The organism is Mycobacterium sp. IDUB_17, from assembly GCF_055419465.1.
Window position 1 is genome coordinate 332,647 of the sequence record NZ_JBVAXS010000006.1, and the last position, 57,671, is coordinate 390,317.

Annotated in this window: 50 protein-coding genes, 1 tRNA gene, 1 other RNA gene, 2 pseudogenes and 1 other annotated feature (2 of these 55 only partly in view); of the genes and pseudogenes, 27 read left to right on the top strand and 27 right to left on the bottom strand. The window is 64.6% G+C overall.

The genetic code is table 11. The features are described from left to right. Nucleotides 1-1,447 carry the 5' portion of an alpha/beta hydrolase gene (locus tag ACZYZ7_RS24985; RefSeq protein ID WP_286175064.1) on the bottom strand. Its footprint begins 71 nt before the window's first position, so 1,447 of the gene's 1,518 nt are visible here — the first part of the coding sequence; it begins with the start codon at nucleotides 1,445-1,447; the stop codon falls past the left edge of the window. A gap of 65 nt (nucleotides 1,448-1,512) precedes the next feature. After that, the gene (locus tag ACZYZ7_RS24990; protein WP_135455860.1) at nucleotides 1,513-2,904 is read right to left on the bottom strand and encodes a WS/DGAT/MGAT family O-acyltransferase; all 1,392 of its coding nucleotides are present in this window, start codon (nucleotides 2,902-2,904) and stop codon (nucleotides 1,513-1,515) included. 155 nt (nucleotides 2,905-3,059) lie between these two features. On the opposite strand from ACZYZ7_RS24990, the gene panB reads away from it, so the two are divergent. Then, entirely contained in the window at nucleotides 3,060-3,905 is an 846-nt protein-coding gene (gene panB, locus ACZYZ7_RS24995; RefSeq protein ID WP_463742053.1) for a 3-methyl-2-oxobutanoate hydroxymethyltransferase, read from the top strand. Between the two features lie 10 nt (nucleotides 3,906-3,915). Here panB and ACZYZ7_RS25000 read toward each other — a convergent pair whose 3' ends face one another. Next, nucleotides 3,916-4,347 carry a MarR family winged helix-turn-helix transcriptional regulator gene (locus ACZYZ7_RS25000; RefSeq protein ID WP_276129800.1) on the bottom strand — a complete coding sequence of 144 codons (432 nt, stop codon included), beginning with the start codon at nucleotides 4,345-4,347 and terminating at the stop codon, nucleotides 3,916-3,918. Nucleotides 4,348-4,435: 88 nt separating this feature from the next. On the opposite strand from ACZYZ7_RS25000, the gene ACZYZ7_RS25005 reads away from it, so the two are divergent. Further along, nucleotides 4,436-5,329 (top strand): oxidoreductase, encoded by an 894-nt coding sequence (locus ACZYZ7_RS25005; protein WP_463742054.1) that lies wholly within the window; start codon nucleotides 4,436-4,438, stop codon nucleotides 5,327-5,329. On the opposite strand, the gene ACZYZ7_RS25010 is transcribed toward ACZYZ7_RS25005, so the two are convergent. Both ACZYZ7_RS25010 and ACZYZ7_RS25015 read right to left on the bottom strand, forming a co-directional pair. After that, nucleotides 5,326-6,111 (bottom strand): enoyl-CoA hydratase/isomerase family protein, encoded by a 786-nt coding sequence (locus ACZYZ7_RS25010; RefSeq protein ID WP_463742055.1) that lies wholly within the window; start codon nucleotides 6,109-6,111, stop codon nucleotides 5,326-5,328. The two genes, ACZYZ7_RS25005 and ACZYZ7_RS25010, sit on opposite strands and share 4 nt — an antisense overlap. Nucleotides 6,112-6,121: 10 nt before the next feature. Next, entirely contained in the window at nucleotides 6,122-6,820 is a 699-nt protein-coding gene (locus ACZYZ7_RS25015; RefSeq protein ID WP_450070697.1) for a TetR/AcrR family transcriptional regulator, read from the bottom strand. A 160-nt stretch (nucleotides 6,821-6,980) separates the two neighbouring features. Here ACZYZ7_RS25015 and ACZYZ7_RS25020 point away from each other — a divergent pair, with 160 nt between their 5' ends. Continuing rightward, nucleotides 6,981-8,474 carry a CYTH and CHAD domain-containing protein gene (locus ACZYZ7_RS25020; protein ID WP_463742056.1) on the top strand — a complete coding sequence of 498 codons (1,494 nt, stop codon included), beginning with the start codon at nucleotides 6,981-6,983 and terminating at the stop codon, nucleotides 8,472-8,474. A gap of 600 nt (nucleotides 8,475-9,074) precedes the next feature. After that, nucleotides 9,075-9,602 carry a hypothetical protein gene (locus ACZYZ7_RS25025; protein WP_463742057.1) on the top strand — a complete coding sequence of 176 codons (528 nt, stop codon included), beginning with the start codon at nucleotides 9,075-9,077 and terminating at the stop codon, nucleotides 9,600-9,602. A gap of 201 nt (nucleotides 9,603-9,803) precedes the next feature. Here ACZYZ7_RS25025 and ACZYZ7_RS25030 read toward each other — a convergent pair whose 3' ends face one another. Both ACZYZ7_RS25030 and rnpB read right to left on the bottom strand, forming a co-directional pair. After that, nucleotides 9,804-10,895 (bottom strand): NAD(P)/FAD-dependent oxidoreductase, encoded by a 1,092-nt coding sequence (locus ACZYZ7_RS25030; RefSeq protein WP_135455875.1) that lies wholly within the window; start codon nucleotides 10,893-10,895, stop codon nucleotides 9,804-9,806. An 855-nt stretch (nucleotides 10,896-11,750) separates the two neighbouring features. Continuing rightward, an RNA gene (gene rnpB, locus ACZYZ7_RS25035) (RNase P RNA component class A) lies at nucleotides 11,751-12,136 on the bottom strand. Nucleotides 12,137-12,165: 29 nt separating this feature from the next. Between rnpB and ACZYZ7_RS25040 the strand changes: the two genes are divergently transcribed. Then, on the top strand, nucleotides 12,166-12,618 hold the full coding sequence (locus ACZYZ7_RS25040; RefSeq protein ID WP_135455877.1) for a helix-turn-helix transcriptional regulator: 453 nt from the start codon (nucleotides 12,166-12,168) through the stop codon (nucleotides 12,616-12,618). A gap of 9 nt (nucleotides 12,619-12,627) precedes the next feature. After that, nucleotides 12,628-13,062 carry a VOC family protein gene (locus ACZYZ7_RS25045; protein WP_463742058.1) on the top strand — a complete coding sequence of 145 codons (435 nt, stop codon included), beginning with the start codon at nucleotides 12,628-12,630 and terminating at the stop codon, nucleotides 13,060-13,062. 31 nt (nucleotides 13,063-13,093) lie between these two features. Here the strand turns inward: ACZYZ7_RS25045 and ACZYZ7_RS25050 are convergent, their stop codons facing one another. Beyond that, the gene (locus ACZYZ7_RS25050; protein WP_463742059.1) at nucleotides 13,094-14,644 is read right to left on the bottom strand and encodes an FAD-dependent oxidoreductase; all 1,551 of its coding nucleotides are present in this window, start codon (nucleotides 14,642-14,644) and stop codon (nucleotides 13,094-13,096) included. Nucleotides 14,645-14,692: 48 nt separating this feature from the next. Between ACZYZ7_RS25050 and ACZYZ7_RS25055 the strand changes: the two genes are divergently transcribed. Further along, entirely contained in the window at nucleotides 14,693-15,274 is a 582-nt protein-coding gene (locus ACZYZ7_RS25055; RefSeq protein ID WP_135455882.1) for a helix-turn-helix domain-containing protein, read from the top strand. Nucleotides 15,275-15,287: 13 nt separating this feature from the next. Here ACZYZ7_RS25055 and ACZYZ7_RS25060 read toward each other — a convergent pair whose 3' ends face one another. The 4 genes from ACZYZ7_RS25060 to cobC are packed head-to-tail and all read right to left on the bottom strand — an operon-like array spanning nucleotide 15,288 to nucleotide 19,336. Then, nucleotides 15,288-16,394 (bottom strand): bifunctional RNase H/acid phosphatase, encoded by a 1,107-nt coding sequence (locus ACZYZ7_RS25060; protein WP_463742060.1) that lies wholly within the window; start codon nucleotides 16,392-16,394, stop codon nucleotides 15,288-15,290. Next, the gene (locus tag ACZYZ7_RS25065) at nucleotides 16,391-17,119 is read right to left on the bottom strand and encodes a zinc ribbon domain-containing protein (RefSeq protein ID WP_135455886.1); all 729 of its coding nucleotides are present in this window, start codon (nucleotides 17,117-17,119) and stop codon (nucleotides 16,391-16,393) included. The genes ACZYZ7_RS25060 and ACZYZ7_RS25065 overlap by 4 nt, the downstream gene beginning before the upstream one ends. A gap of 52 nt (nucleotides 17,120-17,171) precedes the next feature. Beyond that, entirely contained in the window at nucleotides 17,172-18,305 is a 1,134-nt protein-coding gene (locus ACZYZ7_RS25070) for a Nif3-like dinuclear metal center hexameric protein (RefSeq protein ID WP_463742061.1), read from the bottom strand. Continuing rightward, nucleotides 18,302-19,336, bottom strand: coding sequence for an Rv2231c family pyridoxal phosphate-dependent protein CobC (cobC, locus tag ACZYZ7_RS25075; protein ID WP_463742062.1), 1,035 nt, complete (start codon nucleotides 19,334-19,336; stop codon nucleotides 18,302-18,304). Before cobC ends, ACZYZ7_RS25070 begins: the two co-directional genes overlap by 4 nt. A gap of 74 nt (nucleotides 19,337-19,410) precedes the next feature. Between cobC and ACZYZ7_RS25080 the strand changes: the two genes are divergently transcribed. From ACZYZ7_RS25080 to ACZYZ7_RS25090, 3 genes are read left to right on the top strand one after another with little or no spacing between them, the layout of a single operon-like run. Further along, a complete protein-coding gene (locus ACZYZ7_RS25080; protein WP_463742063.1) occupies nucleotides 19,411-20,088 on the top strand; it encodes an HAD-IA family hydrolase in 678 nt (225 codons plus the stop codon). Then, nucleotides 20,081-20,590: a low molecular weight protein-tyrosine-phosphatase gene (locus ACZYZ7_RS25085; RefSeq protein WP_463742064.1), complete on the top strand. Its 510-nt coding sequence runs from the start codon at nucleotides 20,081-20,083 to the stop codon at nucleotides 20,588-20,590. Before ACZYZ7_RS25080 ends, ACZYZ7_RS25085 begins: the two co-directional genes overlap by 8 nt. After that, complete coding sequence (locus tag ACZYZ7_RS25090) at nucleotides 20,590-21,420, top strand: SURF1 family cytochrome oxidase biogenesis protein (protein ID WP_463742065.1); 831 nt, start codon at nucleotides 20,590-20,592, stop codon at nucleotides 21,418-21,420. Before ACZYZ7_RS25085 ends, ACZYZ7_RS25090 begins: the two co-directional genes overlap by 1 nt. Here ACZYZ7_RS25090 and ACZYZ7_RS25095 read toward each other — a convergent pair. Further along, entirely contained in the window at nucleotides 21,374-22,345 is a 972-nt protein-coding gene (locus tag ACZYZ7_RS25095) for a cobalamin biosynthesis protein (protein WP_463742066.1), read from the bottom strand. The two genes, ACZYZ7_RS25090 and ACZYZ7_RS25095, sit on opposite strands and share 47 nt — an antisense overlap. Before the next feature lie 36 nt (nucleotides 22,346-22,381). On the opposite strand from ACZYZ7_RS25095, the gene ACZYZ7_RS25100 reads away from it, so the two are divergent. The 3 genes from ACZYZ7_RS25100 to ACZYZ7_RS25110 all read left to right on the top strand — a co-directional run bounded on the left by ACZYZ7_RS25100 (nucleotide 22,382) and on the right by ACZYZ7_RS25110 (nucleotide 24,183). Further along, complete coding sequence (locus ACZYZ7_RS25100) at nucleotides 22,382-23,209, top strand: oxygenase MpaB family protein (RefSeq protein WP_463742067.1); 828 nt, start codon at nucleotides 22,382-22,384, stop codon at nucleotides 23,207-23,209. Nucleotides 23,210-23,223: 14 nt separating this feature from the next. Next, a complete protein-coding gene (locus tag ACZYZ7_RS25105) occupies nucleotides 23,224-23,616 on the top strand; it encodes a VOC family protein (RefSeq protein ID WP_463742068.1) in 393 nt (130 codons plus the stop codon). Between the two features lie 63 nt (nucleotides 23,617-23,679). Next, complete coding sequence (locus ACZYZ7_RS25110; protein ID WP_450070710.1) at nucleotides 23,680-24,183, top strand: hypothetical protein; 504 nt, start codon at nucleotides 23,680-23,682, stop codon at nucleotides 24,181-24,183. Between the two features lie 285 nt (nucleotides 24,184-24,468). Here ACZYZ7_RS25110 and ACZYZ7_RS25115 read toward each other — a convergent pair. Further along, nucleotides 24,469-25,722, bottom strand: a pseudogene (locus tag ACZYZ7_RS25115) (IS3 family transposase). Then, nucleotides 25,313-25,441, bottom strand: a sequence feature (AL1L pseudoknot). (Overlaps the previous pseudogene by 129 nt.) 369 nt (nucleotides 25,723-26,091) lie before the next feature. On the opposite strand from ACZYZ7_RS25115, the gene ACZYZ7_RS25120 reads away from it, so the two are divergent. Then, nucleotides 26,092-27,726: an IS1634 family transposase gene (locus tag ACZYZ7_RS25120; protein ID WP_463742069.1), complete on the top strand. Its 1,635-nt coding sequence runs from the start codon at nucleotides 26,092-26,094 to the stop codon at nucleotides 27,724-27,726. A gap of 56 nt (nucleotides 27,727-27,782) precedes the next feature. Here the strand turns inward: ACZYZ7_RS25120 and ACZYZ7_RS25125 are convergent, their stop codons facing one another. The 4 genes from ACZYZ7_RS25125 to ACZYZ7_RS25140 all read right to left on the bottom strand — a co-directional run bounded on the left by ACZYZ7_RS25125 (nucleotide 27,783) and on the right by ACZYZ7_RS25140 (nucleotide 35,500). Beyond that, complete coding sequence (locus tag ACZYZ7_RS25125) at nucleotides 27,783-28,901, bottom strand: NAD(P)/FAD-dependent oxidoreductase (RefSeq protein ID WP_463742070.1); 1,119 nt, start codon at nucleotides 28,899-28,901, stop codon at nucleotides 27,783-27,785. Continuing rightward, nucleotides 28,826-32,230 (bottom strand): LodA/GoxA family CTQ-dependent oxidase, encoded by a 3,405-nt coding sequence (locus ACZYZ7_RS25130; RefSeq protein ID WP_463742071.1) that lies wholly within the window; start codon nucleotides 32,228-32,230, stop codon nucleotides 28,826-28,828. Before ACZYZ7_RS25130 ends, ACZYZ7_RS25125 begins: the two co-directional genes overlap by 76 nt. 845 nt (nucleotides 32,231-33,075) lie before the next feature. Then, on the bottom strand, nucleotides 33,076-35,265 hold the full coding sequence (gene mobF / locus ACZYZ7_RS25135) for a MobF family relaxase (protein ID WP_463742072.1): 2,190 nt from the start codon (nucleotides 35,263-35,265) through the stop codon (nucleotides 33,076-33,078). Between the two features lie 34 nt (nucleotides 35,266-35,299). Beyond that, entirely contained in the window at nucleotides 35,300-35,500 is a 201-nt protein-coding gene (locus tag ACZYZ7_RS25140) for a hypothetical protein (RefSeq protein WP_463742073.1), read from the bottom strand. Nucleotides 35,501-35,977: 477 nt separating this feature from the next. Between ACZYZ7_RS25140 and ACZYZ7_RS25145 the strand changes: the two genes are divergently transcribed. From ACZYZ7_RS25145 to ACZYZ7_RS25165, 5 genes are all read left to right on the top strand, one after another. Then, nucleotides 35,978-36,163, top strand: a complete 186-nt coding sequence (locus tag ACZYZ7_RS25145; protein ID WP_463742074.1) for a helix-turn-helix domain-containing protein — start codon at nucleotides 35,978-35,980, stop codon at nucleotides 36,161-36,163. A gap of 35 nt (nucleotides 36,164-36,198) precedes the next feature. Beyond that, nucleotides 36,199-37,263, top strand: coding sequence for an IS630 family transposase (locus ACZYZ7_RS25150; protein ID WP_463742075.1), 1,065 nt, complete (start codon nucleotides 36,199-36,201; stop codon nucleotides 37,261-37,263). Nucleotides 37,264-37,327: 64 nt separating this feature from the next. Next, nucleotides 37,328-38,437, top strand: a complete 1,110-nt coding sequence (locus ACZYZ7_RS25155; RefSeq protein WP_463742076.1) for an ABC-three component system protein — start codon at nucleotides 37,328-37,330, stop codon at nucleotides 38,435-38,437. Next, nucleotides 38,434-38,904, top strand: coding sequence for an ABC-three component system middle component 2 (locus tag ACZYZ7_RS25160; protein WP_463742077.1), 471 nt, complete (start codon nucleotides 38,434-38,436; stop codon nucleotides 38,902-38,904). The genes ACZYZ7_RS25155 and ACZYZ7_RS25160 overlap by 4 nt, the downstream gene beginning before the upstream one ends. After that, nucleotides 38,901-40,775, top strand: coding sequence for a hypothetical protein (locus ACZYZ7_RS25165; RefSeq protein ID WP_463742078.1), 1,875 nt, complete (start codon nucleotides 38,901-38,903; stop codon nucleotides 40,773-40,775). Before ACZYZ7_RS25160 ends, ACZYZ7_RS25165 begins: the two co-directional genes overlap by 4 nt. Nucleotides 40,776-40,874: 99 nt before the next feature. On the opposite strand, the gene ACZYZ7_RS25170 is transcribed toward ACZYZ7_RS25165, so the two are convergent. The 6 genes from ACZYZ7_RS25170 to ACZYZ7_RS25195 all read right to left on the bottom strand — a co-directional run bounded on the left by ACZYZ7_RS25170 (nucleotide 40,875) and on the right by ACZYZ7_RS25195 (nucleotide 43,884). Beyond that, nucleotides 40,875-41,027: a hypothetical protein gene (locus tag ACZYZ7_RS25170; RefSeq protein ID WP_454790807.1), complete on the bottom strand. Its 153-nt coding sequence runs from the start codon at nucleotides 41,025-41,027 to the stop codon at nucleotides 40,875-40,877. 64 nt (nucleotides 41,028-41,091) lie between these two features. Next, nucleotides 41,092-41,949: a hypothetical protein gene (locus tag ACZYZ7_RS25175; RefSeq protein ID WP_454790808.1), complete on the bottom strand. Its 858-nt coding sequence runs from the start codon at nucleotides 41,947-41,949 to the stop codon at nucleotides 41,092-41,094. A 182-nt stretch (nucleotides 41,950-42,131) separates the two neighbouring features. Then, nucleotides 42,132-42,206, bottom strand: a tRNA-Val gene (locus ACZYZ7_RS25180). Nucleotides 42,207-42,263: 57 nt separating this feature from the next. Further along, nucleotides 42,264-42,725: a peroxiredoxin gene (locus ACZYZ7_RS25185; protein ID WP_450070711.1), complete on the bottom strand. Its 462-nt coding sequence runs from the start codon at nucleotides 42,723-42,725 to the stop codon at nucleotides 42,264-42,266. Beyond that, on the bottom strand, nucleotides 42,725-43,165 hold the full coding sequence (locus tag ACZYZ7_RS25190; RefSeq protein ID WP_135455907.1) for a DUF3052 domain-containing protein: 441 nt from the start codon (nucleotides 43,163-43,165) through the stop codon (nucleotides 42,725-42,727). The genes ACZYZ7_RS25185 and ACZYZ7_RS25190 overlap by 1 nt, the downstream gene beginning before the upstream one ends. A gap of 146 nt (nucleotides 43,166-43,311) precedes the next feature. Continuing rightward, entirely contained in the window at nucleotides 43,312-43,884 is a 573-nt protein-coding gene (locus tag ACZYZ7_RS25195) for a hypothetical protein (RefSeq protein WP_450070712.1), read from the bottom strand. 145 nt (nucleotides 43,885-44,029) lie between these two features. On the opposite strand from ACZYZ7_RS25195, the gene aceE reads away from it, so the two are divergent. The 7 genes from aceE (at nucleotide 44,030) to ACZYZ7_RS25230 (ending at nucleotide 53,716) form a co-directional block, all read left to right on the top strand. Next, a complete protein-coding gene (gene aceE, locus ACZYZ7_RS25200) occupies nucleotides 44,030-46,819 on the top strand; it encodes a pyruvate dehydrogenase (acetyl-transferring), homodimeric type (protein ID WP_463742079.1) in 2,790 nt (929 codons plus the stop codon). A 98-nt stretch (nucleotides 46,820-46,917) separates the two neighbouring features. Continuing rightward, nucleotides 46,918-48,192 carry a PucR family transcriptional regulator gene (locus tag ACZYZ7_RS25205; protein WP_135455910.1) on the top strand — a complete coding sequence of 425 codons (1,275 nt, stop codon included), beginning with the start codon at nucleotides 46,918-46,920 and terminating at the stop codon, nucleotides 48,190-48,192. A 181-nt stretch (nucleotides 48,193-48,373) separates the two neighbouring features. Beyond that, nucleotides 48,374-49,294, top strand: a complete 921-nt coding sequence (locus tag ACZYZ7_RS25210) for an ACP S-malonyltransferase (RefSeq protein WP_463742143.1) — start codon at nucleotides 48,374-48,376, stop codon at nucleotides 49,292-49,294. A 93-nt stretch (nucleotides 49,295-49,387) separates the two neighbouring features. Continuing rightward, on the top strand, nucleotides 49,388-49,684 hold the full coding sequence (acpM, locus tag ACZYZ7_RS25215; protein WP_003884427.1) for a meromycolate extension acyl carrier protein AcpM: 297 nt from the start codon (nucleotides 49,388-49,390) through the stop codon (nucleotides 49,682-49,684). Next, entirely contained in the window at nucleotides 49,681-50,931 is a 1,251-nt protein-coding gene (gene kasA / locus ACZYZ7_RS25220; protein WP_463742080.1) for a 3-oxoacyl-ACP synthase KasA, read from the top strand. Before acpM ends, kasA begins: the two co-directional genes overlap by 4 nt. A gap of 78 nt (nucleotides 50,932-51,009) precedes the next feature. After that, complete coding sequence (kasB, locus tag ACZYZ7_RS25225; RefSeq protein ID WP_463742081.1) at nucleotides 51,010-52,263, top strand: 3-oxoacyl-ACP synthase KasB; 1,254 nt, start codon at nucleotides 51,010-51,012, stop codon at nucleotides 52,261-52,263. 31 nt (nucleotides 52,264-52,294) lie between these two features. Continuing rightward, nucleotides 52,295-53,716 (top strand): acyl-CoA carboxylase subunit beta, encoded by a 1,422-nt coding sequence (locus ACZYZ7_RS25230; protein WP_135455916.1) that lies wholly within the window; start codon nucleotides 52,295-52,297, stop codon nucleotides 53,714-53,716. 86 nt (nucleotides 53,717-53,802) lie between these two features. Here ACZYZ7_RS25230 and ACZYZ7_RS25235 read toward each other — a convergent pair whose 3' ends face one another. Then, on the bottom strand, nucleotides 53,803-54,552 hold the full coding sequence (locus ACZYZ7_RS25235) for an SDR family oxidoreductase (protein WP_135455918.1): 750 nt from the start codon (nucleotides 54,550-54,552) through the stop codon (nucleotides 53,803-53,805). 87 nt (nucleotides 54,553-54,639) lie between these two features. On the opposite strand from ACZYZ7_RS25235, the gene ACZYZ7_RS25240 reads away from it, so the two are divergent. Further along, complete coding sequence (locus tag ACZYZ7_RS25240) at nucleotides 54,640-55,515, top strand: LysR family transcriptional regulator (protein ID WP_463742082.1); 876 nt, start codon at nucleotides 54,640-54,642, stop codon at nucleotides 55,513-55,515. Nucleotides 55,516-55,527: 12 nt separating this feature from the next. On the opposite strand, the pseudogene ACZYZ7_RS25245 reads toward ACZYZ7_RS25240, so the two are convergent. Both ACZYZ7_RS25245 and ACZYZ7_RS25250 read right to left on the bottom strand, forming a co-directional pair. Then, nucleotides 55,528-57,093: pseudogene (locus ACZYZ7_RS25245) on the bottom strand (FAD-dependent monooxygenase). A 131-nt stretch (nucleotides 57,094-57,224) separates the two neighbouring features. Then, nucleotides 57,225-57,671: the final stretch of a glycerol-3-phosphate dehydrogenase/oxidase gene (locus ACZYZ7_RS25250; RefSeq protein ID WP_463742083.1), read on the bottom strand. It continues 1,101 nt past the right edge of the window; 447 of the gene's 1,548 nt are visible here — the last part of the coding sequence; its start codon lies beyond the right edge, outside the window; its stop codon occupies nucleotides 57,225-57,227.

Genomic DNA, 57,671 nt, shown 5'->3' on the forward strand with positions numbered 1-57,671 from the left:
TGTTGCCCTGGAACACCACGGTGTGCTGGGTGCCTTCGAAGGTCACCAGCGTGCCGCCGAGTTGGCGGGCCAGGTCGACACCGGCCTGGTACGGCGTGGCCGGGTCGTTGGTGGTCGACACGATCAACGTCGGGGGCAGTCCCTTCACCGAGATCTCATGCGGCTTGCTCGTCGGCGGCACCGGCCAGAACGCGCAGGTACCCATCGGCGCGTTCCCGGTGAATTCGCCGTAGCTCATGAACGGCGCCACCTCGCGGGCCCGCCGGTCCTCGTCGACGACGGTGGCCCGGTCGGTGATCGCGGGCTTGTCCACGCAGTTGACCGCGACCCGTACGTCGGTCGAATTGTTGTAGTGGCCCTTGGCATCTCGGCCCATGTAGAGGTCGGCCAGTGCCAGCATCACATCGCCGTTGCCGTTCTTCAGCCCGGTCAGGCCCTCGGTCAGGTGCCGCCACAGATTCGGCGAGTACAGCGGCAGGATGGTGCCCACGGTGGCGTCGCTGTAGCTCAGCCCGCGCGAATCGCGCGTCTTGGCCGGGTGTTCCACCAGCGGATCGACCAGGCTCTTGTACACCTCGACGGCCTTGGCCGGATCCGTGCCCAGCGGGCAGTCGGGGTTCTTCGTGGCGCAGTCGGTGGCGTAATCGTCGAAGGCCTTCTGGAACGCGGCCGCCTGACGGATGTCTTCCTCCACCGGGTCCGCATTGGGGTCGACGGCTCCGTCGAGGATCATCGCGCGGACCTTCTCCGGGAACTGCTCGGCGTAGGTCGCGCCGATCCGGGTGCCGTAGGAGTAACCCAGGTAGGTCAGCTTGTCGTCGCCGAGTGCGACCCGGATCGCATCCAGATCCTTGGCGACGTTCTCGGTGCCGACGTTCTCCAGGAACTCCTTGCCCATCTTGTCGACGCAGCGCTGGACGAAGTCCTTGGTTTCCTTCTCCAGGTGCTCGACGCCTTCGGGCGTGTATTCGACGGTCGGGTCGGCCCGCAGCCGGTCGTTGTCGTCGTCGGAGTTGCACCACACCGCAGGCGTCGAGGATCCGACACCACGCGGATCGAACCCGACGATGTCGAAGCGGTCCTTGACCGACTGCGGCAGGCCGGACAACAGAGAGACGGCCGATTCGACCCCGGATTCACCGGGGCCGCCGGGGTTGATCACCAGTGAGCCGATCTTCTGGCCCGCTGCAGGGAAGCGGATGATCGCCAGCCGGGCGACTTCGCCTTCCGGCTTGGAGTAGTCGACCGGCACCGACAACATCCCGCATTCGGCGTTGTCGGGGATCTGCGCGTGATCACCCGAACCGGCGTTGCACGGCAGCCATTGCACCGGCGTGCCGGGCCGCGGGACCGCGATCTTGGCTTCCCCGTCGACCACCTGGGTGCAGCTCGCCGCGGCCACCGCCGTCACCGCCAGCAGCGCGCCGAACCTCATCCTGAACTTCATGGCTGACCATGCTGCCATGACGCGACATCACCGCAGGCCGCGCCTGGTCGCGACGCGCAGGGGCGCTATCGGGTAGCGGCGAGCAGTTCGTCGAGCGCCACGTGGAAATCGTCGGCCATGTCCCACAGGTCAGGCAGTAATTCGGGGCAGGACATGATGCCGACGTCGAGCATCCCGGTCAGCGACATCACGGTGATGTTCAGCCCCGATCCGTGGAAGATCGGGCCCAGCGGGTACATGGCCTTGACCTTGCAGCCCAGGAGGTACAGCGGCTCCTGGGGCCCCGGCACGTTGGAGATGACGAGATTGTGGACGGGTTTGGCCCCGGACAGCCGGCTGGCCGCGTACACCCGCATCGCGGCGCCGAACACCGCCGGTGCCGCGAACTGCGTCCAGTCCTGAAGCAGCGTCGCACCGATCGCGAAACTGTGTTGCTTGGCAACCGAATTCGACGCGGCGATGGCCATCAGCCGCTGAGCTGGGTCGTCGATGTTGGTTTCGAGCTTGGAGAACATCCCCGACACCTGGTTACGGCCGGGCCGGTCGGAGCGATCGTGCACCGACACCGGCACCATCGCGACCAGAGAGTTCTCCGGTAGTTCGCCGCGGTCGTGCAGGAACGTGCGCAGGACGCCGGATACCAGCGCCATCACCACATCGTTGACCTTGACGTCGAAGTGGTTCTTGACGGTCTTGATGTCCTCGAGGTCCAACTGGGCGAATGCGACGCTGCGCTGGCCGGTGATGTTGGTGTTGAACGCGGTTTTGGGCGCATTGAACGGCGCCGCCATTGCCTGTCCGCTGAATGCCCGGCGCACCGTGTCGACGACCGTCGTCGCTGTGGTGGGCAGCATATTGGCCAGCTTGAGCGGGCGGGCCGCGAACTTGAGGGCACCGCTGATGGCGATCTCGGCTCCCGAGGCGCCGCCGACCCCGTCCACCGGATCGGGCGGCGGCGCGTCGGCCTCGGTGGTGCACAGCTGTGACATCAGGTTGGCCCCGGTGACGCCGTCGACCCCGGCGTGGTGGATCTTCGTCATCAATGCCAGGCGGCCGCCGTGATGCGCATCAGTGCCCGCGATGTTCTCGATGATCCACATCTCCCACAGCGGCCGGGTCCGGTCCAGCGGCAGCGAGGCGATGTGACCGCAGATCTCGGCCAGCTCGGTGCGCCCGCCGGGGGCGGGCAGCCCGATCCGGTGCAGATGCCGGTTGACGTCAAAGTCCTTGTCTTCCACCCACACCGGATGGTCGAGGTTGAACCGGCTGTCGGCCAGCTTCTCCCGGAAATGGGGCATCGCCTTGATACGCAATGAGAGTTCGTCGCGCATCCGGTCGAACGTGTAGCCGCCCGGCATGGTCGAAGTGTCCAGTTCGAGCACCGAGCACACGTGCATGGGCTGCGCGGCGGTTTCGAGATACAGGAAGCTGGCGTCGAGTCCGCTGAGCCGTTGCATGCGCTGATGTTAAGGCGCAGCGCGGAAACTGTGAGGAAATCCACTCGAACGTCGCTTTTGCCTTCAATCCCCGCAGTGGCAGACTGGCAGACGTCCGACGAACCCGGGGACCGCCAGGCGGCCTCGAGGATCGAACCGACCATCAAAGGACGACGATGTCTGAACAGTCTGTTTATGGTGCTTCCGATTCTGCCGAAGCCAAGCCGCGCACCAAGGTCCGCACGCTCACGCTGCAGAAATGGAAGTCCGAAGGCCACAAGTGGGCGATGCTCACCTGTTACGACTACTCCAGTGCGCGGGTATTCGACGAGGCCGAGATTCCGGTGCTGCTGGTCGGCGACTCGGCGGCAAACGTCGTGTACGGCTATGACACGACCGTGCCGATCTCCATCGACGAGCTGATCCCGTTGGCGCGCGCGGTCGTCAAGGGCGCCCCGCATGCCCTGGTTATCGCCGACATGCCGTTCGGCAGCTACGAGAGCAGCCCGACCCAGGCACTGGCCACTGCCACCCGCTTCATGAAGGAGACCGGCGCGCAGGCGATCAAGCTCGAGGGTGGTGAGCGGATGGCCGATCAAATCGCGACGCTGTCTGCCGCCGGCATCCCGGTGGTGGCGCACATCGGCTTCACCCCGCAGAGCGTCAACGGGCTGGGCGGATACCGCGTCCAGGGCCGCGGCGATGCCGCCGACCAGACGATCCACGACGCGATCGCCGTGCAGGAAGCCGGTGCGATCGCCGTGGTGCTGGAGATGGTGCCCGCCGAATTGGCCACTCAGATCACCGGCAAGCTGACGATCCCGACGGTCGGCATCGGTGCCGGGCCGAATTGCGATGCCCAGGTGCTGGTCTGGCAGGACATGGCCGGACTCACCAGCGGCAAGACCGCGAAGTTCGTCAAGCGCTTCGGTGACGTGGGCGGCGAACTGCACCGCGCGGCAGCGCAGTACGCCAACGACGTGGCGACCGGGGTGTTCCCGGCCGAAGAGCACAGCTACTGATTTCTCGGCTTCAGGCCAGCGCGTCACCGAGTTTGTTGAGTAACCGGGTCAGCGTTGCCTTGTCCTCACTGGTGAGGCCGGCGAACATCTCGTGTGCAGCGGCGATGTAGTCGGCCCGCCAGTGCCGGGCCTGCTCCTGCCCCTCGGCCGTCGTCGTCAATCGCACTGCCCGGCGGTCGTTTTCATCGGGTGCACGGACCACCAGCCCTTCGCGCACCAGAGCCTCGACGAGGGTTGATGCGGTGGCTTGGGTGACACCGACCGCCCTGGCCACCTCGGCTGAGCGGACCGGCTGCATCCGTTCGATCTCGGCGAGCAGCTTGGACCGCGGGGTCGACACACCACGGTCGCCGAGGCGCTCGTCGAATGCGCGGACAACGGATTTGGCAGCGCGCCCGAAAGCGTCGGCCAGTTCTGCCGCGCTCCGTTGCTCGTCGTTCACGACGGTTCTCCTCTGATTCGTTGACAGAGAATATCAGTGCTCATATAGTTTGATCTCATATAGTTAGAGATCTAACGAAAGGTCCGCCATGACCTACCCACAGACGTTCTCGCTGGGGTCGCTGGTCGTCCGACGCGTCGGATTCGGCGCGATGCAGTTGCCCGGGCCCGGGGTATTCGGCCCGCCGCGTGACCACGACCAGGCGGTCGCGGTGTTGCGCCGCGCCGTCGACCTCGGTGTCGACCACATCGATACCGCCCAGTTCTACGGGCCCGATGTCGCCAACGAACTCATCCGGGAGGCGCTGTACCCCTACCCGCAGAACCTGGCGCTTGTCACCAAGGTCGGTGGCAAGCGCGACGCCCAGGCCAACTGGCTCCCGGCGCAACAACCCGCCGAACTGCGGCACAGCATCGAAGAGAATCTGCGCACCCTCGGGGTCGACCAGCTTGCCGTGGTCAACCTGCGGCTCTTCGGGGCCGACATCGGAGGTCCCGCCGAGGTCGACCACGAGCTGTTCGAGCAGCAACTGGACACCCTGATCACGGCCCGCGACGAAGGCCTCATCGCCGGCATCGGGCTGAGCAGCGCCTCACGCGAGCACGTGGAGATCGCGCTGGAGCGCACCGAGATCGCCTGCGTGCAGAATGCCTACAACCTCGCCGACCGCACCTCGCAGCCCGTGCTCGACCTGTGCGTCGAACGCGACATCGCCTTCGTCCCGTTCTTTCCGCTGGGTTCGGCGTTCGCCGCGGACAATCCGGTCCTGGGCCATCCGACGATCCGGCGGGTGGCCACCGAACTGGGACGTACGCCGGCGCAGATCGCGTTGGCGTGGACGTTGAATGTCGCGCCGAACGTGCTGCTGATTCCCGGGACGTCCTCGATTGCCCACCTGGAGGAGAACCTGGCCGTCGCAGATGTCGAGCTGCCCGGTGATCTCACCATCGAACCGGCTGCCGCCGGCCCGGCGGCGGGCTAGGCGAAGTCGGGCTTGCGCTTGGCCAGGAACGCGTCGACACCTTCGCGGCCGTCGGCCGAGTTGGCCCGCTCCGCGATGAACCGGGCTTCGGCGGCCATCTGCTCTTCGAGGCTGTTCTTGAACGAGGACACCAGCAGGGATTTGACCGCGCCGTTGGATCCGCCGGAACCCGCCGCCACCTGGTCGGCCAGTTTCGTGGCCCGGTCAGCCAGGTCGTCGCCGCCGACGACCTCGGTGACCAGTCCCCACTCCTGCGCCTCGGCGGCCGAGAGCGTGCGGTTGGTCAGGATGAGCTCCTGGGCCCGGCGCAGGCCGACCAGTCGCGGCAGGTGGTAGGACGCGCTGCCGTCGGGGCTCAGCCCCACCTTGGTGTAGGCCATGGTGAAGGTCGCGGACTCGGCGGCCAGCACCAGGTCGCCGGTCACCGCGAGGCTGAATCCTGCGCCGGCCGCGGTGCCGTTGACCGCGGTGATCAGCACGGCATTCATCCGGGCGAACGACGAGATGGCCTGGTGCAGGTCGTCGGCGACGCCCTTGATGAAGCGGCCACGGTCGGGCGCGGTGGCAAAGGATTTCAGGTCGCCGCCCGCGCAGAAGAACCGGCCCGCACCGGTCAGCACCACGGCCTTGGTCGCCGGCGTGTCGCAGCGCCGGGCGGCGTCGGCCAGTTCGCGAGTCATGGTGTCGTTCATGCCATTCGCGGCGTCCGGCCGGTTCAGCGTGATGCGCGCGACGGCGCCGGACTGCTCGAACGAGATGGCTTCATAGGTGGGCTCGGTCACGGCCCGAACTCTAGCGGGCCGGGGTCTGCGGCGGTCGCACGCCCAGCCGGGCTGCGGTGGCCCGCACCAGCGGGCCCAACTCGCCGCCGAACCCGAGGATCCGCAGCGCCCCCTCCCCGATCGCCCAGGGCTGAGCCGGCGTGCTCTCGACGTCGTCGGAACGGCTGTTGACCACCGATTCCACCAGTCGAAACGGCAGGTCTGCGGCATCGGGCGGCCCTGCGCATTCGGTGATCACCGCCTCCGACAGCCTGCGGTACACCTCGCGCAGCTCGGCGCGCCGGCGCCGGAACGGCTCGAACCGGTCGGTGCGCAGCTCGGGAAGCAGATACAAGGCGCCCAGATTCCACCGGCCGGCACACAGCTGGTGTGCATCGCCCACCGCGAGCGTGTGCAGATGCTGTGCCGCCGGCCCCGTGCTGTCGAGTAGCTCGGCGCCCAGTTCCAGGGCCTCGTCGACGGTGCCGGCCAGGAGCGCGTCCAGAATGTCGTCCTTGGTGGCGAAATGGTGATACAGCGAGGCCTGCCGTACCCCCACTTCGTCGGCGATGCGCCGGGTCGAGGTGCTGGCGTAACCGTGGGTGGTGAACAGCTCGGCGGCGGCATCGAGGATCTGTTCACGGGCGGTCGTGCCCGGTCGGCGGGGCCGCTCCAGCCGTGGGCGTCCACGCCCGGCAGCGGCGTTCGCCGGTGTCGTCTCAGCCGCCATGTCAGCAACAGTAGGAGACCCCGACGGACACGGCCGACAGCGCGGTGGGCGGTGGGGCAAGTCTTGATACTGCTGTGACCAGACACCGGTCGTGGCACCCACCCGGATATGGCACGCTGGTGCCATCCCGATCCGCCTCCGGTGCACAGCGAAGGTGACTATGGCCCCCGGCAAATCCAAGACCGCGAGGTACACCGAGATCGAGCGGAAGTTCGCGGTCACCGAGAACACCGTCTCGCCGTCATTCGAGGGGCTGTCGGCCGTCGCCGAGGTAGCCCGAGCGGAAATCCAGCACCTGGATGCGGTGTATTTCGACACTCCGAATCGTGACCTCGCGGCGCACCGCATCACGTTGCGGCGCCGCACCGGCGGCCCTGATGCGGGCTGGCACCTGAAGCTTCCGGCCGGAGTCGACACCCGCACCGAGGTCCGTACGCCGCTGGGCACAGCTACTGACACCGTGCCCGAGGATCTGCGAGACATCGTGCTCGCCATCGTGCGGGACCGTCCGCTGGCCCCGGTGGCCCGGATCAGCACCCAGCGGAGCGTGGAGGTGCTGCACGGCGCCGACGGCGTCGCCCTGGCCGAGTTCTGCGATGACCGCGTGACCGCGTCGGCCATCGGAGGCGAAGAACAGCGCTGGCGGGAATGGGAGCTCGAGTTGCTCACCGCCGATGTGCCCGACGACCTGATGGATCGTCTGACGAACCGTCTGGCGGATGCCGGCGCGAAGCCGGCCGGGCATGGTTCGAAGCTGGCGAAGGTGCTCGGCACCGATCTGCTACCGCCACCGACTCCCCCGGCCGATCCGGTGCACCGGGCCATCGCCGAGCAGATCGAGGCGTTGCTGGTCTGGGACCGCGCGGTACGCGCGGACGCCTACGACTCGGTGCATCAGATGCGGGTGACTACCCGCAAGATCCGCAGTCTGCTGCAGGAGTCGAAGGATTCCTTCGGGCTCGACGACGACGGCTGGGTACTCGACGAGCTGCGGACGCTGGCCGCGGTACTGGGCACGGCACGTGATGCCGAGGTCCTGGCCGAGCGCTATCAGCGCGCGCTCGACGAGATGCCTGCCGAACTGATCCGCGGTCCGGTGCGCCAGCGGCTGGTCGAGGGCGCCAACCGCCGCTACACCGCCGGCTGGCGGCGATCCTTGTTGGCGATGTGCTCGCAGCGTTACTTCCGGCTGCTGGACGCGCTCGAGGAGATGGTCAGCGCCGAACAGCCCGAATCCGGGGACGCGTCAAAGCCTTCGGTGACCATCGACTCGGCATACAAGCGGGTTCGCAAGGCCGCGAAGACCGCTGCCGCGGCCGACAGCGATGCCGAGGCCAGCGCCGAGGAGAAGGACGAGGCGCTACACCGAATTCGCAAGGGCGCCAAGCGGCTTCGTTATACCGCGGCGGCGACCGGAGCGGAGAAGGTCTCTGAGCGCGCCAAGAATATCCAGACGTTGCTTGGCGATCATCAGGACAGTGTGGTGAGCAAGGCTCATCTGAGCACCCAGGCCGACGCTGCGCATGCTGCGGGCGAGGACACCTTCACCTACGGGCTGCTGTATCAACAGGAGGACGACCTGGCCCAGCACAGCCGGGCGTTGCTGCAGGATGCACTCAAGAAGCTGGACAAGGCGGTTCGCAAAGCCCATTGAGGCCCGTTTGCTGGGCTGGGGCGAACGAGTTGGCCTGTAAGCCGGATAATGCCCCTCAGCATTTCCGCAGGTCATACCGACTTGGTGTCGTTGATGGCAAATAGTGGCTGGTGGGCCGAATATGCGGGTAGCAGGCAATTTTCCGGCCCTACTCAAGCTGCCACCAGTGGGCGCAGAGTGCTACCGTGCGTAGCACCTGCGTAGCGGAGCTGCCGCAATCAACCACCGATGGCAGTCGCTCAAGGCATACCGCAGATGGCCTAAAACAGTTGCACTGCAGTGAATTTAACTGGCGAGGCGGCATCAGCCTAAGCCTGCGGCTTCCATCAATCCGCACGATTGACTGCGACATCGGCAAGGAGATTCCCCGCTCGCCAACGTCGACCCAGAACGCCGCACCTGTTGCACAGGACTGGGAGGCGGTCATGCCGCGACATACACGGCATGTAGTCGCCTCGGCCTTAACCTCAAAGTACGTTCGGCACCCATGCGGGATACGTATCAAGACACCTCATCCATCCAGCCCCCCACCAAGTCTTCGACGAGCACCACGGCTACCACGATGACCCTCAGGGCGGCAACACCGGTGACTCTCGTGTGTTGTTCGAGATCGACGCTTATCTCGGTGCTGGGCGGCGCCTGTACGAGGCAATCTCGAAGGTGATGTGGAAGCACTACCACCCGTGCGGGAGGGGTCGTTGGGACTCAATGCGCTCAGCCGCTAAGGCTATTGGGTCAGGCAACTCGAAGGTGCCGGCGCAGGTTGGCGATCTGGTGGTGGATAGCTGGAACGCTCACGGCGTCAAGCTCGCGAACTATCGAAACTTTGTCGCGCATACCGGTGCTCTGTCAGAGGGCGAGACGTGCTGGTTGCGTCGCTACGATCGACGTTGGGGCGCGTCGGTGATGCTGCTCGAAAGCCCCGAGAACAAGAAGCGGGTGCCGTTGAGACCCGACGTGGGAACAGATGCACTCGCGTACTGCTACGACGTTGCTGTCCACCTGGTAAAGCTGTGTGAGCAGGTGGCTGCAGCGGATGTCGTCGCTGGCTTTCTTGCGCACCCACCGGGCTACGACGGCCGCCCGGCGTCGCCCCGCTGGGAGGCGGCGCGGGATACCTATCGTTGATTTCCAGTTCGGGTCCATCTGCGTGCCCAGCGCCCCGAGAACGCTCGGCGGCGGACCTGAAGCTCAAACTCGCTGGACAAATGACCACCGCCCTGCGGACTGCTGGCTAGCTCCAGGCGGGCGTGCTGTCTCGTTTCTAGAGATTCGAGAGCAATCACATCCTGTCTCACCGTGCGCTTCTTCCCGAAGCGCTTTGCTCTGTTAGGCGAATCGCGTCATTCGACATCTGGCAAATTGCTCGACTTCTGATGTGCTGTCGGCAAGTTCGTGTGCTACGAGGCGTCCGACGGTCGCAGCAAGGGTTATCCCCGGGTGCACAACAGCCACATACAGTCCAGGTATCCCAGGAACGGGACCAATGACCGGCTCATCGTCCGCAGGCATCGGACGCCAGCCGACTGCGGCACCAAGAATGTCGACACTCGCCGATACCTCGAAGGTTCGAAGGATTTCCTCTCGAGCTTTTTCTGCGGTGTCAGTCAGGTCGCCCTGAGTCGTCTGCCCGCAGTAATCCAGAGGTACTAAGAGGGTGCCGTCAGACAGCTGGCGAACTTCGATGCTGTCGTTGGCGACTATATGACGTACGAGCCCCGGTCGGGTACGGAGACGCACCATCACTGCCGGGCTTCCATAGACCGGCAGATGCACTCCCACCGAGGCGCATAGCTGCGCCGAGTCGGTCCCCGCCGCAACTACAGTGTGGGTTGCGTTCAGGGTCTGGGTGGGAGTTCGGGCTCCGACTACTACGTCATTCGTACGCAGTAGACGCACCGCGGGTTGTCCGACAATGACCTTCGCGCCGTGTTGTCGTGCTGCTTCAACCAGGCTTTCGGCCAGCATGACGGGTTCTACTGATCCGTCATGACTGCCAAAGCGAACGCTATCTGGCGCCGAGATCAGTTGGGGCTCAACGTGTAGAGGATTGCGTAGGGGTGCGTCGCCGCTACAGGCAAAGTAGTCGCCCCAGGTAAGCGCGCCACACCAATTAATCGAGATCGTGGGTATCTCGCGTTCCAACCGCAGAAAATCATCCCGCGCCAGCCGTCGCAGTTCCGCTGACGGGCCAGAATCGATGGAGCGGCCTATCCAGCCGAACGAGTGCTGCGTGGCACCCATGCCAGGCAACCCCTGGTCTATCAAGGTTACGGCGAGGCCCCTGCTGGCAGCGTGATACGCAATCGATGCGCCTGTAACTCCAGCTCCGACAACAAGTACAGACCGATCGAACTGGTTTGTGGGTGCGTTACCCACAGCGAAGTCTTCATCCCGTGTCGCAGTAACAACTAACCCCATTCACTTGGCGCTCACCCGTACGCTCTCCTACCCGCCGAGGAAGCGCAAGCCAATTTCAGTGGCAGATGTCGGTGTCTATCGTCGGGACGTACACGTAAGTGAATAAGAGAGAAGGCACATCTCGTTCAAGTTTGCCGCCTGTCTCTTTTCTAGAGAAACGAGGCACCATCTCGTGCATCGCGACTTCCTTGGATCGCCCAGGTCGCGGTGTCTCATTTCTCGTCTCACTCCGCGCGTGGGCCTGAATCGCGCGTTGTCGGACGGCAGTGAGACAGTTCCTTGGAGGGATTACAGCTGCGACTTAAGGCTGGCGGCTGCTCGGTCCCGAACCAAAGCTCCTACGTCGAAGACACCCAAGGTCTCTCAACATGCTCGGCTGAGCTGTCCCGGTGGACCTGTCGCTTACGCCACGCCTCCGCGTAGTCACGGAACGTGACCTGGCCCTTAGCGGGGTCAACGTACGCGCCGGTATGCAAGTGGGAACCAAGCTCCCTCACACGTCTGTCTGTGTCGGCGCGCTTCTCGTATGACTCGGTGAGTTCCTTGCCGTCCGGGCCGACCCATCGGACACGCCACCGCCTGCCTGTGCCGTACAGCTTGTTACACACCTGCGTGCTGGTCTGGCTGAAGTACGTCTTGTCCATGCACCAGACCGGGCCGTCTGCGTTGTCGGCGGGGGTAAGAACACCTGCTCACCCTTACGGGGTGCTCGGTGCCACTGGTCCTCTACGCCTGCCCCTACGGAACGGCGTTTCACAACCGGTGCGCTCATGACCGGGTCGCACGCCGCTCTGCGTAGTCTCTGCGTAGCGGCGGGGCACAGTCGGCATATATTGGCAGGTAAATCGGTGTAGGCGAACGAGTTGGCCTGTAAGCCGGATTCTGTCCCTTACCCCGGAGGGTAGGGCGGCGACCATCCATCTGGACACACCGTTGCCGGGTGCCTCAAGCGGCCTACCCGCAGGCTCGGGCGAGCAGCCCTCGGGCGCCTGCGCGACCGCAACCAGGTTGCGGCCTTCTTGGCCTTGCTTCGGGTGGGGTTTGCCTAGCCACCCCGGTCACCCGGGGTGCTGGTGCGCTCTTACCGCACCGTTTCACCCTTACCATTTCTGGCGGTCTGTTTTCTGTGGCACTTTCCCGCGAGTCACCTCGGATTGCCGTTAGCAATCACCCTGCTCTGTGAAGTCCGGACTTTCCTCGACCCCCGGTTTCCCAGGTGCCGCGGCCGCCCGGCCAACTCGTTCGCGCTGATCACCGTACCCTCAATCTCATGTCTCAGGTGCCACCGGCACGATATTTGCTTCGCGCGAAGGACCTGGCGGATGCCCGGTACGCGGATCCGATCACCGTCGACGACCTCGCCGCGGCCGCCGGTTTGTCCCGCGCGCACTTCAGCCGGATGTTCACCCGCACCTTCGGTGAGTCCCCGCGCGCCTACCTGCAGAGCCGGCGCCTGGAGCGGGCCGCGGCGCTGCTGCGCAACACCGACCGTTCGGTCGCCGACATCTGTGTGATGGTGGGCCTGCACAGCGTCGGCTCGTTCACCACGAACTTCGCACGGGTGTACGGCAAGCCTCCGGCGGCTTACCGTGCCAGCCTGCCGCCGGCCATGCTGCGCGCCCCGGTGCCCAGTTGCATCCTGGCGCGCGACACCCGGCGCCCCCATCCCAGTCGAGCCAAGACAGCACAAACGGAGAAGACGGCGGGGCCGGACCGCACGTAGCGTCGGGTCATGATGAAAATCGCATACACGCATCTGTGGGTCCACGATCAGGAAGTCGCGCTGAAGTTCTGGACCGAGAAGGTCGGAATGGAAGTGCGCGAAGATGTTTCGTTCCCGGAAGAGATTGGCGACTTCCGGTGGGTCACGGTCGGTCCGCCCGGGCAGGACGATGTCGGCATCGTGCTGATGGCGGTCCCCGGCGAGCCGGTGATGGACGAGCAGACGCGGAAGCAAGTCCAGGACCTGACCGCAAAGGGCTTCGCCGGCACGGTGTTTCTGACCACCGAGGACTGCCAGAAGAGCTATGAGGAGCTGACGGCGCGCGGTGTCGAGTTCACCGAGCCGCCCAACCAGATGCCCTACGGCATCGACTCCGGCTTCCGTGACCCGTCGGGTAACAGCATCCGGCTGACCCAGCGCACGGACATCCCCGCCACCGCTTAGCCATTGGCCTTGCGGCGGCGGGGGCCGCCCGTCAACGCCGCCGCAGCACCATCACGTTGTCGATCAGGGTGCCGTGCTGCCCGTCCGGGCCGGTTGCCTCTCGCTCATCGGTACCCACCCGGACTCGTTCCCATTGCGCCTCATCGAGGTTCAGCGAGTCGACCACAGAGTCGGCACTGGGAAACGCGAACCTGCGGACATGCTCGGGAGCCCAGGGCGGCGCGGCCCCGTGATCGACGATGACCAGCAGACCGCCGGGGGCCACGGCACCGGCGGCCCGACGCAGCAGGCCGGCGCGGTCCATCGCGATCGGCGACTGGAGGAACTGGGCCGAGACCAGGTCGAAGCGGCCGTCCGGGAGGCTCTCGGACAGGTCGTGGCGTTCGAACGTGATGCGGTCCGCCACGCCCCGCTCCCGCGCCTCGGCGGCAGCGCGGGCGAGCGCGGTGTCGGAGACGTCCACGCCCGTGACCTGCCAGCCCTTCTCGGCCAGCCACACGGAGTCACCGCCCTCGCCGCAGCCGAGATCCAGCGCCCGCCCGACGGGCAGATCCGCGGCGATCTTGGCCAGTTGGGCGTTGACCCGTCCACTCCAGATACGGCCGCGCTGCCCGTAATGCCGTTCCCAGTACTGGGCGGTGACGGCCGTCTGAGCGGGCCACGGCGGCAGCGGGAGCCCGACGTCTTCGCCGAGCAGGTACTGCACGACAGCGGCACCGGCCTGGCTGCCCGACGCCACCGCCGCGGCCACCTGGGGCGTCTGGGCACTCAGGTCACCTGCGGCGAACAGCCCGGGCACCGACGTGCGGGCGAACGGGTCGACGACGAGGGCGTCGGCGGCGAAGGGCCCGGGCGCCGAGACGGCGCCGAGTTGCGCTGCCAGCGGTGAGCGTTGATGCAGTGTGGCGGCGACGAGTGCGCCGCGCCTGGCCAGTCGGGTGCCGTCGGCGAATTCGACGGCCGCCAGTGCGCCGTCCTGTGCGACGAATCGGGCGATCGGGCGCTCGTCGACGCCGATTCCGGCCGCGTCCAACTGCTTGACCTGGTCGTCATCCAGCCCGCTGTCGCCGTCGGTGAGCACCACCAGATCCTCGGTCCAACCGCGCAGCATCAGTGCCGAGTGCAGGGCGCGATCCCCCTGCGCGACGACCGCGAGCGGTGCGTCACGCAGCTCCCAGCCATGGCAGAACGGGCAGTGGAAAACTGAAGCACCCCAAAGCTCTTCGAGTCCGGCGATGTTCGGTGTCCGGTATTCCATGCCGGTGGCCAGCAGCACCGTCCTGGCCTGCTCGTGGGTTCCGTCGGCCAGCTCGAGTGCGAATCCCGGCTCCCCGCCCACGACTGCGCCGGTGCGGACCTCCACCGTGGGGTAGACGGCCAGCTCGGCGCGGCCCGCCGCATAGAGTTCGGCGGGCGGGCGGCCGTCGCTGCCCAGCAGGCCGCCGATTCCGTGTGCGGCCAGGTTGCTCTGATTCCCCGCGTCGACGAGTAGTACCCGGCGCCGGGCCCGGCCCAGTACCAGCGCCGCACTCAGGCCGGCTGCCCCGCCTCCGACGATGACGCAATCCCAGATGTTGTTCATGCCGTCGAGCTTGCCCAATCACATGGCAAAGTGCCAAGCTGTTTTGCCATGGAGGCAAACGCCGCCGACCCCGCCGACATCGACGCCCTGGTCCGGACCCGGCTACGCGAGTTACGCGCCCAACGTGGACTCACCCTGGAGGACGTCGCGCGCCGCGCACAGATCGACGTCTCGACATTGAGCCGGCTGGAATCGGGCAAGCGCCGACTGGCGCTCGACCACCTTCCCCGATTGGCCGCCGCGCTGTCGGTGACCACCGACGAGCTACTGCGCGCGCCGCAGGCCGAGGACCCTCGGGTCACGGGCAGCTCACACACCCACCACGACATCACGTACTGGCCGTTGACCCGGCAGGGCCCGGCAGCGGGGTTGCACGCCTACAAGATCCGGATCAGCCCCAAGCGCCGCAAGCCTCCCGCCGAATTTCCCGTCCACGAGGGACGCGACTGGATGTACGTGCTGTCCGGGCAACTGCGGCTGATCCTGGGCGAACAGGACTTCATCGTCAATCCCGGTGAGGCCGTGGAGTTCTCGACGTGGACACCGCACTGGTTCGGGGTGGTCGACGGCCCGGTCGAGGCGATCACCATCTTCGGCCCGCACGGCGAGCAGTTACACCTGCACGCCTGACTGATAGGCAGGCCTACAGGTAGGCGGTCTGGTTGACCAACCGCACCGAAGATCCGCCGTCGGCGTAGAACTCGGCGATCGACAGCGACGCCAGGTCCAGATGCAACCGGTACAGGATCCCCTCGCCGGCATCGAGCGCCAGTCGCAAGATCGTCTTGATCGGCGTCACGTGGGAGACGACCAGAACCGTTGCCGCGCCGTAGTCTGCGATGATCCGGTTGCGCGCCCGGCGGACCCGGTGGGCCACCGCATCGAAGCTCTCGCCACCGGGCGGTTCGACGCTGGTGTCACCCAGCCAGCGCCGGTGCAGTTCCGGATCCCGTTGCGCGGCTTCAGCGAACGTCAACCCTTCCCACTCACCGAAGTCCGTCTCGATCAGGTCGTCATCGACGCGGACGTCGACGCCGAGCACCTTGGCCGCGGCCGTCGCGGTCTCGTATGCCCGCTCCAGCGGCGAGGTGACCACCGCGGCAATGCTGCCGCGGGTGCCGAGATACCGCGCGGCGGCATCGGCCTGTCTGCGACCCTCCTCGGTCAGCGCCGGGTTGCCGCGGCCCGAATAGCGCCGGGCGATGGACAATTCGGTCTGGCCGTGGCGCAACAGCAGCAGCCGGGTGGGCGCACCGGTGGCTCCGGTCCACCCGGGTGCCGACAGCGCGGCCTTCTCGGCCTGAGCCGGTGCTTTGGCCGGTCCGGCAGGCGCCGCACTGACGATGCCCGCGGCGGCGTCCATGGCCTCGTTGGCCAGCCGGTCGGCATGGCTGTTGCGGGCCCGCGGAATCCAGGTGTAGCTGATCCGCTCGAATCCCGCGGCCAGTTCGGCGGCCCGGCGTTGCAGCGGAATCAGATCGGGATGTTTGACCTTCCAGCGCCCCGACATCTGTTCGATGACGAGCTTGGAGTCCATCGAGACCGCCACCTCGGTGGCGCCCAACTCGGTGGCTGCCTCCAGTCCGGCGACCAGGCCCCGGTATTCGGCGACGTTGTTGGTGGCCCGACCGATCGCTTCCTTGCGCTCGGCCAGCTCTGCGGAGTGCTCGGCATCGAACACGACCGCGCCGTAGCCCGCCGGCCCGGGGTTGCCCCGCGAACCGCCGTCGGCTTCGACGAGAACCTTCACTGCTTGATCCGCAGGAGGATTGCCCCGCATTCCGGGCAGCGCAGCACGTCATCCTCGGCGGCCGCGGCGATCCGGGCACTCTCGCCGCGGTCGATCTCGATCCGGCAGGCACCGCAGCGCCGGCCCTGAAGCAGCCCGGCCCCGGCGCCGCCACGGGCCCGCTGACGTTCGTAGAGGTCGACGAGTTCGGGATCGATGATGCTCACCAACCCGTCACGGCGGGTCGTCGCCTGATGCTTGGCCTGGTCGATCTCCACCAGCGCGGCATCGCGGGCCTGCTGCGCCGACGACAACGCGGTCTGCAGATCGTCGATGCGTTGCAGCGCCTCGGCCTGCTGATTCGACAGTTCCTCGCGGCGTTCCATGAGCTCCAGCAGCGAGTCCTCCAGGTTGGATTGCCTGCGCTGCAACGTTTCCAGTTCGTGCTGGATCTCGGCGACCTGTTTGGCGCCCACCGTGCCACCATCGATCAGCCCACGGTCGCGGTCCTCACGCTGACGTACCGAGTCGATCTCGCTCTCGAGCTTGGTCACCTGGGCTTCCAGGTCTTCCAGTGCGATGCCGAGGACGCCCACCCCGTCGCTGGCCCCAGCGTGCTCGGCCTGCGCCTCGTCCACCTTCTGCTGCTCAGCCAGGTTCTTGGCGCGGTGTGCGAGGCGCCCGAGTTCGGCATCGACCTCGGTCAGCGCGAGAAGCGAACGTTGTTGTTTTACTTCGGCTTTCATGCCCTGACTTTCATGTAGCTGTGGTTTCCTGCGTTCATTGCGTTCGCTGCGATCAGCACTCGACGTTCCACGGGTCGGTGCGCACCGACGACACCCGCACCTGCAGCGCATCGCCGAACTGTCCGCGCAGCACCCCGGCCGCCTGGGCGCACCAAGGGAACTCGGTGGCCCAGTGCGCCACGTCGATGAGCGCCACCGGTGAGGCCCGGCGGTGCTCGTCGGCCGGGTGGTGGCGTAGATCCGATGTGACATAGGCCTGTACACCGGCCCGGGCCACGGTGCCCAGCAGTGAATCTCCCGCTCCCCCGCACACCGCGACCCGCGACACCATCGCGTCGGGATCGCCCGAGGTCCGCACCCCCCATGAAGTTGCCGGCAGCGCGGCCCGAACCCGGGATGCGAAGGCCGACAACGGGATCGGTCGGTCCAGCTCGCCGATCCGACCGATTCCCACGTCACCGGGGATCGGCGCCAGCGCGATGATGTCGAAGGCAGGCTCCTCGTAGGGATGTGCGGCGCGCAGAGCGGAGAGGATGGTCGCGCGCAGCCGCGAGGGGGCGATCACCTCCACCCGGTCCTCGGCCACCTGCTCGACGGTGCCCACCTCGCCGATCGCGGGGGCGGCGCCGTCGTGCGGCAGGAACTGTCCGGTTCCGGCCACACTCCAACTGCAGTGCGAATAGTCGCCGATGCGTCCGGCGCCGGCGTCGAACAACGCCTCCCGCACTGTCGCAGCATCCGCGGCCGGCACGAACACCACCCATTTGTCCAGGTCGGGTCCCGGCGCCGCCGGCGACAGAACCGCGTCGACGGTCAAGCCCAACGCCGCCGCCAGCGCATCGGATACCCCGGGCGAGGCCGCATCGGCGTTGGTGTGCGCGGTGAACAAGGCCCGTCCGGTGCGGATCAGCCGGTGGATAAGCGCGCCCTTGGCGGTGTCGGCGGCGACGGTGTCCACGCCGCGCAGCAGCAGCGGGTGGTGGGCCAGCAGCAGACCGCGCTCGGGCACCTCGTCGATCACGGCCTCGGTCGCGTCGACCGCGATCGTCACCGATTCGACCGGTTCGTCAGGATCGCCGCACACCAGGCCTACCGAGTCCCAGTCGTGGGCCAGGTGCGGCGGGTACGCCGCGTCCAGTGCGGCGATCACGTCCGCCAACGGCACCCCGGCCGGTTGCGTGCTCATTGCAGCACCTCCGTCATGGCGTCGATGAGTGCGGGCCATTCCGGCCGCACCGCGGCACGCAGGTAATTTTCCGGCAGGCCCACGAAAGTATCGCAACGGCGGACCGCAATGCTTTTGCTTTCCAGATGTTTTCGCATCAGCTCCGCGTCAGGCACCGTGAACAGCACAAATGGCGCATCTCCGGCCACCACGCCCAGCCCCGCCTCAGCGAGCCCGGCGACCATCGCGACCCGGAGTTCAGCGAGCCGACGGGCTCCGGCATCGGCCTCGGCCACCGCTTCGGGACCGTTGGCCGCGGCGATGGCCTCCAGTTGCAACGTGCCCAGCGGCCAGTGCGGGCGCGGCGCTGTCAGCCGGGCCAGCACCTCGGGCGCACCGAGGGCGTATCCGACCCGCAGCCCGGCCAGCGCCCAGGTCTTGGTCAGGCTGCGCAGTACGAGCACGTCGGGCAGTGATTCACCGGCCAGCGATTCGGCCTCACCGGGGATGCCGTCGGCGAACGCCTCGTCGACGACGATCAGCCGGCCGGGCCGGCGCAACGCCAGGACGTCCTTACGGCGGTGCAGCACCCCGGTGGGATTGGTCGGGTTGCCGACCACCACCAGGTCCGCCTCGTCCGGCACGTCCGCTCCCGCCAAGGTAAATGGGTACGGCAACACGGCGTGGTGGATCGGTACGTCCGCCTCGGCCAGCACGGCCTCGGGTTCGGTGAACGACGGTGCGACCAGGGCCGCCAGCCGCGGCCGCAATCCGGCCAGCAGGGCGAATCCCTCCGCTCCGCCAGCCAGCAGGGCCACCTCGTCCGCAGCGCGGCCGTGGCGCGCGGCGACGGTTTCGACGGCCCGACGCTGATCGGCCTGGCTCGGATAGCTGCCCAGGTCCGGCAGCCGGGACGCCAGCCGGTCGGTCAACCAGGGCGGCGGACCGCCGGGCCGCACGTTGACCGCGAAGTCCAACATGCCCGGCAATGCGGCCTGGTCGCCGTGGTAGCGGGCGCCGGCACGGGCCCCTACACGGTTTCGACTCGGCACAGCACGACCCTAGTGGTCGGGGTGCTCAGCTGGGCATCCGGAGGACTGCCGGCGGCATACGGGAGAATGGGCACGTGACTGACACGCTGGAACTCACCCGACCGCAGCTGGTGCTGTTCGACCTCGACGGCACCCTGACCGATTCGGCGGCCGGGATCGTGTCGAGTTTTCGCCACGCGTTGGCCCACGTGGGTGCCGGCGTCCCCGACGGTGACCTGGCCGGACGCATCGTCGGCCCGCCCATGCACGAGACGTTGCAGTCCCTGAGTCTGGGCGAGACGCGCTTCGATGCCGACGCCGCGATCGCGGCGTACCGAGCCGATTACACGAGCCGCGGCTGGGCGATGAACAGCCTGTTCGACGGCATCGAGGCATTGCTCGCCGACCTGCGGGCCGCCGAGGTGCGGCTGGCCGTCGCGACCTCCAAGGCGGAACCCACCGCGCGACGCATCCTGGAGCATTTCGGCCTGGACGGCTATTTCGAGGTGATCGCCGGGGCCAGCCCCGACGGCGTCCGGGCCGCCAAGGCCGACGTGGTCGCCTATGCGCTGGCGCAACTGCAACCCCTGCCAGAGCGCGTGCTGATGGTCGGTGACCGGATGCACGACGTCGAAGGCGCGGCCGAGCACGGCATCAACACCGTGGTGGTCGGCTGGGGCTACGGCGCCACCGATTTCACGGAGACCACCGCGGTGACCGCGCATGCCCACGTCGACACCGTGACGCCGCTTCGGGAGGTGCTCGGTGTCTGACTTTTCCACTGAGCCGGTTCTGCACGTCACGTTCGTGTGCTCGGGCAACATCTGCCGGTCCCCGATGGCCGAGAAGATGTTCGCCCACCAGATCAGCGAGCGCGGCCTGGCCGACGTGATCCGGGTGAGCAGCGGTGGCACCGGCGGCTGGCATGCCGGTGACGGCGCCGACGCGCGTGCCTGCCTGGTGTTGCGCGAGCGCGGCTATCCGAGCGACCACATTGCCGCCCAGGTCTCCGACGACCATCTCGGCGCCGACCTGGTCGTCGCGCTGGGCCGCAATCACCTGCGCATCCTGACCGATCTGGGTGTGACGGGCGACCGGTTGCGGATGCTGCGGTCGTTCGACCCCCGCTCGGGCGCGCACGCCCTCGACGTCGAGGATCCGTATTACGGCGGCAAGACCGATTTCGAGGACGTGTTCACCGTGATCGAGGCGTCCTTGCCCGGGCTGCACGCGTGGGTCGACCAGACGCTTGCCGGTCGGGGAATCGTGGCCTGATGAAGCGGCTGACATTCCTGTTCCGGCCCCAGTGGGTGGCGCTGTTCATCGTGGTGGCCGCATTCGCCTACCTGTGTTTCACCGTGCTGGCGCCGTGGCAGTTGGGCAAGAACACCAAGACGTCGCGGGAGAACAACCAGATCAGCCATTCGCTGCAGGCCGATCCGGTTCCGGTCACCACCGTTCTGCCGCACCAGGATTCGGTCGCACCCGACGCCCAGTGGCAACGCGTCACGGCCACCGGTCACTACCTGCCCAAAGCGGAGGTGCTGGTCCGGCTGAGGGTGGTCGACGGTGAGCCCGCCTTCGAGGTGCTCACCCCGTTCGCCGTTGACGGCGGGCCGGTGGTGCTGGTCGATCGCGGCTTCATCACTCCCAAGGACGGGAACAAGGTGCCCGAGTTCGCGGGCGCACCGACCGGTCAGGTGACGATCACCGCGCGCTTGCGTGATGCCGAAGCCAGTCTTCCGGGTAAGGAGCCGTTCCGCGGCGAGGACGGCGCGCAGCAGGTGTATTCGATCAACCCCGAGCAGATCGCCTCGCTCACCGGCGTCCCACTGACCGGGTCGTACCTGCAGTTGGTGGCCAACCAGCCCGGCGGGCTCGGGGAAATCTCCCTCCCGCACCTCGACGCCGGACCGTTCCTCTCCTACGGCATCCAGTGGATCGCGTTCGGGATCGTCGCCCCGCTCGGACTGGGCTACTTCATCTACGCCGAGTTGCAGCAGCGGCGGCGCGAACGCGCGGCCGCGCAGGTCGCCGCGGACGAGCCGGCCCGAGAGCTCACGAACGAGGAGAAGATCGCCGACCGCTACGGAAAGCGCCGCTGACCGCCAGCAGCACCGCGACCGCCGCTGACGCGGCCTGGACCGCGCGCGACAGTCGGACCGCGCGGGCCACATCGGCTTCCTCTGGGATGCGCCCGTCGCCCAGGGTGGGCCGGATCTCCAGCTGATGCGCGTACTGCGTCGGGCCGCCCAGACGCACCCCGAGCGCGCCGGCGAATGACGCCTCGGCCACCCCGGCGTTGGGGCTGGGATGCCGCGATGCGTCGCGCCGCCAGGCGCGCAGCGCCGCGGCCGGTGACCCGCCCACCACCGGTGCACACAGCACCGCCAGCACGCCCGTCAGCCGCGCCGGCACGTAGTTCAGCACGTCGTCGAATCTGGCTGCAGCCCAACCGAAGTAGTTGTACCGCGGCGAGCGGTGCCCGATCATGGCGTCCAGCGTGTTGGCTCCCCGGTACACCAGCACGCCGGGCACCCCGGCGATCGCCGCCCAGAACAGCGGCGCCACCTGGGCGTCAGAGGTGTTCTCAGCCAGCGATTCCACGGTGGCCCGGGTCAGGCCCGACGCGTCCAGCGCGGCGGGATCCCGCCCGCACAGGGAGGGCAGCAGCCGGCGGGCACCAGCCAGGTCGTCGCCGGCGAGCAGCGTCGCCATCTGGTGCCCGACCCGGTTGAGCGAGGTGCCGCCGAGGGCGACGTAGGTGGCTGCCGCGGTCACGAACACCCGGTCACCGCGTCCCACGGCCCAACCCAGTCCGGCCAGCCCGCCGAGCAACAGCCCGGTGTGCAGGACGCCTGCCCCGCGGTTGTCGGCGTAGGTCAGCTTTTCCAACCTCGCTGCGCCAGTACCGAACCCGGCCACCGGGTGGCCGCGACGCGGATCCCCGAGCAGCAGGTCGGCCAGGAATCCGACAGCGATGCCGGCGGCCCGACTGTGCCAATCCCGTCGGCTTCTGCGCGCAAACACCTCGGCAGCGTCTCACAAGGTGATCTACTCGAATTCATGAGGCTGGGTTCGCCACGACGCCCGCGACGGGTCACCGATCTGCTCAACCCGGCGGCGGCGCTGTTGCCCGCGGCCAACGTGATCATGCAGTTGTCCGCCCCGGGTGTCGGCTACGGCGTTCTGGAGAGTCCGGTGGACAGTGGCAACGTCTACAAGCACCCGTTCAAACGGGCCCGCACCACCGGCACCTACCTGGCCACCGCCACCATCGGCACCGACGCCGACCGCGCGCTGCTGCGCACCCAGATCGACCGGGTGCACGCGTTGGTTCGCTCACGCCGCTCAAGCCCGGTGTCCTACAACGCTTTCGACCCCCGGTTGCAGCTGTGGGTGGCGGCCTGCCTGTACCGCTACTACATCGACATGCACGAGTTCCTCTACGGTCCGCTCGACGAGGAATCGGCCGACGCGATCTATGCCGACGCCCGCACACTGGGCACCACTCTGCAGGTGCGCGACGAGATGTGGCCCGAGGACCGGAACGCCTTCGATGCGTATTGGAAGCAGTCACTGCAGGACCTGCGGATCGACCCGCCGGTGCGTGAGCATCTGCATGGGGTGGCAGCGATGGCGTTCCTGCCCGCCCCGCTGCGGCTGCTGGCCGGGCGGTTCAACCTGTTCGCCACCACCGGCTTCCTGCCCGCGGAGTTCCGCAGTCATATGCGCATGAGCTGGACGGCCGACCAGCAGCGGCGTTTCGAGTGGTTGTTGACCGGCCTGCGGGCCGCCGATCGCGTGATCCCGCACGAGGTGTGGTTGTTGGGTTACCAGCTCTATCTGTGGGACATGCGGATCCGCGACCGCTTCGGCAAACGGGTGGTCTGATCGAGGAGGCGAAGATGACGTTCCCAGCGCTCGCTCATGTGGCGGTCACCGTCCGCGATCTGGCGGTCAGCGGGCCGTGGTACCGCACACTGTTCGGCGCCGATCCGGTGCTCGACGAGGACACCGACGCCGACTTCCACCACCTGGTGTGGCTGCTGGACAACGGCACCCTGTTCGGCATCCATCAACACCGGAATCCCGCCCCCGATGAACGTTTCAGCGAATTCCGGGTCGGGCTGGACCACGTCGGCTTCGGCTGCGCGTCGCGTTCGGAACTGCAGAGCTGGGTGGACCGGCTCGACGGGCTGGGCATCGCCCACGGCGGGATCGTCGACGCACCATACGGGTCGGGGCTCAGTTTCCGCGATCCCGACGGCATCGCCCTGGAGTTCTTCGCCGGGGCCTGAATTCGGGTGGTACGTCAGGGTATCGCTCAGTCGCGCGGATATGATCCGACGCGGAGGTCCCCTTTGAAAGACGCCATTGTCCTGGTTGCCGTTTCGCTGGCAATCGGATTCGCGCTCGGCGGCCTCAGGTCATCCGGCCCACCGGTCGCGGCCCCCGAGCTTCCGGCCCCGCCGCTGCCTCGACCGGGCGTCTACACCGTCACCGAGACCTCGGGCCACCCGGCGCCGGAACCCTATGACTGGACCCTGTCTGGTTGCGGACCACAATGCCTGCGGGTGCACTCACCCGCCCCGGAGGGCGCCTGGCAGCTGGACCTGGCATGGGACTCCGCCGCCGATCGACATAAGGGCGCGTGGGTCGGTGAGCGCGTCAACCCCGGCATGCAGTGCCGGCCCGGCAGCCCCCAGCTGAAGACCGGCCCGGTTCCGTTCAAATACGTCATCAGGGCCGACCTCACGGGATTCGTGAACATGAAGTTCTCCCGGGAGAGCCCGTCGTGCTGGGGCGATACCGCCATGCGCGGCCAGGAACTCGCGCTGAAACGCGCGAAGGCGGTGTGGTCCTAGGACCGGCCGTTGGTGCGCCGTCATGTATCGGCATGCCTAATGTGTAGTGCGTCTGATGTGTACCGATGATTCGCGAAGTGCAGTCAGCATCCAACGCTGCGAATGAGGTCGGCCAGGTCGGCGCGCCCCTTCAGCCCCACCTTGTTGCACGCACTGTAGATATAGCCCTCAACGGTCCGTATGGACAGCGACACCTCTGCGGCGATGTCGCGGAACAAAACATTCCCCGGGGCCGTCCTTCGAGCACGACTTCAACCACTGAATCGCCCCGGCATGTCCGGAGACTTATGGATTTGAGAACTCGGCGATCTGCTGAGTTCGGTGGTGACGGTAGTACAACGCCTCGCACTCGGCCGGTGGCATGTCCCCGCAGTACTCGTAGAGCCGGCGGTGGTTGAACCAGTCCACCCATTCCAAGGTGGCCACTTCGACCTGGTCAACGGTGCGCCACGGCCCGAACGGCTTGATCAACTCGGTCTTGTACAGACCGTTGATCGTCTCAGCCAGGGCATTGTCATAGGAGTTACCAGTGGCCCCGATTGAGGGGTCGATGCCGGCCTCAAGCAGTCGGTCGGTGAACGCGATCGACGTGTATTGACTGCCGCGGTCGTTGTGATGGATCAGGCCGGTCAGGTCCTCGATGCCGTCACGTCCGCGGGTCCAGATCGCGTGCTCGATGGCATCGAGCACCAGTTGCGAAGTCATCGTCGTTGCGCTGCGCCACCCCACGATCCGCCGGGCGTAAGCGTCGATCACGAACGCCACATACACCCACCCTGACCATGTCGACACATTAGGTGAAGTCCGCTACCCACAACATATTTGGTGCATTTGGGCGGAAGTGGCGGCCTACCAGATCGTCAGGCCGATCGGCTTGCGGATCGGCCACTGTGGTGCGCTTGACTTTCCCACGGCGCGCCCCGCACAGTCCGAGTTCACCCATCAGTCGCTCCACCGTGCAGCGGGCCACCTCGATGCCCTCGCGGCGGCATTGCAGCCACACCTTGCGTGCACCGTAGACGGAGTAGTTCTGTCGGTGCACACGGGTGATCTCGGTTTTGAGTTCCTCATCGCGCACCTGGCGTTTGGACGGATTCTGGCGCCGAACGCAGGCGTCGTAGTAGGTGGACGGCGCGATCTTGCAACCATGCGCGGATAGCACACGGCAGATCGGCTCGACGCCGTACTGCTCTTTGTGGGTGTCGATGTAGTCGAGGATCACCGATTGCGGCGGTCGAGCTCCGCCGCGAAGAAAGTCGAAGCAGATTTCAGAATATCGTTGGCCCGCTTGAGTTCTCGGTTCTCTGCCCGCAACCGCCTAAGCTCCTCGGCCATATCGCTGGTCACTCCGGGGCGGCTGCCGGCATCGATCTGATCCCGGCGTACCCAGGTCAACAGTGTCTGCGGGGTGCCGATCCCCAGCTTGGTCGCCACCGACTCGATCGCCGCCCACTCCGACGCATACTGATCCCGAACCTCGGCAACCATCCGCACCGCCCGCTCACGCAGCTCAGCCGGATACTTCCTCGAACCTGCCATAACCCCATCCTTCACAAGAGATGAAGTCTCCGGACTCACCGGGGCGGTTCACTCGGCAGGATAGGGGCGGGGCATGACTGTCAGCCTTTCGTACAGGCTGCCAGTTAGTCACCGAATCTGGAACCCAAACGGTAGGTCAGGTCAAGATGTCACCTATTCGTGCAGCAGACCCACCAAGCAATGGCGAGGCTTGGCTACTCGATACGACAAACTCGCAATCGTCTACCGCGGCGCAGCCGTACTCAGAGCCATCACCATCCGGCCTGACTTCGGACATGGTTGATGGGATTTCGAGTCGGTGATCGGCTGACCTGCGCGTTGTCTGTCCTTAGTGCCCTGTTTGGGGCACTAAGCGGGTAGTTTCAGGCGGTGGCGTACGTGCGGAAGGTGCGCACGGCCTCGGGCGCGATGGCTGTGCAGGTGGTGCGTAAACATCGAGGTCAACGCACGATCTTGGCGCACGTGGGGTCGGCGCACACTGATGCGCAGCTGGGGATCCTGCTCGAGCAGGCCCGCCGGATCGCCGCACAGGATCAAGGCGTTCCCGATATCGAGGTGCCCGCTCGGACCCAGTCGGTCGAGGGCATCGCCGATTGGCGAAACGGCACCCTGCCGTTGTCGCCGGGTGTCTCCCCAGGTGCGCTGGCGCCGGCCGGGCGTACCGCGGCGACGCATTCGCGTCTTCTCTACAACGTGCTCGGCGCGGTGTATGACTGGCTGGGGTTCGACATCGTGGCCGATACGGTGTTCCGGGATCTGGTGATCGCCCGGATCGTGGAGCCCACCAGCAAGGCCGATGCCGCCCGAGTGCTGGCCGACCTGGGCGCAGACCCGGTGTCCTACAGGACCATTCAACGTCACCTCGCCAAGGCCAACACCGCCAACTACCGCGAGCAGATCGCCGCCAAGTGCTTCACCCATGCCGCGGATCGGGGCACGTTGAGCTTGCTGCTCTACGACGTCACAACGTTGTATTTCGAGGCCGAGAACGAAGACGATCTGCGCAAGGTCGGCTACAGCAAAGAGCGACGCGTCGACCCTCAGATCGTGGTCGGCCTGTTGGTCGACCGCAGTGGATTCCCGTTGGAGGTCGGCTGTTTCGAGGGCAACACCGCTGAGACCACCACACTGATACCGGTCATCACCGCCTTCGCCGACCGCCATGACCTCGGTGACACGTCGATGGTGATCGCCGCCGATGCCGGCATGCTCTCCGCATCGAACCTGGCCGCGTTGGACGAGGCGGATCTCGGGTTCATCGTCGGCTCGCGGATGACCAAAGCGCCCGGTGATCTGGAATCGCATTTCCACTGGCACGGTGACGTTTTCGCCGACGGGCAGATCATCGACACCGTCACCCCGCGTCACGCCAACAACATCGTCAACAATGTGGCCCACCGCGCTGAGCCGGTCTGGGATCCCGACGAGCACACCAACGCGTGGCGGGCGATCTGGGCGTACTCGGCCAAACGGGCACGCCGCGACCAGAAAACTCTCTATGCCCAGGAGGCCCGCGCCCGCGCCGTGGTCAACGGTGACCGTGCCGCCAAATCCACCCGGTTCGTCAAGACCCGAGCCGGAGACCGCATTCTCGACGAGGCATCCTTGGCTCGCGCGCAATCACTGGTGGGATTGAAGGGCTACGTCACCAACGTCGCGGCCACCGTGATGCCCGCCGGCGAGGTGATCGCCCACTACCACGAACTCTGGCGAGTCGAACGCTCATTTCGTATGTCCAAGAGCGACCTTCGCGCGCGGCCGATGTTCCACCGCACCCACGACGCCATCGAAGCCCACCTGACCGTCGTCGCGACCGCCCTGGCCGTGGCCCACAACATCCAGGAACGCACCGGCCTGGCCATCGCCAAGGTCGTCAAGCAACTGCGGCCACTGCGTTCAGCGACCATCGCCATCAACGGAACCACCGAGACCTTCCCACCCGAGATCCCCGAACCCCAACGACAAATTCTGACCAGCCTCAACATCCCCGAACCGGGGCACTAAGCAAAATGTCCTAACTCAGGTCTGGCTAGCCCATTTGTCAGACACGCCCTGATCACTCACGGTTCCATATCTAGAGTGCGAGTCTGTTCTTGCCAGAAGAGTTCGGTGTCGAATCGGTGTTCCATCATGTAGAGCCGACGTCGCCCCTCCAGGAACGCCGTGAAATACCCGCGCAGCGCCTGGGTGAATTCGGGAACAGCGTTACGGTCACCTTCAAGTGCACTGACAGCGGCTGATCCGCCTCGAACGCCTGACTTTAGCGCCATTATTAGTCCCGACGATGCAATGGGGTCAAGTGCCACAGCCGCGTCGCCGACGGCCAACCATCTGTCACCGGCCATCGGATCGATGATCGCGCTCGAAGCCGTCCGCACGCTGTCAACACTCGACCGCGTACCTCCGAAGAGGTCGCGGTAGCTTGCGGTGTTGGAGGTGAATAACTGTGCCAGACATACGTTGTCAGCCACAGGGAACGTGAACGTCCAGCCTTCCGGTCTTGCAATGATCGTAGCGCCACTGGCGCCAAAGAGTCCGCCCTCGTCCACGATTCGATCAGCGACGGCAAACATACGATGTGCGACAATCACTTTGGCTCCGAGCTGACGAGCAATCGTGCAATGCCGGCCAGTCGCATCAATCAAGAAACGACAAGTGACCGCTGGGCCGCGATGCAATTCGATGAGGTAACCGTTGGAGGTAGCTGTGACAGCAGAAATCCTGTCTGAGCGATGACAGACTTGCATCTTGGTCGCGTGTCGCATTAGCGAACGGTCAAGCTCGGCGCGGTTGACGACATACCGCCCCGCGTACTGACCCATACTCCTCGTGGCACCTTGCGACTGCATGCCTCCCCACTGGGATGAGAATTGTTGTAATGGTTCGGCGCATGCCTCGATATCAGACATGCCAATGCCTAACGCCACCAATATGGCTCGGCCTGGCCCGGAGAGGATTTCGTGTGTGAAGCCTGCGGGGCGTTGTGATGTTCGATTGATTACTACGACCGACATGCCTCGGGCACGAATAGCTAAGGCCGCCGCCAAACCAGCGGGTCCAGCGCCGACCACCAGAACATCAGTGTGAACTGCCGGTGAGCCCATTAATGGATGGCGCCCATTCCCATGATCATCCCCGTGGGATGTGAGTTCGCTTGCTCCGTTGTTGACGCAAGCCATAGAGGCGATATCGGGCCGTCAACGCTGTTCACTGGGCAATTCGCACCAATCCAGTCTGACGCGGCGCGCTGAGCGTTGATGTCGGTACCCGGGATGTAAACGTCCCGCAGCGCACGTCCAATATCACTTGCCGGAGCAAGGATGTCGGTCACGAGGGTGCTCTCTTCTGGGTGGCCCAATACGACGAGGTTGTTTATTGGCGACGCAATAGCTTGTAGCGTATATGAGCTTGGCAGCTCGTTCAGCCAGTAATCGAGCGGGTAAGAATTTTCCGGATGCTCCGGGTCAGCAATCTGAACGTTGAATCCCGCCGCGGTATGGCGAAGCCCATCCATGACTCGGACCATTCTGCCGTAGATGGGCCATGGTCCCGCAGGCGGCCATGGTCCCGCAGGCGGCGGTGGTCCCGCAGGCGGCGGTGGTCCCGCAGGCGGCGGTGGTCCCGCAGGCGGCGGTGGTCCCGCAGGCGGCGGTGGATTCTTCAGTTCACGACACCAATCTGCCCATAGCTTCAGCTCCGACTCGGTAAACACTCGGAACATCGGCCCTTCTTCGAAACTGGTGTACTTGAAAAACTTACTGTTGTCTGGATCGCCTTTTACGAACCAGCCCGCGTCTACGAGAGCATTCATAAACCCGCGCGGATTGGAGAACCAAGCATTGATGTTAGTGCCGGCGAGGCGACGTCTTCCGTGGTTAAGCTGACCGTAATCGGCCTTCGCCGCAATCATTTTTTCAACGCGTTCATCCAACGTCGGCTTTTTTGTAGGATCAAGGAGGTTCTTCAAGTCTTCACCGAATGTGCCGCCCGCCAGGTAAAAGGCCACGAATCCGTCCCAGATCCGACGCCAGAGCGACTGGACGACCTCCGGCGAGCTGGCGTGCTGCTGCAGATATGCGTTGACAGCTTGCATCGCCCACGCAGAATGGCCATCTTCAGGATTGTCGATTCCGACATGTAATCTAAAATAGTGAGTACTGATTCCGTACTTCTTCAAAAGTTCGATTGTTTTGTTGACTTCAATAATGCTGAACTCAAGGTATACAGTCATACCGAGAATCTCTGGAAAGAAATCCTGGGAGTACTGAGAAATCGCCATCTGAAAACAAGCGGCGTCGAATGCGGAGTCCAGCAACGTATCGTCATAAACAAAATCTCGACCGTTGCATTCTCGCGGGTATATTCCAATAGAATGGAGTAGATCGCGATACAAATTAGGATGATTCTGGCGTACATCACCGTCGCCTAACTCATCCATATACACAGAGAATGTTAACGCATGCGGTAAGTCCATCGGTCCCGCGTGGCCGATCCCACGTAACCATGCACCGTCTGTCATGTTGAAGGGACCGAATTGCCGCAGTCGCTCTTTTACATCGGCCGCATTGTGGCAAGTTTCATCCTTGGCAGGATCATAACCATTATTTTGCGCTACTAATTCCAGATACCAAGAATTGAGGCGATTCGCAAAATTTTGCGGTGTGTATTCGAACGGAGTGAAATGGAACGGGGTGTCGGGTTCAGACTGCCACCGCCGCGACGTGGCCAAGCAGTCCTCTGCGTATGCGCGAGCCGCCGGGAGCACGTCGAGATGCTTATCAATATTCATCAACGCGTAAAACAGGTCACGCGCATTTGCACCAACGTATTTAGCTCTCTCGCGCTCCACCAGTACTTTCTCATCGGTTGGCGCCGATCGAGCAAGCGGCAGAACAAATCCCAGGTCACTCCAGTATTTGACTAGCGCATTGTAGCCCTCGAACCTTGCCGTCGGTAAACCACGAGCCCATCGCTCTCGCTGAGGAGTTAGTTTGGCGACAGATGGGGCAGGATCAGCTTTGCCAGAACGCGGATTCTGCGCGAGCGATTCGCTGACGGCGTCGTATAGCTCATGGCTTAAAACTTCGTCAGGTCGTTGCACCGGCCACCAGTTAAACATGCAATCGTAGAAGTCGGCTTGCCAGGGAACCGCCATCCACCGTGTAATATCACCCGGCTTGAAATCGTTGGAGATCCGGTATGCACCACGCCAAGTATCTTCTTCCTGGCAAATGAAGGTCATCTCAATCCCGGGATAGAACGGTCCTCCGACGCATGCCTGCAAGGCAGATCGATCCAAGGCCTCCGGCCGCCTAGGTTCTGGAATTTCATCGAACGGCATCGGTGTTTCTTCACTCGTGACAACAAAGTCGCCGTCAGCCCATCGCTCGAGTTTCTCGTATTGGCTGCGCAATACGCTCATCCATGTTCGCGGTTCACCGCGACGTGCATCACCGCCGTCACCTGACAATGGCGGCATATATTCAGGGCATGCCTGTTTCTTGGCAGTCGCGTCATCGGCAAGCGCCAGCGGCTTTCTCAATCGGCCGAACACACGCTTGCGATATCTAGCCGCTTCCTCCGAGTCACCCTGCAGCAGTTTTCTGTTGTCGCCGTTCCTGAAGTCGCCCGGACATCCCGCGCCATGCCCCCGGTATCCCGCTGCACTGACCCACGCGTAGTCGGCAACGCGGTCCAACACGGCTGCGATATCGCGGTGAAAATCGACTTGGCCAGGGGCTGGCGGCGGGACGTAGCTCTGCGCGACGAACAACTCGCGGACTGCGTCGTCAAGAGTGACTAGGTTCTCCAGCGTCGGAACATACTTTGGCGGAGCCACAATGACCCACGCCGGGTCCGGGATAGCCTCCGTGCCGTCAGCAAAAATGATCCTTGCCTCAATTCTGCCGTCGGAGGTGTCGTCGTACCATCCATCGTTATTTGCGAAGTGAGTAATGAGATTGTTTGGCGGGACACATGCGCTTAATCCTTTACCGCCGAGCACGACCAATCGGCCATAGTCGTCTGTACGGAGTTCGCCGAGCTCTACCGGCGCACCCAGGAAATGTGCATTCGGAATTCTTGTTAATTGGTTGATACCCTTTATCGCGACTGGTCCAGGATCAATGATTAGCGTCGTGCGGGAGTCTTGGTGCTGCTCTGCAGATACCGATGCGTTTCTTAGATGGCGCTTCTCAGGATCGGCCCATTCATGACGTCCTACGAAATTGTACCAAGCGCCCTTTTTATTGGCGAGATGTACCGTCCAGGTGATGGTAGCCTCGCTGAAGGCCGTGACTTCACGGATCGGGGTTTCTGTCGAATTATCGTATTCAAAAATACGGAACCGCGCTCCCTGCCTCTTGATTTTTCCTGCAGCATCCTTATAACCGCCTCGAGGCTCCGATGGCCAACCCGGTGCTTCAGGACCTATAAAATAGTCCACAGCACTGTCACCGAGCCTTGCGATGCCAACACCTGGATGAATGCGGTAACTGGTAGCAGACACAGATATATGTTCGTCCACAGCATTCTCCAAGGATTGAGGAGCTCATGCAAAAGTTTCCGACTCGGCCCGTTCCAGACTGACAGAATCCAGACAGTTCGCGAACAGGCTATCGGAGATAGCCCACTCTAAAACACCGTTGGCCCCAATGACGGCGGTTTGCGTAACCCGACAAATAGCTAATAATCCACAGCGACCAGCGCTCGCAATTAGTCGCCCCCTACACCCGATGCCGCACCGCAACGCACACGTGTCGATGACTTCGGCCAAACAGATGGGCCTCGCCATCCTGGAGGCGATCGGGTCTGCTTCACGATCAGGTGACCGTTGTGACCTGCCCTACCCTGTCGCCGAGGTGGAGACGAACCTACGCGACGCAACTAAGGCAAACAGTTGATCTCAGTGTTCCCTAGAACCAATCGTCGGCCAGATTCCGATACGTAGGGCTCGCCTCCAACAGGGCGTTCAGAGCTCAAGTTCGTAGCCAGAGCTCAGATCCCGACTCGCGCTGTGGCTGCGTTCACAGGCACGGTCGGTGTCACGCGTCAGCGCCTCGTGTGTGGCCTGCCACGCCCGATAGTCGGCCGCCCGGCGAGAAACCGTGGCAGCATGTGCCGCCCGAGCGGAGCGAACACCGTCGAGCAATGCCGCTTCTAAGATATGCGCCGCAAAGGTGTGGGCCGTGACGTCCGGCTGATCGTTGGCGAGGATGGCGTGCACGAGGTCCGTAGCATCCAGTCCATCGCCACGAACGGAGAGATGTCTACCGTCGGGCTCGTGGCGACTGTGCGCGTGCCCCTCAGCCACGCGCTCAAAAATGTGTGCCGAGTTCGCGTATCGCCCACGGGTCATCGCCACATAAAGCAGCCGGCGGCTGGCGTTCTCCCCCAATATGGCGTGGGTGGTGTCTGCGGTGACTCCTTGAGCTGAGTGCACGGTGAGCGCGTAGCCGTAGGTGATGTGCGTGCGGGTGTAGTCGGTGGGAAAGATGGTGTAGGCGTTGTCGTCGAGGCGGCGCGCGAGAACCTGTTGATGGCCGGTGTGCACCTTCTCCACCCTCCAGCGCTGCCCATTGCGCACCGGCCCGGGCTCGGCCGACTGATTGTCGCGGTAGCGCAGCGGGATCGACGCATCATTCTGTCTGGTGAGGATGAGATCACCCACCGCGAGCCGATGTCCCCGCGCGCCGGCCACCGTTGCCGCGCCCGCGGCGCTGGTCTCGTGATGCAGCCGCAGGTTGAGGGCATCAGCCATCTCCTTGGTGTCACACAGCAGCAACGCGTCCTTGCCCCCAGCGATATCTGCCTTATAGGCGGCCACGGCTCGGCGGCCATGGTGACCTCGTCCCCGCAATGCAGACGGCCGCTGCGGCGGTACCAGTCGACTGCTTGGCTCACCGTCTTCTGGTCGCCGTCGCGCAGCGCGAGGGAAGCGTCGCGTTCTTCCGGGTCGTGCATCCGCCACACCTCGGAGAGTGTCTGGGTCCAGGGCAGGTCGTTGCAGAGTTGGGCGAACATGCCGCCGCGGGCTTTCACCGGCGCCAACTGATGCGGATCACCCACCAGGACGGTTTTCGCGCCAGCCTCGGTGGTGGCGGTCAGCAGCCGGCGCAGATCGCTGGTGCCGACCATCGCGGCCTCATCGACGATCACCAGACTGAACCGATCCAACTCCAACTCCTTGCTCTCGAGGAGTTGAAGTCCTTTGGCGACGGTGTAGCCCTGATCCCCCGCCCCTTCACGCAACGCCACATCAACCGCCTTCCCGGTCGGCGCGAGCAGAATCGCAGTTCCCCGCGCGACACCGTGCGCGGCGGCCGCCAGGGTGCGCAGGCAGGTGGTCTTGCCCGCACCCGCGGGCGCAGTCAACGGCTGCACCAACCACGGCGAGCGCGCAATCTCGGTCACTGCAGCGCGCTGATCCGCAGACAGGCCCGCGGTGTCCCGCGCGGGCAGCCACAACTGCGCGCGCTCATTGCGCGCATCCACCAACTCCATCACCGCGGCCTCCTCGGCCAGGATGGCATCGAGGGTGAACTTTTCGTGGCCTTCGCGCTGGTGCGCCGCGCGCGGCGCGGTCAAGCGCACACTGACCGCGTCCACCGCGGCCTCCACCATTTTCCGAGGTGAGAGCTCCGAATCGACCGGCACCTGCGCCCCGAGCACCTCGACGAGATCAGCCCGGGTGAAGGTTGCTTTGTCGATCTTTTCCGCGGCCGCGAGCACCCGCGCGCGGTCGAACGCGGTGCGCGCATGTGCGCGCCGCGCAGCGCGGGCTGCGAGAAACTGCGCGCGGTCAATCTCCATCACGCGCGGATCCGCGCGCCACTGCTCCACCAGCGCGCTCCACGCCAGCTCCTCCGGCTTGGTCGGCCGGGTCGCTTTCTGCGCCGCACCCAGCTGCGCCGCCGACCACGCGCCGTCCTCCCCTTGCTCCAGGTGCCCGGCCGCCCAGTCCCGCAACTGCGACGAGCGCCGCGACCACGCCGTGATCGTCTCCCGTGACATCCCGGCCAGCTCGGCCATCCCCGTGCCGGGGTCGACCTGCTCCCACTCGAACCCCAACGAGCGCTGCAACTCCCGACGCAACGTGGCCTGGTAGATCACGCCCGCCGCTTTCGCCTCATGAAACAGCGACGTCCCATCCAACGACACCAACCGTCCATCAGCCCGGGCTTGGCGGTTGGGCACGATCACATGGGTATGCAGGTGCGGATCCCCACACCGACTGGTCTCATGTTGATAGGCGATCCCCACGATCCCGGGCAGCCGTTGCAGGTCCTTCTCCCCCGTCACCGGATTGTGGACGCGCGTGTAGCCGGCATGCTGGGCCAGGTACTCCATCGCCTCACTGATCGCGGTGGCTTGCGCGTCGGCGATCCCCTTCTGCACCACGTCATCACCGCGCAGCACGCGTAGCAGCGACACACTCTTGGGCGCGGAGAACGTCAGATCGAAACCATGCACCCCGCGGGTCCCGAAGGTGCGCCCCAGCGCACCGCTCGGGGCGATCCCGTCATCGAGCCACCGCCCCACCACCGCCGAATCCGCTTGCCCGCCGCCACGCTGGAAATCACTGAGCCCAGCAAGCTTCGCCGCCGTGCGGGCGTCCCCCGGCGCAGATCCAGACCGGGGTGCGGGTCTCGTGCTCGGAGTAGTACTCCCCCAGCCCGCCACCGGCTGAACGCGCATCCCGGCTGGCGCGCGCGGCGATGTCCGCGGTGTCGATGTAGTAGTTGATCGACCACGCCTTGAGCTTCGAGATTGTCAACATTCGCCGATCCATCCACAGATCTGAGCGTTGACGCTTACTGCGCCACAACCATTCTCGCACCCTGTGCAAATGTGCCAAGCGGTATTTGGAAGTTGAGACAGGTGGAACGGATAGATGTAATTGTAACGGGGACAGTGGTTTTGGAATGCAGCGAAACGTGGCGATGTGGCTGTGGGGGCGGATCGGAGAAGGTGGAGTGTTGAGCTTGTGAGCCTGTGGTCTGTCGCTGTCACGCGCAGGGTTTTCGGGACGTCGACACGATGTCGCAAGTGGATGGCGTTGATGAGCCCCAGTGCAAAACTTCCGTCGGAAGCATCGCTGGGGAGACTTACAGTTGTGTTAGTCGGCTCGATGGGTGCGGCACCGGGGCGATCATCCGGCCCTCTGCGGTGCGAGCCGTTTGGGCATCAAATGCATAGAGCACCTGCTCGCCACCTTCGGCGCATGGCAGGGCCCATCGAAGGGTGATGAATGAAAATGGAAGACAACGTATTCAACAATCTGCCTCTCCTGCTGCCGGTGCCCCACGCGGCAGAACTGCTGGGGGTCAGTCGCGCAGCGGCGTACCGGCTGGCGGCGTCTGGTGAACTACCGAACCGCCGGCTCGGCGGACGGGTGTACATCGTCACGTCCGGCCTACGCGACCTAGTGCCGCGTGTCTAAAGTTATTTGACAGTGGTTGGGTGGGATAATTGTGCATGCGAATTGCGCCACTGGCATTGCGCGACGGTGATCGGGAGACGCTGGTGTCGTTGACGCGATCCTCGACGGTGATGGCCGGAGCCGCGCAGCGGGCGCGGATCGTGTTGTTGGCCGCCGACGGGGTATCGAACACTGAGATTGCCCAGCGCACCGGGGTGTCGCGGCCGACGGTGATCGGATGGCGAGCCCGTTACGAACAGTCCGGGATGGCCGGGCTGATCGATCGGCCGCGATCGGGCAGGCCACGAGACCTCGATCATGGCGAGATTGTCGCGGCCACGCTGGCTCCACCTCCTGCCAACCTCGGGGTCACGCATTGGAGTTCGCGTCTGCTGGCCAAGCATCTGAAGATCAGCTTCTCGGCGGTGGCCAAGGCGTGGCGTGAATACGGGGTCCAACCGTGGCGGTCTGAGACGTTCAAGTTCTCCACCGACCCGGAGTTGGTTGCCAAGGTCACCGACGTCGTCGGGCTCTACCTCGACCCGCCGGAGAACGCCATCGTGCTTTGCGTGGACGAGAAGAGCCAGATCCAGGCACTGGACCGCACCCAGCCGATGTTGCCCATGCAACCCTGCCGGCCAGAGCGCCGCACCCATGATTACGTACGTCACGGCACCACAACGCTGTTCGCTGCCCTGGAGGTCGCCACCGGCAAGGTCACCGGGATCTGTCAGGACCGGCACCGACATCAGGAGTTTCTGCGCTTCCTCAAGCACGTCGCGCGTGCTTATCCCGACCAGGAACTGCATCTGGTGATGGACAACTACGCAGCCCACAAACGTGTCGAGGTCCGCGAGTGGCTCGCCGACAATCCGCGCATCCATGTGCATTTCACCCCGACATCGGCGTCTTGGCTCAATCTCGTCGAAGTCTGGTTCGGCACCATCGAACGCCAAAGCATCCATCGTGGCACCTTCGGCAGTGTCGGCGAACTAACCCGCGCCATCCGAACTTTCATCACGGGATGGAACAAGCGTGCCCACCCGTTCGTGTGGACCAAGACCGCCGACGAGATCCTCAAGAAAGCTAACCGTCAATCAACTTCAAACACGGACCACTAGGTTAGTCAGCAAGGTAATATTTCGCAGCTCAACAATTGCGACGTCGCATGCACGGGGGATCAGATTGGCGCAATCAACTCGGCCGTCGGCGGCGGGCGGACTTGATCTGGCAGATCTGCCTCCGCTGCCAGACGCACCCGTCCTTTCCACCAGTCATTTTGCCGGGCCGCGCCTAACCCCTCTCCAAATCATTCGGACTTACTCCGGCACCGACTGGGAGGAATTCGTTCTGGAATGGGCCCACTGTCTCGAGGGCTACTACGAGGTGAAGCGGCACGGTGGTGCAGGTGACCGTGGCCTGGATGTTGTAGGCATTGTGGGCACATCTGGACTGTCTGGCGTTTGGGATGGGTATCAGTGTAAGCATTATGCGAAATCGCTCGCGCCGGCAGATGCCTACATCGAGATGGCGAAAGTTATTCTTGCGTCAGCCGAGGGAGCATTTAATTTTCCCCGTCGGTACCAATTTGTGGCACCTCTCGGGTGCGGCAACACGCTAGAGCGCTTACTTTCAGACCCCGCCGAACTTAAAAATAAGTTCCTCGCGAAAGTAAACGACGATAAGCCATTCAACGATTGGGACCGCCCGACCAGGAACAAAATCGCGAAAACAGCTGAGCACATCGACTTTTCCGCCTTCGGCAGCGAGCAATTACTGGATGTCCTTCAACTGCACTCCGAGAAGAGCCCCCTACACACGCTTCGGTTCGGAGGGCCGCTACCTACTCGGCCTTCGCCACAGACACCGCCAAAAGACACAGACCCTTCCGAGGCGCGCTACGTTTCTAAGCTAGTCGCCGCTTACCAGGAGTCGCTCAATGATTATGAGATCACTCCATCGCAACTCGGCGAACGCGACTGGTTTCGAGACCATCTCTGGCGCCAACGTTCCGCCTTCTTCAGCGCAGAGTCTCTGAGGGTGTTCGCAAGAGATCAGGTTCCACCCGGGACGTTCGAGGACCTGCAGAGTGAGGTCTACGACGGTGTTGTGGAAGTCGAGCAGGCCGACCATCCCAATGGACTCACTCGGCTCGGCCGGGTGCTGGAGATCGCGGGTTCGCTCGGAATCGATGAGAATGCGCTGATTTCAGTCTGGAAGCAATCCGACCGCAAAGGTATCTGCCATCAACTCGCCAATGACGACCGCTTGGACTGGGTAAGACACTCAGAATGAGTCAACCGCTGAACGGCCCTATCGAGGTGGGACTACGTGCCCTCGTAACTCTGAATGCGAATTTTCCTAGGTCACTCGACCTCAACAGGCTGGTTCTATTCGATTACATCCTTCTCCATAGCGCAGATCTCGGGGGACCTATAAGTATTCATCCCGCTATCCCAAGGAGACAGGGTGAGCTTGGTTTAAAGCGAGCACTTCTCGAAACGTCGTTACACGTACCGATACGCGCTGAACTCGCGAGAATCGAGGCAACCTCGGCTGGCCTTGAGTACGCAGCCACTGACGATGCTCAAGGATTCCTAGCATCGATTACCTCGGAGTACGCCACAAAGCTGAATGAAAGAGCGGAGTGGGTGGCTCAAACCTTCGGTCAGCTCAACGACGTGGAAGTGAGAGCGCAATTGCGGTCCATCTTTGATGACTGGTCGGAAGAATTCATAGGGCCAGCGGACGGTGCACTGTGAGCGCTCCCCGCCTTATCCTGCGACGACTGTCATTCCACTCCGCCGACGCACCGACGGCTGTTGTCGTCTTCGCCGAAGGACTCAATGTTGTCACCGGTCCCTCCGACACCGGCAAATCCTTCATTCTGGACGCAATCGACTACATGCTGGGTGCTTCAGAGCTTCGCAGTATTCACGAGCTCCCCTCTTACAACCGGATCCTTCTGCAACTAGACCTCGACAACGGTTCCGAGAGGACGCTAATAACCCTCGCCCGCGATCTCGACGGTGGCAGGTTTGATCTCTTCGACGGCCATATCGACAGTCCTGCCGATATGGAAGCCGTGCGGCAGCTAACCGGAAAGAATGATGCGGGAAGCGATGGAAACCTTTCGAATTTTCTACTGACTCGCTTAGGTCTTAATGGCATTCGCTTGCGCTCCACTCGATTCAATAAGACACGCGCCCTGAGCTTTCGCGACCTCGCGCATATTTCGATCATTGACGAAACACGAATGCAGTCGCCTCAACCGCCGATCTACACAAGCGGCAACTCTATCCACCGCACTGTCGAGAGATCGGTGTTCAAGTACCTCCTCGAAGGCAGCGATGATTCCGGCGTTGCCGAGATACTCCCGCCGAAGGAAATGAAGGCGCTACAAACCACTCGCACCGAGCTCTTGGATCGGGTGGTCTCAGTGCTAGGGGACGACCTCCCATCAGGCGATCCCGCGGAGACACAAGCCCGGCTGACCCGACTCAATGCGACCATCGACGCGCAAAACAGCTCCATGACTGACAGTCTGCAGCTTAGAGACGACCTCGCCTCCCGCCGCGGAGAGATTAGGCTGCAAATTGAACGGGCCCAAGGAGAGATCGCTAGTCTACAAGACACGTACAACCGTTTCATGTTGCTTGCCCGACAATATGAATCGGACCTGGAGCGACTAGAGATGGTTCAAGAAGGCGGTGCCCTTTTAAGTATCGCCAACAAAGAACTCTGCGTGCTATGTGGAGCGTCAGCAGAACACCAGAACTGGACCAACCATCAAGCTAGCGAGATAGTTTCACTGACGGAGGCTGTCGCGGCCGAAACTGAGAAAACGCGGCAGCTGGCGGCGGACCTATCAGAGACCCTAAGAGCGACGAGAGCTCGGGCACGACGTGTCCGAGGCGAGATTGTCGCCGCGAGGGAGATCTCTTCTTCGCTCACGCAACAAATCGCCGTGCTCGACGCTCGCCTGCGTCCAAATCGACAGCAACTGCGTGAGCTGCTCGCTGACCGCACAAAATTAGAGCAAGTGCTGCTCACGCTTAAACAAGTACAGGCGGTCGAAAAAATCCGACGTGAGTTCGAGAACGACGATGGCAACGGGGCCGCTGTCGCGATGCCAATTCCATCCGCGGCGACCCTGGACGCATTCTGTGCCACCGTTCAACGAACGCTCACTGCCTGGCGCGTCCGCGGCGCAAGTGCTGTACGCGTCGATGAAGCAACGGCCGATCTCGTCGTAGGAGGACGACCGCGGGCCGGCCGAGGTAAGGGCATGCGTGCTCTGCAGCATGCAGCGTTCACCATCGGTCTGGCTCGATACTGCGTTGAGTTTGAACGGAGCTTCGTAGGGATCGTGGTGATCGACTCACCCTTGGTCACATACCGTGAACCTGACAAGGAACCTGTGTTCGAAGAAGGACAGGGCGACAAACAATCAGTCGCCGAACTGTTCTACGCCGACCTGCTTGATGCGCATCAGTTGCAGATCATTGTGATGGAGAATGTAGACCCCCCAAGCCACCTCATACCATCTTTGAATCTAATCGCGTTTACAGCGAACGAATCGCACGGCCGCTATGGCTTTTTCCCCCCAGAGGAGTCTGCCAACGAAGAGTAGATACGGCCAGGCAACAAACTAACGTAAGCCACCAAGATCGACTAAGCGCGCTCCCCGCGGCAGAGCAGCTAATGACCCGGGCCGAAGAGTGATGTCGAACTACGCGCTCGCGCGCGCCTCAACCCATTTGATCAAGCGGCGACGGCGCTCTGCGATGCGCTCGGGATTCTGCTCCGCGTCACGCTCGGCGGCGTCGGCTTCCTCCCAGGCGCGACGCATGTCGGCGTCGTGGAACTCCACGGTCTTTGCCATCACTCGCCCCTCTCGAACGATGCCAGCATAGCGGCGCTTCCCGACAAAACACGTTAGGCACATTCTAGACAGTCCGCCCCTGGACGGCCTTGGCAATGCGGGCTGGAGTCATAGTCGTAGCCTCCGCGGCCGCTAGCAGGTGTGCCAGCACCTTGATGGATGCGACATCCGAGTTGGAGAATCCGTCAGCTTCGATCGTATTAGCAGTCAGCATCCCGAAGGCGACGCCTTCCGCGCGGACCGCGACCGAGACGAAAGATCTATACCGGCGATTCCTGGCTACGTCCCAGGAGTCGGGGACTGTGGTGCCAGTATCGTTACTCAACTCAACGTCGCCGTCGTCGATCAGGTCCCATACGCCCTGATCGCCACCCCAGCCCTCGACGAACTCACTGGTGAAAGAGTCCTCGCGATTCCGCGAGTCACTGTAGGGGCCTGACTGCATAACTCTGGGTCGAACACTGAGGTCCTGAACGCGGAAGTAGGCGGCTCGCGGCGCTTCGCTCTGAACGAGATCGCAGACCTTGCTGACAATCGACGTGCGAAACCCGCTGATCTCCAAGTCCTTGGATGCTTGATCCAACACGCAGAGCCTGCGCAGCTTGTCGGCAGTGCCGAGCATAGCTCCGTTGATGAGCAATGAAGTGCGACGAGACTCTGCCTTCAAGGCTTGGGCTAACGAGACCCGCTCATCCTCCTGCTGGCGCTTGAACGCACGTTCGTTCCTGAACTTGAAGAAGCCGACAACGGCGGTCGCCACCGCCAAACAGCCGGCCAGAATGCGGATACCAACGAGCCAACTGCCCGCCGGAACGAGACTCGCTGCAAAGGTGGCCGCCGCGGTCAGAAGAGCTAGCGCCGTCAGCGCGAGGTTGAAGGCGACCGCCTGATCCTTGACAGCCTTCGCCTGCTTCACCCCCACCGCGGCAGCATCTCACACTGGGTCGACGTAACCGAGCACATGAACGGCTGCACGCACGGTGTCGGATCCGTGCTGCAATCACTCGCCTCACGAGTTCGAATCTCTTGGCACACTGGTGGCACAACGGGGGTATTGAAAACTGCGGAGAGTCCGGCCCGCAAGTCTCTGAACTGAAGTTTTGATGGTGGGCGCGGACGGTATCGAACCGCCGACCGCTGGTGTGTAAAACCAGAGCTCTACCACTGAGCTACGCGCCCCGTCGGAGGCACGGTACACGCCGAGACGACGTGACCGGAAATCCCCCGGGAGATTCGTCAGACCCGTAAGGCCGCCAGCGCCTCCCGCCAGACCGCCTGATCGCGCGGCTGACCCGGATCCATCATCTCGGCGAAGCGGACCTTGCCGGCCCGGTCGACGACGAATGTGCCGCGGTTCGGGTATCCGGCATCGGAATTGAACACCCCGTAGGCCTGGGTGACCGCACCGTGCGGCCAGAAATCCGACAGCACCGGGAACGTGAATCCACTTTCGATGGACCAGATCTTGTGCGTCGGGGGCGGACCGACCGAGATGGCCAGGGTCGCGGTGTCGTCGTTCTCGTACAACGGGAGCTTGTCGCGGATCTCTCCGAGTTCGCCCTCACACACACCGGTGAACGCCAGCGGAAAGAACACCAGCAGCACGTCCTTGGCGCCGCGGTACCCGCTGAGCGTGATCGGCCTGCCGTTCTGGTCCCGGAGCGTGAAATCGGGCGCCGGGGCCCCAACGGCCAGCATCAGGTCCGCTTGCCCGCGGCTTTAGAAGATTTCGGCTGCACCAATCGGCTCGCCGTCCAGTCCCCCAACTTGGCCGACGAGGTCTGCATCAGACCGGCCGTCGGCGCCGATTCGGCGATCTCGGCCGGCAGCACGTGCCCAGCCTTGCCGGTCTTGGGAGTCACCACCCAGATCACGCCGTCCTCGGCGAGTGGGGTGATGGCGTCCATGAGCCGGTCGACGAGATCCCCGTCGTCGTCCCTCCACCAGAGCAATACGACGTCGATGACTTCGTCCGAATCCTCATCGAGGAGCTCGGAACCGCACGCTTCCTCGATGTCCGCCCGGATGTCGTCGTCGCTATCCTCGTCCCAACCCAGTTCCTGGACTATCTGATCCTTATGGATCCCCAGGATTTGGGCGTAGTTCGGGCCTGAGTCCGTCCCCGCCGCCGCGACCACCGTCGGTCCTCCTTACCTTTCTTCGAGCCTGTCTCAAGACTTGTTGGTTGCTCGTTCATTTGCGCGCGCGATGCGTGTTGCGACCTATCGTCGCACGGCGACCCACCTGTGCGGGTGTCCGGCGGGCCACTTTGTCCGCCAACCCGTCAGTAAGCCTTGTCGCATCGGGTCAGCGCGTCCTCTCTGGCGGTGTTCGATCGTGTCGACGCCGCATTGAACTGATCAGGGCCGACGTGGCCGGATATGGCGGCGACGAGGGCTCTTGCCGAGTCGACCCACTCGGTCAGCGCGGCGCGCAGATCCGGTGACAGCGCATCGGACAGGCCCGAGCTGACCAGATCGGCGCTGCGGTTCAGCCCGTCGATCGCGGGGCCGGCCTTGGCTGCGGTGTCCCCGCCGTTGTTGACCGCTTCGACATAGCCGTTGACGGCATTGACCGCGTCGACGGCCGAGGTGCTGAGGTCCTCACAGACGGTGTGCACGGCGCGTGTGGTCAACGAGGCCTGTCGTTCGGATTCGCGGGTCACCGAGCTGGCCGAGGACTCCTCGATCGAGGCCTTCACCGACGCCCGGTACTCGGGCGCCACGGCGGAATCGACTTGTGCGGTACCACCGGTAACGGACGTACAACCCACCACGACCATCGCGATCACCGCGGCGCCACCGAGCGCGCCCGCGGCGATCCGCGCCTTTGCCCCAAACTGCCCATCAACCGGCACGATCTGCAGACGTTACCGGTTCAGAAAGCAACTGATGGGTAACTTCCGCACCGCCACCCCCAGCCGCACGGAGGCGGCAAGATAGGTGGACGATAGAAGGTGCCACAAGCACTGTCAGTAGTAACCGCCTAACAAGGAGCGGAAGTTGACCACCGAGTTCGTGCGCCAGGATCTGGCCCAAAACTCCTCTACTGCACCCGAACCCGACCGGGTACGGGTGATTCGCGAGGGAGTTGCCTCCTACCTTCCGGATATCGACACCGACGAGACCGCGGAGTGGTTGGAGTCGTTCGACGAGTTGCTGGAGCGATCGGGCCCGGCACGGGCCCGGTACCTGATGTTGCGACTGCTGGAGCGCTCACGCGAGAAGCGTGTCGCGATCCCGGCACTGACGTCGACCGATTACGTCAACACCATTCCCACCGACCTGGAACCCTGGTTCCCCGGCGACGAGGACGTCGAGCGACGCTACCGCGCCTGGATCCGGTGGAACGCGGCCATCATGGTGCACCGCGCCCAGCGCCCGGGAGTCGGTGTGGGCGGCCACATTTCGACGTACGCCTCGTCGGCGTCGCTGTATGAGGTCGGGTTCAACCACTTCTTCCGCGGCAAATCCCACCCCGGCGGCGGCGACCAGGTTTTCATCCAGGGCCACGCCTCCCCCGGCATCTACGCCCGCGCCTTCCTCGAGGGTCGGCTGACAACCGACCAACTGGATGGTTTCCGCCAGGAACACAGCCATCCGGGCGGCGGTCTGCCGTCCTACCCGCACCCGCGCCTGATGCCGGATTTCTGGGAATTCCCCACGGTGTCGATGGGCCTTGGGCCGATGAACGCGATCTACCAGGCCCGGTTCAACCACTACCTCCACGACCGCGGCATCAAGGACACCAGCGATCAGCACGTGTGGGCGTTCCTCGGCGACGGTGAGATGGACGAGCCGGAGAGCCGCGGCCTGATCCAGGTGGCCGCCAATGAGGCGCTCGACAATCTGACCTTCGTGGTGAACTGCAATCTGCAGCGCCTGGACGGCCCGGTGCGCGGCAACGGCAAGATCATCCAGGAGCTGGAGTCGTTCTTCCGCGGTGCGGGCTGGAACGTCATCAAGGTGGTCTGGGGCCGCGAGTGGGATGCCCTGCTGCACGCCGATCGCGACGGTGCGCTGGTCAATTTGATGAATACCACGCCCGACGGTGATTACCAGACGTACAAGGCCAACGACGGCGCCTACGTGCGCGATCACTTCTTCGGCCGTGACCCGCGCACCAAGGCTCTGGTCGAGCCGATGACCGACCAGGAGATCTGGAATCTGAAGCGCGGCGGTCACGACTACCGCAAGGTGTATGCCGCCTACCGCGCCGCGATGGAGCACAAGGGCCAGCCGACGATCATCCTGGCCAAGACCATCAAGGGCTACACGCTGGGCAGCCACTTCGAGGGCCGCAACGCCACGCACCAGATGAAAAAGCTTGCGCTGCAAGACCTCAAGGATTTCCGCGATGTCACCCGGGTGCCGATCAGCGATGAGCAGCTGGAGCAGGACCCCTACCTGCCGCCGTACTACCACCCGGGGCCCGAGGCGCCCGAGATCCGGTACCTGCTGGACCGGCGCCGCGCCCTGGGCGGTTTCGTCCCGGCGCGACGCAACAAGTCCACACCGCTGGCGTTGCCCGCATCCGATGCCTACTCCGCCTTGAAGAAGGGCTCCGGCAACCAGGCCGTGGCCACCACCATGGCGACGGTGCGCACGTTCAAGGAACTGTTGCGGGACAAGAACATCGGTCCGCGCCTGGTGCCGATCATCCCCGACGAGGCCCGCACCTTCGGCATGGACTCGTGGTTCCCGAGCCTGAAGATCTACAACCGCAACGGGCAGCTGTACACGTCGGTGGACTCGGCATTGATGCTGGCGTACAAGGAATCCGAGATCGGCCAGATCCTGCACGAGGGCATCAACGAGGCTGGGTCGACAGCGTCGTTCACCGCGGTGGGCACGTCGTACTCCACCCACAACGAGCCCATGATCCCGATCTACATCTTCTATTCGATGTTCGGGTTCCAGCGCACGGGCGATGGCCTGTGGGCCGCGGCCGATCAGATGGCCAAGGGCTTCGTGCTCGGGGCGACGGCCGGACGTACCACGCTGACCGGCGAGGGCCTGCAGCACGCCGACGGCCATTCCCTGCTGCTGGCGTCGACCAACCCGGCCGCGGTGACCTACGACCCGGCGTTCGCCTACGAGGTCGCCCACATCATCGAGAGCGGTCTGCAGCGGATGTACGGCGAGCACGCCGAGAACGTGTTCTTCTACATCACCATCTACAACGAGCCCTACGTCCAGCCCGCCGAGCCGGCCGATCTGGACACCGAGGCCCTGTTGCGCGGGATGTACCGGTACCGCCGGGCGCCCGAACAACGCACGAACACCGCCCAGATCCTGGCGTCGGGGGTGTCGATGCCCGAAGCGCTCCGGGCTGCCGACATGCTGGCGGCAGATTGGGACGTGGCCGCCGACGTGTGGTCGGTGACCAGCTGGGGCGAGCTCAACCGCGAAGGCGTGGAGATCGAGCGGCACCGGCTGCGGCATCCCGATCAGCCCGCCCGGACCCCGCATGTGACCAGCGCCCTGGCCGACGCGGCCGGCCCGGTAGTGGCCGTGTCGGACTGGATGCGGGCGGTGCCCGAGCAGATCCGGCCGTGGGTCCCGGGTACCTACATCACGCTGGGTACCGACGGCTTCGGCTTCTCCGACACCCGGCCCGCCGCACGGCGCTACTTCAACACCGACGCCGAGTCGGTCGTGGTGGCAGCGCTGGAGGGGCTGGCCCGGGACGGCGAGATCGATCCCTCGGTGGCCATCGCGGCGGCCAAGCAGTACAAGATCGACGACGTGTTCGCCGCTGCGGTGTCCTACGTCGACACCGGAAGCGCCTAGCAATATCTCCGAACGGGCGGTCGCTCCATACGGGAGCGACCGCCCGCCGGAGGGGTGGCTTGGAGGAATCCACCAGAATATTGGCGTAGCTTTTAGGGATGCCCGACAAGCGGTTCGTTCCGCCCAAATCGACCGTCGAGGTCCTGGAGAGCGTTCCCGACTCGGTGCTGCGCCGGTTGAAGCAGTATTCCGGCCGTCTGGCCACCGAGGCCGTGCACGCCATGGCCGAGCGCCTGGACTTCTTCTCCGATCTGGACGCGTCGCAGCGGGCCAGCGTCCAGCTGGTGGTACAGACCGCGGTGGTCAACTTCGTCGAGTGGATGCGGGACCCGGAAAGCGACGTCAGCTATACCGCCCAGGCGTTCGAGGTGGTGCCACAGGACCTGCGCCGCCGTATCGCACTGCGCCAGTCGGTCGAGATGGTGCGGACCTCGATGGAGTTCTTCGAGGAGGTGGTGCCGCTGCTGGCCCGATCCGAGGAGCAACTCAACGCGCTGACCGCGGGCATCCTGCGCTACAGCCGGGACCTGGCCTTCGCGGCCGCCAGCGCCTACGCCGACCAGGCCGAGGCCCGCGGGGCCTGGGATCTGCGGATGGAGGCCAATGTCGTCGACGCGGTGGTGCGCGGCGATTCCGGACCTGAGCTGCAGTCCCAGGCGGCGGCGCTGAACTGGGACGCCACCGCGCCGGCCACGGTGATCGTCGGCCTGCCGCGTCCGGACCGATTGGACCTGGCCCGCGACGACATCCACGACGTCGTGAAGCGCAATGACCGGGCGGCGCTGTCCGATGTGCACGGAACCTGGCTCATCACGATCGTCTCGGGCCCACTGTCAGCAACCGATCGTTTCCTGGTCGACCTGCTGTCGGTGTTCGCCGACGGCCCGGTGGTGGTCGGGCCGACCTCCCCCACGCTGACGGCCGCGCACCGCAGCGCCACCGAGGCCATCTCCGGGATGAACGCGGTGGCCGGCTGGCCCGGTGCACCCCGCCCGGTGTCAGCGCGGGAGTTGCTGCCGGAACGGGCCCTATTGGGCGATGCAACGGCCATCGCGGCACTGGAAAGCGAGGTCATGCGCCCCTTGGCCGATGCCGGCCCAGCGCTCACCGAGACGCTCGACGCGTTCCTGGATTCAGGCGGCGCCATAGAAGCTTGCGCACGCAAATTGTTCGTTCATCCAAACACGGTGCGCTACCGGCTGAAACGGATCGGCGACTTCACCGGCCGCGATCCCGCCGTGCCGCGGGACGCGTATGTCCTGCGCGTGGCGTCGACGGTCGGCAGATTGAGCAAACAGGCATACCAGCCGAGCACGCCAAATGCCGGAACCGTCGTGATACCGGCAATCCGCCCGGCGCATTCCGTCCGATAGTGGGCCCGAACCGGGCTCACCGGACATCCGAGAGGCTGTGACAGATTTCGCTGCGGTGAAGGCAATGTCGCATCACATGCACTTTTGTGGGGAACCTACAAAAACATAAGACAAGGTTCATAATCTCTTACACCCCACAAAACCGTCTTCACAGTGTTCTCTTAATGACGTGCCTCAACCCGTGCTCGCATTGCTTGCTCCCGGACAGGGATCGCAGACGCCCGGCATGCTCTCCCCTTGGCTGGAGCTGCCCGGTGCGGCCGATCGCCTCGCCACGTGGTCGCAGATCAGTGGCCTGGATCTGGCGCGTCTGGGAACCACCGCCACCGCCGAGGAGATCACTGACACCGCGGTGACGCAGCCGCTGGTGGTGGCCGCCACCCTGCTGGCCTACGAGGAACTGACCAAACGCGGCGTTCCCGAGACCGCCGAGACCATCGTCGCGGGCCATTCGGTCGGCGAGATCGCCGCCTACGCCATTGCCGGCGTCATCTCCGCGGATGATGCGGTCAAGCTGGCCGCCACCCGTGGCGCCGAGATGGCCAAGGCCTGCGCCGTGGAGCCGACCGGCATGTCGGCGGTGCTCGGTGGCGACGAGGCCGAGGTGCTGGCCCGGCTGGAGTCGCTCGACCTGGTCCCCGCCAACCGCAACGCCGCCGGCCAGATCGTGGCCGCCGGCGCGATCGCGGCGTTGGAGAAGCTCGCCGAGGATCCGCCGGCCAAGGCCCGCGTCCGTCAGCTGGCGACCGCAGGCGCGTTCCACACCCATTACATGGCTTCCGCGCTGGATGGCTACGCCGCCGCCGCCGCGTCTGTAACAACCTCCGAGCCGACCGCGACACTTCTGTCGAATGCCGACGGCCAGCCGGTCGCCTCGGCAGCCGATGCGATGGAGAAGCTGGTGTCCCAGCTGATCAAGCCGGTGCGCTGGGACCTGTGCACCGCCACCATGCGGGACCGTTTCTCCGGTGCCGAGCGCGCCGGGATCGTCGAGTTCCCGCCGGCGGGCACCCTGGTGGGTATCGCCAAGCGTGAACTGAAGGGCACCCCGACCCGCGCGGTCAAGGCTCCCGCAGACCTGGATGGCTTGAACGAGCTCTAGGTCGAGCGACAACTGAATATCGCAGTAACAAACGAACGTCCCGAGATGTCCTCCGCACCCGGAGGGCGCTGTCAACAACAAGAAGGAGCCATTGTGGCCGCCAGTCAAGAAGAAATCATCGCCGGTCTCGCCGAGATCATCGAAGAGGTCACCGGCATCGAGCCGTCTGAGGTGACCCCGGAGAAGTCGTTCGTCGACGACCTGGACATCGACTCGCTGTCGATGGTCGAGATCGCCGTGCAGACCGAGGACAAGTACGGCGTGAAGATCCCCGACGAGGATCTCGCCGGCCTGCGCACCGTGGGTGACGTCGTCTCCTACATCCAGAAGCTCGAAGAAGAGAACCCCGAGGCTGCCGCCGCCCTGCGCGAGAAGTTTGGCTCGGAATGACCAGACCTTCCACTGCTAACGGAGGCTTCCCGAACGTCGTGGTGACTGCCGTGGAGGCCACCACGGCGCTCGCTGCTGACATCGAGAGCACGTGGAAGGGCCTCCTGGCCGGAGAAAGCGGCATCCGTGAGTTGACCGACGACTTCGTCACCAAGTGGGACCTTCCGGTGCGTATCGGTGGCCACCTGGTCGATGACATCGACAGTCACTTGACGCGCATCGAGCTGCGCCGTAATTCCTACGTGCAGCGCATGTCACTGGTGCTCGCCCGACGGCTGTGGAAAAACGCGGGTGCGCCCGAGGTCGATCCCGATCGGTTCGCCGTCGTGATCGGCACGGGCCTCGGCGGTGGCGAGAAGATCGTCGAGACCTACGACGCGATGAACGAGGGCGGGATCCGCAAGGTCAGCCCGCTCGCCGTTCAGATGATCATGCCCAACGGTGCGGCCGCGGTCGCCGGACTTGAGCTCGGCGCCCGCGCCGGGGTCATCACGCCGGTGTCGGCGTGTTCGTCGGGATCTGAGGCCATCGCCCATGGCTGGCGTCAGATCGTGATGGGTGACGCTGACTTCGCCGTCGTCGGCGGCGTCGAAGGCGGTATCGAGGCGCTGCCGATCGCGGCGTTCTCGATGATGCGCGCCATGTCGACCCGCAACGACGACCCCCAGGGTGCGTCGCGGCCGTTCGACAAGGACCGTGACGGATTCGTGTTCGGCGAGGCCGGCGCGATGATGATCATCGAAACCGAGGAGCATGCCCTGGCCCGTGGCGCCAAGCCGCTGGCCCGCATCATGGGTGCCGGTATCACCTCGGACGCATTCCATATGGTCGCTCCGGCGGACAACGGTCACCGTGCCGGTGCCGCGATGAAGCGGGCGATGGAAACCGCGGGTCTGGAAGCCAAGGACATCGACCACATCAATGCCCACGGCACGGCCACCCCGATCGGCGACACCGCCGAGGCCAATGCCATCCGCGTTGCCGGATGCCAGAACGCCGCGGTCTACGCGCCGAAGTCGGCGCTGGGTCACTCGATCGGCGCAGTCGGTGCGCTGGAGTCGGTGTTGACGGTGCTCGCGTTGCGCGACGGGGTCATCCCCCCGACGCTTAACTACGAAACGCCGGATCCTGAGATCGATCTCGATGTGGTTGCGGGCGAGCCTCGTTATGGCGACTACAAGTACGCCATCAACAACTCGTTCGGATTCGGTGGCCACAATGTGGCTCTGGCGTTCGGGAAGTACTGACAACGGGTAGAAACCCGATAGGTAACCCCGGAAGGCACCCACACCGAGGGAAAGCACGGAAGGAAGAACACAGCAAATATGGCGGGATTGTCCACTGGGAACGGTCTTCCCAATGTGGTTGTCACCGGCGTAGCCATGTCAACGGCGCTGGCAACCGATGCTGAGAACACCTGGAAGAAGCTGCTCGACGGTCAGAGCGGGATCCGGTTACTCACTGATTCGTTCGTCGAGCAGTACGACCTGCCGGTTCGCATCGGCGGGCACCTCCTAGAGGACTTCGATCACGAACTGACGCGGGTTGAACTGCGCCGGTTGTCATATTTGCAGAAGATGTCGACGGTGATCGGCCGCCGGGTCTGGGCCAACGCTGGCTCGCCGGAGGTCGATACCCGACGACTCATGGTGTCCATCGGCACCGGCATGGGTTCCTCCGAGGAACTCCTGTTCGCCTACGACGCCATGCGGAACAAGGGGCTGCGCGCCGTGTCGCCGCTCGTTGTTCAGATGTACATGCCGAACGGGGCGGCGGCGGCGGTCGGGCTCGAACGCAAGGCCAAGGCCGGGGTCAGCACCCTGATCTCGGCATGTGCGTCCGGTTCCGAGGCCATCGCCAACGCGTGGCGCAATATCGTTCTCGGCGAAGCCGACATCGCCATCTGTGGTGGCGTCGAGACAAAGATCGAAGCGGTGCCGATCGCCGGCTTCGCCCAGATGCGCATCGTCCTGTCCAACAGCAACGACGATCCGCCGGGTGCCTGCAAGCCGTTCGACAAGGACCGCAACGGGTTTGTGTTCGGTGAGGGCGCCGCACTCATGGTGATCGAGACCGAGGAGCACGCCAAGGCTCGCGGAGCGAACATCCTGGGCCGCCTCATGGGCGCGAGCATCACCTCTGACGGCTACCACATCGTGGCGCCGGACCCCAACGGTGAGCAGGCCGGTTACGCCATGACCCGCGCCATTCAGCTGGCGGGTCTGCAGCCCACAGACATCGATCACATCAACGCGCATGCCACGGGCACCAGCGTCGGCGATGTGGCCGAGGGGAAAGCCATCAACAACGCGATGCACGGCCATGTGCCCGCCGTCTACGCGCCCAAGTCCGCGCTCGGCCATTCGGTCGGTGCAGTCGGCGCAGTGGAGTCCATCCTGACCGTTATGGCGCTGCGAGACGGCGTCATTCCCCCGACGCTCAACCTGCGCAACCTTGATCCGGAGATCGATCTGGACGTGGTGGCCGGTGAGCCGCGACAGGGCGACTTCAAGTACGCCATCAACAATTCGTTCGGATTCGGTGGGCACAACGTCGCGCTCGCCTTCGGGAAGTACTGAGACCCAGCGCTTTCCATCAAAGGAGACCTTTATGACGATCATGGCCCCCGAAACTGCTGCTGAATCGCTCGACCCACGCGACCCGCTGCTGCGCCTGCAGACCTTCTTCGATGACGGCAGTGTCGAGCTGCTGCACGAGCGGGACCGCTCCGGTGTGCTGGCCGCGGCCGGCACCGTCAACGGCGTTCGTACGGTGGCGTTCTGCACCGACGGCACCGTGATGGGTGGCGCCATGGGCATCGAGGGCTGTGCCCACATCGTCAATGCCTACGACACCGCGATCGAGGAGCAGAGCCCCATCGTGGGGATCTGGCACTCGGGTGGTGCCCGGCTGGCCGAGGGCGTCAAGGCGCTGCACGCGGTCGGCCTGGTCTTCGAGGCGATGATCCGGGCGTCGGGGTACATCCCGCAGATTTCGGTGGTCGTCGGATTCGCCGCCGGCGGTGCGGCTTACGGCCCTGCCCTGACCGACGTCATCATCATGGCCCCGGACAGCAAGGTGTTCGTCACCGGTCCGGACGTGGTGCGCAGTGTCACCGGTGAGGATGTCGACATGGTGTCGCTCGGCGGCCCCGACGCTCACCACAAGAAGTCCGGCGTGTGCCACATCGTCGCCGACGACGAGCTCGACGCCTACGAGCGCGGCCGTCGCCTGGTCGGATTGTTCAGCCAGCAGGGCCATTTCGACCGGAACAAGGCCGAGGCCGGCGACACCGACCTGACGGCGCTGATGCCGGAGTCGGCCCGCCGCGCCTACGACGTGCACCCGATCATCGAGGCGCTGCTCGACGAGGGCGTGCCGTTCGAGGAATTCCAGGCCAAGTGGGCCCCGTCGATCGTCGTCGGTCTCGGCCGGCTGGCCGGCCGGTCGGTCGGCGTGATCGCCAACAACCCGTTGCGGCTCGGCGGCTGCCTGAACTCCGAAAGCGCCGAGAAGTCGGCACGTTTCGTGCGGCTGTGCGACGCGTTCGGTATCCCGCTGGTCGTCGTCGTCGATGTCCCGGGCTATCTGCCCGGCGTAGACCAGGAGTGGGGCGGTGTGGTGCGCCGCGGCGCCAAGCTGCTGCACGCCTTCGGTGAGTCCTCGGTCCCCCGCGTGACGCTGGTGACCCGCAAGATCTACGGCGGCGCCTACATCGCGATGAACTCCCGTTCGCTCAACGCCACCAAGGTGTTCGCCTGGCCGGACGCCGAGGTCGCCGTCATGGGCGCCAAGGCCGCCGTGGGCATCCTGCACAAGCGCAAGCTGGCCGCCGCTCCGGATCACGAGCGTGAGGCGCTGCACGAGGAGCTGGCGATCGAGCACGAGCGCATCGCCGGCGGTGTGGATTCCGCGATCGAGATCGGCGTGGTCGACGAGAAGATCGACCCGGCTCACACTCGTAGCAAGCTGACGCAGGCGCTGGCCGAGGCCCCGCACCGGCGCGGTCGTCACAAGAACATCCCGCTGTAATTCTTCAGCAGGCTCGAGTGGCCAGTTATTGCACACTTTCAACGAAAAGCTGTGCAGTAACTGGCCATTCGGCGTTCTGAGCCCGTCTACCGCGTGGTGTAACCGCCGTTGGCGAAGATGGTCTGCCCGTTGATCCAGTGCCCCTCGTCGGCGAGGAACACCACCAGCGGGGCGATGTCGGTGATCTCGGTCAACCGGTTGCCCATTGCCTGCGACTTGTGGAACTCGACCCGCTCCGGGGTCTCCTGCGGATAGAAGAACGGCGTGTCCATCGGACCGGGGGCGACGTTGTTGACGTTGATGCCGCGCACCCCGAATTCCTTCGACGCGGCCCGGGTGAAGTGCTCGACGGGACTCTTGGAGCCCGCGTAGGTCGAGTACCCGTCGGTGTAGGCCGCCAGTAGTGCGGTCACAATGGTGACCACCGACCCGTTGTCGTTGAGCCGCTTCCCCGCCTGCTGCAGAAAAAAGTACGCCGCCTTGGCGTTGACGTCGAACATCGAATCATATTCGGCCTCAGTGGTTTCCATGAACGGCTTGCGCAGCACCTTGCCGACGGTGTTGATCGCGATGTCAACGCTTCCGAATGCGTCGATGGCCGTGTCGAAGAGCTTTTCGACGTTGGCCGGAACCGTCAGGTCGCCTTGCACTTTGATGGCCTTCACCCCGGCGGCCTGGGCCGCGGCGACCGTCTTGTCGGCGTCGGACTCGGTGGCGGCACTGTTGTAGTGAACCGCTACGTTGACACCCCTCGAAGCCAACGTCGCGCTGATCAGGCCACCAAGGTTCTTCGCGCCGGCAGCAACAATCGCCGATCTACCTTCTAGTTTGCTCACAGCTGGCAGCCTAGTTCCGTGATCGACAGATGGATAACGCAAGTTATCGAGATATTCACAAGATTTGGTTGTGGATAGACTTGGCGAGTGTCGACGAATGCCCCTGATTTACGACGTTTACGTCAATTCATTGCGATCGGCGAAGCGGGCAGCATCACGGCCGCCGCTTCCGCGTTGCACATTAGCCAGCAAGCCCTCAGCAGTTCCATGCAGCAATTGGAGAAGGAGCTCAACGCCACCTTGTTCCGCCGCGAAGGCCGTCGGCTGGCACTCACCCGCGCCGGTGAGTTACTGCTGACCGAAGGTAGACCCCTGCTGGCCGCGGCGCACACCGTGGCCGAACGGGTGGAACAGACCGCCGGTGGCGCCGCCGAGGTCTTCGTCATCGGCCACACCCCGGCCCTCAGCGGAACTGAGGTCTATACCCGGCTCGAACCGGCCATCATCGCATTCCCCGAGACCTCCTTCATCTTCCGCCAGCTGTACCCCGATCAGCTCATCGGTGCGGTGCTCGACGGCACGGTTCACCTCGGTCTGCGCCGCGGGGTAGTCCCGACCAATGAATTGGCCACGGCCGTCGTGGGGTACGACCGGGTGCGACTGGCTGTTCCTCGCGAACACCGGCTGGCCGCCCAGCCGGTCGTGGACATTCACGAACTCGCCGGAGAGCGGATTGCGCTGTGGGCTCCCCCGGGCGCTTCCTACTACAGCGATTTCCTGATGGGCGCGTGCCGACGAGCCGGTTTCGAACCCGACTATGTGGTGAGCCGGGTCCAGGGTTCGGCCACCGTCGCCGCCCCGCTGACGACGGGCGCCGTCGCGTTCGTAACCACTGCGGCGGGTGAGGCCATGGACGGCCGGGTGGTGGTAGCCGAACTCGAACCGCCACTGCTGGTAGGTGCGCAGGCATTGTGGCAGCGCCACACCAGTTCAGCGGTTCGGGACGCCGCACTGGCCGGGTGACGGACCGCCACATCACCGATCGATTATCGACGAAAGCGCTTGACGCAGTGCGGTTTCCGGATCATCGGGTAGCTTCTCGGTGCGCCACCCGACGAAATCGTCGGGACGGACCAGGAGCGCGCCGCCCGGGCTGAGGCCGGTTTGCGCCACTCCCCCGTCGTTCAGCGGATGCACCGCCGGCGTCGTACCGGACGTTCCCGCTGCCGCTGATGCCGCAGCAATCCATGCCAGCGGATCCCCCGCGGTGAACAACGCGAATCCATGGTCGATCAGATCGAGAGTGGACACCGGTTTTCCGTCACGGGACTGCCAGATGTGCGGCATCCGGGTTCCGGGTTGGCCGCGCAGGTCCTCGACGAAACTCACCGTACCGGTTGGCTCGCCATCGGAAACGACTGCCGCCGAGTGGTATTGGTATCCCAGGATCATGTCGAAGATCGGCGCCTCTTCGCCGGCCAGCAATCCGGGCGCGGCATCGGCGAGCTTGAGCAGGGCCAGTGGCGGCCCGATCAGAGATTGGCGGGCGGCGAATCGGCCGATCGGATGCCGCTCGTCGTGATAGGTGTCGAGCAACCCCGATCCGGCGGCGCCGGTCCGTACGGCCGCCAATTTCCAGGCCAGGTTGTGCGCACTCTGGATGGCGATGTTCGCCCCGCCGGCTTTGAACGGCGGCATGGTGTGCGCGGCGTCGCCGACCAGAAACGTTCGTCCGCTGCGCAATTGGTCGGCAACCTGTTCGTATGGCTGCCACGGTGCCACTTCGATGATCTCCAGGTCGATCGATTCACCGATCGCCGCGGTGAGCACCTCACGGCAATAGTCCGGGGTGAATTAGTCAGCCGACTCGCCGCGGTCAGGCAGGTAGGTGGTGATGAACATGCCGCGGTCAGCATCGATGACCACGAAGATGCCGTCGACTTCGGAGTTGCGCACCTGTATCGCATCGCCATCGCCGAGATCGGGGACGAATGACCGCCACTGGGCCCTGAAGTAGATGAAGACCACGAAGATCGGCAATGCGCCATGGCCCGAGGTGCCGATGCCGACCGTGGTACGGATCGGGCTGTGCACACCGTCGGCGGCGATCAGATAGTCGGCGCGCACCGTCTCGGTCCCGGCCTCCGAGGCCAACTCGGCGGTGACACCGTCGGCTTCCTCGGTGAAACTCGCCAGGGTGGTGCCGTAGCGGACCTGGCTCCCGCGTCGGCGGATATCCCCGAGCAGGATGGGTTCCAGGCGGCTCTGCGGGCAGTACTGGACCACCGGTTCCGGGCTGAGACCGGCGAACCCGGCGAAGATCGCCTCGACATCCATCGCGGGCTCCGCCGAGGCGCTGTTCAGGGCCGGTTTGAGCACCACACTCGACGCGCCGTCGGCCACCGCGTGCACTTGGTCTCCCAGCCCCAGACCGCGCAGGATCTCGCATGTGCGGAAGGTCAAGTTACGGGCCTTCGGGTAGATGAACACCTCGCGCCGCTTTTCCACCAGCACCGATTCGACCCCGTGCTGGGCCAGCAGGGCCGCACTCGCGAGCCCCGCCACCCCGGCTCCGACGATCAGCACGGGCGCCTGGGTCATCGCCGCCACGACCCGACTGTAGTCCCGCCGGGATTCAGACGGCCCCTGCCAGATCGTTGGCCAGGTGGACCGGCGTCAACCGGTGAGCCGCATCGCCATCGTGCGGAGGCCCTTCCCACCAACCTCGTGGGCTACTTGACTTCCCCGAATTCGGCGATCATCTCGGCGGCAGCCTCAGCCGCGAGCTCGCGGTCGCCGCTCACGAGCCCGATGCGCGTACGGCGATCGAGAATGTCGTCGACGCACAGAGCGCCTTCGTGGGTGACCGCGTACTCGAACTCGGCGCGGATCACGTCGATTCCGTCGGCCACCGGGTCGGTGGGGCGAGCGCACCGCGACCGAGCGATCACATTCGGCGCCTCGGCCCCGTACCGGGCCACCAGCGAGGACGGCAGCGGATGCTCAGATCGCAACGTGGACACCGGATTGGCCGGAGCGCCGACGAGCGGCAGGTTGGCCGTGCGGCAGTCGGCGACGGACAGCCCGCGCAAGGCGAGCGCCCGGTCCAGCACGTCCTGGGCCATGTACCGGTATTCGGTGAGCTTGCCGCCGATGATGCTGAACACCCCGTTCGCCGA

Coding starts and splice junctions, on each gene's coding strand:
- ACZYZ7_RS25040 (WP_135455877.1), top strand. CDS start 12,166: ATGTCTCAGGTGCCACCGGCACGATATTTGCTTCGCGCGAAGGACCTG.
- ACZYZ7_RS25070 (WP_463742061.1), bottom strand. CDS start 18,305: ATGAGCACGCAACCGGCCGGGGTGCCGTTGGCGGACGTGATCGCCGCA.
- ACZYZ7_RS25105 (WP_463742068.1), top strand. CDS start 23,224: ATGACGTTCCCAGCGCTCGCTCATGTGGCGGTCACCGTCCGCGATCTG.
- panB (WP_463742053.1), top strand. CDS start 3,060: ATGTCTGAACAGTCTGTTTATGGTGCTTCCGATTCTGCCGAAGCCAAG.
- ACZYZ7_RS25055 (WP_135455882.1), top strand. CDS start 14,693: ATGGAGGCAAACGCCGCCGACCCCGCCGACATCGACGCCCTGGTCCGG.
- ACZYZ7_RS25150 (WP_463742075.1), top strand. CDS start 36,199: ATGCGAATTGCGCCACTGGCATTGCGCGACGGTGATCGGGAGACGCTG.
- ACZYZ7_RS25185 (WP_450070711.1), bottom strand. CDS start 42,725: ATGCTGGCCGTTGGGGCCCCGGCGCCCGATTTCACGCTCCGGGACCAG.
- ACZYZ7_RS24990 (WP_135455860.1), bottom strand. CDS start 2,904: ATGCAACGGCTCAGCGGACTCGACGCCAGCTTCCTGTATCTCGAAACC.
- ACZYZ7_RS25170 (WP_454790807.1), bottom strand. CDS start 41,027: ATGGCAAAGACCGTGGAGTTCCACGACGCCGACATGCGTCGCGCCTGG.
- ACZYZ7_RS25100 (WP_463742067.1), top strand. CDS start 22,382: ATGAGGCTGGGTTCGCCACGACGCCCGCGACGGGTCACCGATCTGCTC.
- ACZYZ7_RS25050 (WP_463742059.1), bottom strand. CDS start 14,644: ATGAACAACATCTGGGATTGCGTCATCGTCGGAGGCGGGGCAGCCGGC.
- ACZYZ7_RS25005 (WP_463742054.1), top strand. CDS start 4,436: ATGACCTACCCACAGACGTTCTCGCTGGGGTCGCTGGTCGTCCGACGC.
- ACZYZ7_RS25230 (WP_135455916.1), top strand. CDS start 52,295: ATGACGATCATGGCCCCCGAAACTGCTGCTGAATCGCTCGACCCACGC.
- ACZYZ7_RS25045 (WP_463742058.1), top strand. CDS start 12,628: ATGATGAAAATCGCATACACGCATCTGTGGGTCCACGATCAGGAAGTC.
- ACZYZ7_RS25065 (WP_135455886.1), bottom strand. CDS start 17,119: ATGAAAGCCGAAGTAAAACAACAACGTTCGCTTCTCGCGCTGACCGAG.
- ACZYZ7_RS25140 (WP_463742073.1), bottom strand. CDS start 35,500: ATGTTGACAATCTCGAAGCTCAAGGCGTGGTCGATCAACTACTACATC.
- ACZYZ7_RS25015 (WP_450070697.1), bottom strand. CDS start 6,820: ATGGCGGCTGAGACGACACCGGCGAACGCCGCTGCCGGGCGTGGACGC.
- ACZYZ7_RS25125 (WP_463742070.1), bottom strand. CDS start 28,901: ATGGCTTGCGTCAACAACGGAGCAAGCGAACTCACATCCCACGGGGAT.
- ACZYZ7_RS25205 (WP_135455910.1), top strand. CDS start 46,918: ATGCCCGACAAGCGGTTCGTTCCGCCCAAATCGACCGTCGAGGTCCTG.
- ACZYZ7_RS25160 (WP_463742077.1), top strand. CDS start 38,434: ATGAGTCAACCGCTGAACGGCCCTATCGAGGTGGGACTACGTGCCCTC.
- kasB (WP_463742081.1), top strand. CDS start 51,010: ATGGCGGGATTGTCCACTGGGAACGGTCTTCCCAATGTGGTTGTCACC.
- ACZYZ7_RS25020 (WP_463742056.1), top strand. CDS start 6,981: ATGGCCCCCGGCAAATCCAAGACCGCGAGGTACACCGAGATCGAGCGG.
- ACZYZ7_RS25145 (WP_463742074.1), top strand. CDS start 35,978: ATGGAAGACAACGTATTCAACAATCTGCCTCTCCTGCTGCCGGTGCCC.
- ACZYZ7_RS25090 (WP_463742065.1), top strand. CDS start 20,590: ATGAAGCGGCTGACATTCCTGTTCCGGCCCCAGTGGGTGGCGCTGTTC.
- ACZYZ7_RS25030 (WP_135455875.1), bottom strand. CDS start 10,895: ATGGGGTTAGTTGTTACTGCGACACGGGATGAAGACTTCGCTGTGGGT.
- kasA (WP_463742080.1), top strand. CDS start 49,681: ATGACCAGACCTTCCACTGCTAACGGAGGCTTCCCGAACGTCGTGGTG.